51 protein-coding genes and 6 tRNA genes (2 of these 57 only partly in view) are annotated in these 55,573 nt (G+C 62.6%); 40 read left to right on the forward strand and 17 right to left on the reverse strand.

The window, feature by feature from the left end:
- From sdhA to BM382_RS23925, 10 genes are all read left to right on the forward strand, one after another.
- Positions 1–1,419: the 3' portion of a succinate dehydrogenase flavoprotein subunit gene (gene sdhA, locus BM382_RS23880; protein WP_011060050.1), read on the forward strand. 354 nt of this gene lie to the left of the window's left edge; 1,419 of the gene's 1,773 nt are visible here — the last part of the coding sequence; its start codon lies beyond the left edge, outside the window; the stop codon is at positions 1,417–1,419.
- A gap of 12 nt (positions 1,420–1,431) precedes the next feature.
- Positions 1,432–2,136, forward strand: a complete 705-nt coding sequence (locus BM382_RS23885; RefSeq protein ID WP_011060051.1) for a succinate dehydrogenase iron-sulfur subunit — start codon at positions 1,432–1,434, stop codon at positions 2,134–2,136.
- Between the two features lie 263 nt (positions 2,137–2,399).
- Positions 2,400–5,231, forward strand: coding sequence for a 2-oxoglutarate dehydrogenase E1 component (locus BM382_RS23890; protein WP_011060052.1), 2,832 nt, complete (start codon positions 2,400–2,402; stop codon positions 5,229–5,231).
- A gap of 42 nt (positions 5,232–5,273) precedes the next feature.
- On the forward strand, positions 5,274–6,497 hold the full coding sequence (gene odhB / locus BM382_RS23895; protein ID WP_025128636.1) for a 2-oxoglutarate dehydrogenase complex dihydrolipoyllysine-residue succinyltransferase: 1,224 nt from the start codon (positions 5,274–5,276) through the stop codon (positions 6,495–6,497).
- Positions 6,498–6,597: 100 nt separating this feature from the next.
- A complete protein-coding gene (lpdA, locus tag BM382_RS23900) occupies positions 6,598–8,034 on the forward strand; it encodes a dihydrolipoyl dehydrogenase (protein WP_011060054.1) in 1,437 nt (478 codons plus the stop codon).
- 230 nt (positions 8,035–8,264) lie between these two features.
- Positions 8,265–9,431 carry an ADP-forming succinate--CoA ligase subunit beta gene (sucC, locus tag BM382_RS23905; protein WP_009047768.1) on the forward strand — a complete coding sequence of 389 codons (1,167 nt, stop codon included), beginning with the start codon at positions 8,265–8,267 and terminating at the stop codon, positions 9,429–9,431.
- Positions 9,431–10,312, forward strand: a complete 882-nt coding sequence (gene sucD / locus BM382_RS23910; RefSeq protein WP_003223019.1) for a succinate--CoA ligase subunit alpha — start codon at positions 9,431–9,433, stop codon at positions 10,310–10,312. The genes sucC and sucD overlap by 1 nt, the downstream gene beginning before the upstream one ends.
- Positions 10,313–10,640: 328 nt before the next feature.
- Positions 10,641–11,954: a branched-chain amino acid transport system II carrier protein gene (gene brnQ, locus BM382_RS23915; RefSeq protein WP_011060055.1), complete on the forward strand. Its 1,314-nt coding sequence runs from the start codon at positions 10,641–10,643 to the stop codon at positions 11,952–11,954.
- Positions 11,955–12,130: 176 nt separating this feature from the next.
- Positions 12,131–12,868: a DUF599 domain-containing protein gene (locus tag BM382_RS23920; protein WP_011060056.1), complete on the forward strand. Its 738-nt coding sequence runs from the start codon at positions 12,131–12,133 to the stop codon at positions 12,866–12,868.
- A 43-nt stretch (positions 12,869–12,911) separates the two neighbouring features.
- Positions 12,912–13,385, forward strand: a complete 474-nt coding sequence (locus BM382_RS23925; protein WP_011060057.1) for a lipoprotein — start codon at positions 12,912–12,914, stop codon at positions 13,383–13,385.
- Between the two features lie 117 nt (positions 13,386–13,502).
- On the opposite strand, the gene BM382_RS23930 is transcribed toward BM382_RS23925, so the two are convergent.
- Positions 13,503–13,754, reverse strand: coding sequence for a hypothetical protein (locus tag BM382_RS23930; protein WP_011060058.1), 252 nt, complete (start codon positions 13,752–13,754; stop codon positions 13,503–13,505).
- Between the two features lie 158 nt (positions 13,755–13,912).
- Here BM382_RS23930 and BM382_RS23935 point away from each other — a divergent pair, with 158 nt between their 5' ends.
- From BM382_RS23935 to BM382_RS23950, 4 genes are all read left to right on the forward strand, one after another.
- Positions 13,913–14,389 carry a PaaI family thioesterase gene (locus BM382_RS23935; protein WP_015634669.1) on the forward strand — a complete coding sequence of 159 codons (477 nt, stop codon included), beginning with the start codon at positions 13,913–13,915 and terminating at the stop codon, positions 14,387–14,389.
- Complete coding sequence (locus BM382_RS23940; protein WP_015634670.1) at positions 14,386–14,838, forward strand: PaaI family thioesterase; 453 nt, start codon at positions 14,386–14,388, stop codon at positions 14,836–14,838. Before BM382_RS23935 ends, BM382_RS23940 begins: the two co-directional genes overlap by 4 nt.
- Before the next feature lie 90 nt (positions 14,839–14,928).
- Positions 14,929–16,833 (forward strand): molecular chaperone HtpG, encoded by a 1,905-nt coding sequence (htpG, locus tag BM382_RS23945; RefSeq protein ID WP_011060059.1) that lies wholly within the window; start codon positions 14,929–14,931, stop codon positions 16,831–16,833.
- A 71-nt stretch (positions 16,834–16,904) separates the two neighbouring features.
- Complete coding sequence (locus BM382_RS23950) at positions 16,905–17,633, forward strand: dienelactone hydrolase family protein (RefSeq protein ID WP_015634672.1); 729 nt, start codon at positions 16,905–16,907, stop codon at positions 17,631–17,633.
- Positions 17,634–17,736: 103 nt separating this feature from the next.
- Here BM382_RS23950 and BM382_RS23955 read toward each other — a convergent pair whose 3' ends face one another.
- Both BM382_RS23955 and BM382_RS23960 read right to left on the reverse strand, forming a co-directional pair.
- Positions 17,737–18,609: a pirin family protein gene (locus BM382_RS23955; RefSeq protein ID WP_072444201.1), complete on the reverse strand. Its 873-nt coding sequence runs from the start codon at positions 18,607–18,609 to the stop codon at positions 17,737–17,739.
- Positions 18,610–18,671: 62 nt separating this feature from the next.
- The gene (locus tag BM382_RS23960) at positions 18,672–19,088 is read right to left on the reverse strand and encodes an OsmC family protein (RefSeq protein WP_011060062.1); all 417 of its coding nucleotides are present in this window, start codon (positions 19,086–19,088) and stop codon (positions 18,672–18,674) included.
- A 131-nt stretch (positions 19,089–19,219) separates the two neighbouring features.
- Here BM382_RS23960 and BM382_RS23965 point away from each other — a divergent pair, with 131 nt between their 5' ends.
- The 3 genes from BM382_RS23965 to BM382_RS23975 all read left to right on the forward strand — a co-directional run bounded on the left by BM382_RS23965 (position 19,220) and on the right by BM382_RS23975 (position 22,556).
- The gene (locus tag BM382_RS23965; protein ID WP_020424215.1) at positions 19,220–20,254 is read left to right on the forward strand and encodes an amidohydrolase family protein; all 1,035 of its coding nucleotides are present in this window, start codon (positions 19,220–19,222) and stop codon (positions 20,252–20,254) included.
- 72 nt (positions 20,255–20,326) lie between these two features.
- Positions 20,327–20,791, forward strand: coding sequence for a DUF3859 domain-containing protein (locus BM382_RS23970; RefSeq protein WP_053149800.1), 465 nt, complete (start codon positions 20,327–20,329; stop codon positions 20,789–20,791).
- 139 nt (positions 20,792–20,930) lie between these two features.
- Positions 20,931–22,556: a methyl-accepting chemotaxis protein gene (locus tag BM382_RS23975; RefSeq protein WP_015634676.1), complete on the forward strand. Its 1,626-nt coding sequence runs from the start codon at positions 20,931–20,933 to the stop codon at positions 22,554–22,556.
- A 67-nt stretch (positions 22,557–22,623) separates the two neighbouring features.
- Here the strand turns inward: BM382_RS23975 and fabB are convergent, their stop codons facing one another.
- From fabB to BM382_RS24000, 5 genes are all read right to left on the reverse strand, one after another.
- Positions 22,624–23,844, reverse strand: a complete 1,221-nt coding sequence (gene fabB / locus BM382_RS23980; RefSeq protein WP_011060066.1) for a beta-ketoacyl-ACP synthase I — start codon at positions 23,842–23,844, stop codon at positions 22,624–22,626.
- An 11-nt stretch (positions 23,845–23,855) separates the two neighbouring features.
- Positions 23,856–24,371: a 3-hydroxyacyl-[acyl-carrier-protein] dehydratase FabA gene (fabA, locus tag BM382_RS23985; protein ID WP_011060067.1), complete on the reverse strand. Its 516-nt coding sequence runs from the start codon at positions 24,369–24,371 to the stop codon at positions 23,856–23,858.
- Positions 24,372–24,619: 248 nt separating this feature from the next.
- Complete coding sequence (locus tag BM382_RS23990) at positions 24,620–26,521, reverse strand: ATP-binding protein (protein ID WP_072444199.1); 1,902 nt, start codon at positions 26,519–26,521, stop codon at positions 24,620–24,622.
- Positions 26,518–27,441, reverse strand: coding sequence for an ABC transporter substrate-binding protein (locus BM382_RS23995; protein WP_011060069.1), 924 nt, complete (start codon positions 27,439–27,441; stop codon positions 26,518–26,520). The genes BM382_RS23990 and BM382_RS23995 overlap by 4 nt, the downstream gene beginning before the upstream one ends.
- 1 nt (position 27,442) lies before the next feature.
- Positions 27,443–29,569 (reverse strand): TonB-dependent receptor plug domain-containing protein, encoded by a 2,127-nt coding sequence (locus tag BM382_RS24000; protein WP_072444197.1) that lies wholly within the window; start codon positions 29,567–29,569, stop codon positions 27,443–27,445.
- A 195-nt stretch (positions 29,570–29,764) separates the two neighbouring features.
- Between BM382_RS24000 and BM382_RS24005 the strand changes: the two genes are divergently transcribed.
- From BM382_RS24005 to BM382_RS24050, 10 genes are all read left to right on the forward strand, one after another.
- The gene (locus tag BM382_RS24005; RefSeq protein WP_011060071.1) at positions 29,765–30,790 is read left to right on the forward strand and encodes an NAD(P)H-dependent glycerol-3-phosphate dehydrogenase; all 1,026 of its coding nucleotides are present in this window, start codon (positions 29,765–29,767) and stop codon (positions 30,788–30,790) included.
- Positions 30,791–30,808: 18 nt separating this feature from the next.
- The gene (locus BM382_RS24010) at positions 30,809–31,156 is read left to right on the forward strand and encodes a DUF4389 domain-containing protein (protein WP_011060072.1); all 348 of its coding nucleotides are present in this window, start codon (positions 30,809–30,811) and stop codon (positions 31,154–31,156) included.
- The gene (sixA, locus tag BM382_RS24015; protein ID WP_011060073.1) at positions 31,153–31,602 is read left to right on the forward strand and encodes a phosphohistidine phosphatase SixA; all 450 of its coding nucleotides are present in this window, start codon (positions 31,153–31,155) and stop codon (positions 31,600–31,602) included. Before BM382_RS24010 ends, sixA begins: the two co-directional genes overlap by 4 nt.
- Positions 31,603–31,773: 171 nt before the next feature.
- Positions 31,774–33,441 carry an AMP-binding protein gene (locus tag BM382_RS24020; RefSeq protein ID WP_072444194.1) on the forward strand — a complete coding sequence of 556 codons (1,668 nt, stop codon included), beginning with the start codon at positions 31,774–31,776 and terminating at the stop codon, positions 33,439–33,441.
- A 31-nt stretch (positions 33,442–33,472) separates the two neighbouring features.
- Positions 33,473–33,916, forward strand: a complete 444-nt coding sequence (locus tag BM382_RS24025) for a hotdog fold thioesterase (protein WP_011060075.1) — start codon at positions 33,473–33,475, stop codon at positions 33,914–33,916.
- Positions 33,917–34,030: 114 nt separating this feature from the next.
- A complete protein-coding gene (locus BM382_RS24030; protein ID WP_011060076.1) occupies positions 34,031–34,825 on the forward strand; it encodes an alpha/beta fold hydrolase in 795 nt (264 codons plus the stop codon).
- A complete protein-coding gene (locus BM382_RS24035; RefSeq protein WP_011060077.1) occupies positions 34,822–35,676 on the forward strand; it encodes an alpha/beta hydrolase in 855 nt (284 codons plus the stop codon). Before BM382_RS24030 ends, BM382_RS24035 begins: the two co-directional genes overlap by 4 nt.
- A 50-nt stretch (positions 35,677–35,726) precedes the next feature.
- A complete protein-coding gene (locus BM382_RS24040; RefSeq protein ID WP_011060078.1) occupies positions 35,727–36,386 on the forward strand; it encodes a glutathione S-transferase family protein in 660 nt (219 codons plus the stop codon).
- Positions 36,387–36,394: 8 nt separating this feature from the next.
- Positions 36,395–37,198 carry a DUF4892 domain-containing protein gene (locus tag BM382_RS24045; protein ID WP_026020223.1) on the forward strand — a complete coding sequence of 268 codons (804 nt, stop codon included), beginning with the start codon at positions 36,395–36,397 and terminating at the stop codon, positions 37,196–37,198.
- 69 nt (positions 37,199–37,267) lie between these two features.
- Positions 37,268–38,320, forward strand: coding sequence for an AI-2E family transporter (locus tag BM382_RS24050; protein WP_011060080.1), 1,053 nt, complete (start codon positions 37,268–37,270; stop codon positions 38,318–38,320).
- A 39-nt stretch (positions 38,321–38,359) separates the two neighbouring features.
- On the opposite strand, the gene BM382_RS24055 is transcribed toward BM382_RS24050, so the two are convergent.
- The 3 genes from BM382_RS24055 to BM382_RS24065 form a co-directional block, all read right to left on the reverse strand.
- A complete protein-coding gene (locus BM382_RS24055; protein WP_011060081.1) occupies positions 38,360–38,986 on the reverse strand; it encodes an EF-hand domain-containing protein in 627 nt (208 codons plus the stop codon).
- Between the two features lie 113 nt (positions 38,987–39,099).
- Positions 39,100–40,140 (reverse strand): sensor histidine kinase, encoded by a 1,041-nt coding sequence (locus BM382_RS24060; RefSeq protein WP_019095148.1) that lies wholly within the window; start codon positions 40,138–40,140, stop codon positions 39,100–39,102.
- Positions 40,140–40,904, reverse strand: a complete 765-nt coding sequence (locus BM382_RS24065; RefSeq protein ID WP_011060083.1) for a response regulator — start codon at positions 40,902–40,904, stop codon at positions 40,140–40,142. The genes BM382_RS24060 and BM382_RS24065 overlap by 1 nt, the downstream gene beginning before the upstream one ends.
- 317 nt (positions 40,905–41,221) lie before the next feature.
- Here BM382_RS24065 and pyrF point away from each other — a divergent pair, with 317 nt between their 5' ends.
- Positions 41,222–41,923 (forward strand): orotidine-5'-phosphate decarboxylase, encoded by a 702-nt coding sequence (gene pyrF / locus BM382_RS24070; RefSeq protein WP_011060084.1) that lies wholly within the window; start codon positions 41,222–41,224, stop codon positions 41,921–41,923.
- 105 nt (positions 41,924–42,028) lie between these two features.
- On the opposite strand, the gene BM382_RS24075 is transcribed toward pyrF, so the two are convergent.
- Positions 42,029–43,033 (reverse strand): NADP-dependent oxidoreductase, encoded by a 1,005-nt coding sequence (locus BM382_RS24075; RefSeq protein ID WP_019095878.1) that lies wholly within the window; start codon positions 43,031–43,033, stop codon positions 42,029–42,031.
- Positions 43,034–43,270: 237 nt separating this feature from the next.
- Here BM382_RS24075 and BM382_RS24080 point away from each other — a divergent pair, with 237 nt between their 5' ends.
- Positions 43,271–44,032, forward strand: coding sequence for an SDR family oxidoreductase (locus BM382_RS24080; RefSeq protein ID WP_011060086.1), 762 nt, complete (start codon positions 43,271–43,273; stop codon positions 44,030–44,032).
- Positions 44,033–44,207: 175 nt separating this feature from the next.
- Positions 44,208–46,178 carry a methyl-accepting chemotaxis protein gene (locus BM382_RS24085; protein ID WP_011060087.1) on the forward strand — a complete coding sequence of 657 codons (1,971 nt, stop codon included), beginning with the start codon at positions 44,208–44,210 and terminating at the stop codon, positions 46,176–46,178.
- Positions 46,179–46,241: 63 nt separating this feature from the next.
- Here BM382_RS24085 and BM382_RS24090 read toward each other — a convergent pair whose 3' ends face one another.
- A complete protein-coding gene (locus BM382_RS24090; protein ID WP_015634689.1) occupies positions 46,242–47,000 on the reverse strand; it encodes a hypothetical protein in 759 nt (252 codons plus the stop codon).
- Positions 47,001–47,379: 379 nt separating this feature from the next.
- Here BM382_RS24090 and BM382_RS24095 point away from each other — a divergent pair.
- The 6 genes from BM382_RS24095 to BM382_RS24120 all read left to right on the forward strand — a co-directional run bounded on the left by BM382_RS24095 (position 47,380) and on the right by BM382_RS24120 (position 48,052).
- A tRNA-Glu gene (locus BM382_RS24095) sits at positions 47,380–47,455 on the forward strand.
- Between the two features lie 2 nt (positions 47,456–47,457).
- Positions 47,458–47,533: transfer RNA gene (locus BM382_RS24100), tRNA-Gly, on the forward strand.
- Between the two features lie 105 nt (positions 47,534–47,638).
- A tRNA-Glu gene (locus tag BM382_RS24105) sits at positions 47,639–47,714 on the forward strand.
- Between the two features lie 3 nt (positions 47,715–47,717).
- A tRNA-Gly gene (locus BM382_RS24110) sits at positions 47,718–47,793 on the forward strand.
- A gap of 104 nt (positions 47,794–47,897) precedes the next feature.
- Positions 47,898–47,973: transfer RNA gene (locus tag BM382_RS24115), tRNA-Glu, on the forward strand.
- Positions 47,974–47,976: 3 nt separating this feature from the next.
- Positions 47,977–48,052 (forward strand) — tRNA-Gly (locus BM382_RS24120).
- Between the two features lie 121 nt (positions 48,053–48,173).
- Here the strand turns inward: BM382_RS24120 and BM382_RS24125 are convergent.
- Together BM382_RS24125 and BM382_RS24130 are read right to left on the reverse strand one after the other, a co-directional pair.
- Entirely contained in the window at positions 48,174–48,806 is a 633-nt protein-coding gene (locus tag BM382_RS24125) for a LysE family translocator (protein WP_015634690.1), read from the reverse strand.
- Positions 48,807–48,847: 41 nt separating this feature from the next.
- The gene (locus tag BM382_RS24130) at positions 48,848–49,474 is read right to left on the reverse strand and encodes an alanyl-tRNA editing protein (RefSeq protein WP_072444192.1); all 627 of its coding nucleotides are present in this window, start codon (positions 49,472–49,474) and stop codon (positions 48,848–48,850) included.
- 89 nt (positions 49,475–49,563) lie between these two features.
- Here BM382_RS24130 and BM382_RS24135 point away from each other — a divergent pair, with 89 nt between their 5' ends.
- Complete coding sequence (locus BM382_RS24135) at positions 49,564–50,517, forward strand: LysR family transcriptional regulator (RefSeq protein ID WP_011060091.1); 954 nt, start codon at positions 49,564–49,566, stop codon at positions 50,515–50,517.
- A gap of 106 nt (positions 50,518–50,623) precedes the next feature.
- Here the strand turns inward: BM382_RS24135 and BM382_RS24140 are convergent, their stop codons facing one another.
- Both BM382_RS24140 and BM382_RS24145 read right to left on the reverse strand, forming a co-directional pair.
- Entirely contained in the window at positions 50,624–51,031 is a 408-nt protein-coding gene (locus tag BM382_RS24140) for a PA2817 family protein (protein WP_011060092.1), read from the reverse strand.
- A gap of 86 nt (positions 51,032–51,117) precedes the next feature.
- Positions 51,118–53,565, reverse strand: a complete 2,448-nt coding sequence (locus tag BM382_RS24145; RefSeq protein ID WP_011060093.1) for an acyl-CoA dehydrogenase — start codon at positions 53,563–53,565, stop codon at positions 51,118–51,120.
- 214 nt (positions 53,566–53,779) lie between these two features.
- On the opposite strand from BM382_RS24145, the gene BM382_RS24150 reads away from it, so the two are divergent.
- The 3 genes from BM382_RS24150 to BM382_RS24160 all read left to right on the forward strand — a co-directional run.
- Positions 53,780–54,439, forward strand: a complete 660-nt coding sequence (locus BM382_RS24150; protein WP_011060094.1) for a transglutaminase-like domain-containing protein — start codon at positions 53,780–53,782, stop codon at positions 54,437–54,439.
- Between the two features lie 42 nt (positions 54,440–54,481).
- Positions 54,482–55,105, forward strand: a complete 624-nt coding sequence (locus BM382_RS24155) for a glutathione S-transferase family protein (protein ID WP_011060095.1) — start codon at positions 54,482–54,484, stop codon at positions 55,103–55,105.
- A 132-nt stretch (positions 55,106–55,237) separates the two neighbouring features.
- On the forward strand, positions 55,238–55,573 hold the start of the coding sequence (locus tag BM382_RS24160) for an ABC transporter ATP-binding protein (RefSeq protein ID WP_011060096.1). The gene runs 597 nt beyond the window's last position; the window shows 336 of its 933 coding nt (coding positions 1–336); it begins with the start codon at positions 55,238–55,240; the stop codon falls past the right edge of the window.

The following is a 55,573-nucleotide window of genomic DNA, read 5'->3' on the forward strand; positions in this document are numbered from 1 at the left end:
CGTCCCTTCGGCGGTCAGTCCAAGGACTACGGCAAGGGCGGCCAGGCTGCTCGTACCTGCGCAGCGTCCGACCGTACCGGTCACGCACTGCTGCACACACTTTATCAGGGCAACCTGAAAGCCGGCACCACCTTCCTCAACGAGTGGTACGCGGTCGATCTGGTGAAGAACCAGGACGGCGCCTTTGTCGGCGTGATCGCTATCTGCATCGAAACCGGCGAAACCACCTACATCCGCTCCAAGGCCACCGTTCTGGCCACCGGCGGTGCAGGTCGTATCTACGCCTCCACCACCAATGCCCTGATCAACACCGGTGACGGCGTTGGTATGGCGCTGCGTGCTGGCGTTCCGGTGCAAGACATCGAAATGTGGCAGTTCCACCCGACCGGCATTGCCGGCGCCGGTGTACTGGTAACCGAAGGTTGCCGTGGTGAGGGTGGTTACCTGATCAACAAGCATGGCGAGCGTTTCATGGAGCGTTATGCTCCGAACGCCAAAGACCTGGCTGGCCGCGACGTTGTTGCGCGCTCCATGGTCAAGGAAATCATCGCCGGCAACGGCTGTGGCCCGAACGGCGACCACGTGATGCTCAAGCTCGACCACCTGGGCGAGGAAGTGCTGCACAGCCGCCTGCCAGGTATCTGCGAGCTGTCCAAGACGTTTGCGCACGTTGACCCGGTGGTTGCTCCGGTTCCGGTCGTTCCAACCTGCCACTACATGATGGGCGGCGTTGCCACCAACATTCATGGCCAGGCCATCACGCAGAACGCCGCTGGCGAAGACACCATCATCCCTGGCCTGTTCGCAGTGGGTGAAGTGGCTTGCGTATCGGTACACGGCGCCAACCGTCTGGGCGGCAACTCGCTGCTGGACCTGGTGGTGTTCGGCCGTGCAGCCGGTCTGCACCTGGAAAAAGCGCTGACCGACGGTATCGAATACCGCGACGCCAGCGACACCGACGTCGACGTTGCCCTGAACCGCCTGGCCAAGCTCAACGAGCGCACCACCGGTGAAGACGTTGCAACCCTGCGTCGCGAGCTGCAGAACTGCATGCAGAACTACTTCGGTGTATTCCGTACTGGCGAATACATGCAGAAGGGTATCGCCCAGCTGGCTGACCTGCGCGAGCGTATCGCCAACGTCAAGATCAACGACAAGTCTCAAGCTTTCAACACTGCGCGTATCGAAGCACTTGAGCTGCAGAACCTGCTGGAAGTGGCCGAAGCCACTGCCATCGCTGCCGAAGTGCGCAAAGAGTCCCGCGGCGCTCACGCCCGTGAAGACTTCGAAGACCGTGACGACGAAAACTGGCTGTGCCACACCCTGTACTTCCCGGGTGAGAAGCGCGTTGCCAAGCGTGCGGTCAACTTCTCGCCGAAGACTGTTCCGACTTTCGAACCAAAAGTCCGGACTTACTAAAGGGTGATCGATATGTTGCAAGTTGAAGTTTATCGTTACAACCCTGACACCGACTCGGCTCCGAAAACCCAGGTTTTCCAGGTAGACACCGGTGGCAAGGACTTGATGGTGCTGGACGTGCTGGCCCTGATCAAAGAGCAGGACGAAGGTTTTTCCTACCGTCGTTCCTGCCGTGAAGGCGTTTGCGGTTCCGATGGCATGAACATCAACGGCAAGAACGGTCTGGCGTGCATCACGCCGCTGTCTGCCGTGGTCAAGAAGAACAAGCTGGTTGTTCGCCCGCTGCCAGGTCTGCCGGTTATCCGTGACCTGGTCGTCGATATGAGCATCTTCTACAAGCAATACGAGAAGGTGAAGCCATTCCTGCAGAACGATACGCCGGCTCCGGCCATCGAACGTCTGCAGTCCCCGGAAGAGCGCGAGAAGCTCGACGGTCTGTACGAGTGCATCCTGTGCGCTTGCTGCTCGACCTCTTGCCCGTCCTTCTGGTGGAACCCGGACAAGTTCCTGGGTCCAGCTGCCCTGCTGCAAGCCTACCGCTTCCTGGCAGACAGCCGTGACACCAAGACGTCCGAGCGTCTGGCTTCCCTGGACGACCCGTTCAGCGTATTCCGCTGCCGGGGCATCATGAACTGCGTCAACGTTTGTCCGAAGGGCCTGAACCCGACTAAGGCCATCGGTCACATTCGTAACATGCTGCTGCAGAGTGGCGTGTGATTCAGCTGTTGTACCCGTAGGACCGCTGTACCCGTAAAAGCCACGGCGCGGGCTTCAACCCGCGTCATGGCTCTAACCTGAGCAGCAGCTCACAAAGTGGCTGCTCTATATTTTGAAGAAATGAGACAAGCAGGGGCATCCGGGCTGGTACCCGGACTATCAGCGTGATCCTAAGTGGCTTGTTTTGGTCGCTGCATTCGGACTTCTGCAAGCTTGCTCGGTGTCGTCGCCGGTGGTGTTCCCCTAACCGAGGGTGACCAAGCATGCAAGAAAGCGTGATGCAGCGCATGTGGAACAGCGCCTACCTATCCGGTAGTAACGCTGCCTATGTGGAAGAGCTCTACGAGCTCTACCTGCACGACCCTAACGCTGTGCCAGAAGAGTGGCGCACTTACTTTCAGAAGTTGCCTACCGACGGCAGCACTGCCATCGATGTTTCGCACTCGACAATCCGCGATCATTTCGTCTTGCTGGCAAAGAACCAGCGCCGCGCCCAACCGGTATCCGCCGGTAGCGTGAGCAGTGAGCACGAGAAGAAGCAAGTTGAAGTGCTGCGATTGATCCAGGCCTATCGGATGCGTGGCCACCAGGCAGCCCAGCTGGACCCGCTGGGGCTGTGGCAGCGTCCTGCACCTGCAGACCTGTCGATCAATCATTACGGCTTGACCAATGCCGATCTTGATACGACCTTCCGTGCCGGCGACCTGTTCATCGGCAAAGAGGAAGCGAGCCTACGCGAAATTCACGAAGCGTTGCAGCAGACATATTGCCGCACCATTGGCGCTGAATTCACGCACATCACCGATTCCGAGCAGCGTCAGTGGTTCCAGCAGCGTCTGGAAAGCGTACGCGGCCGTCCGACCTATTCCGCCGACATCAAGAGCCACCTGCTCGAGCGCGTCACTGCGGCTGAAGGCCTGGAAAAATACCTGGGTACCAAATACCCGGGCACCAAGCGTTTCGGTTTGGAAGGCGGCGAGAGCCTGATTCCGATGCTCGACGAGCTGATCCAGCGTTCCGGTTCCTACGGCACCAAGGAAGTGGTAATCGGCATGGCCCACCGTGGCCGTCTGAACGTGCTGGTCAACACTTTCGGCAAGAACCCGCGCGAGCTGTTCGACGAGTTCGAAGGCAAGAAGAAGGTCGAGCTGGGTTCCGGTGACGTTAAATACCACCAGGGCTTCTCGTCCAACGTCATGACCACCGGTGGCGAAGTTCACCTGGCGATGGCGTTCAACCCGTCCCACCTGGAAATCGTTTCTCCAGTGGTCGAAGGTTCGGTGCGCGCCCGTCAGGACCGTCGCAACGACCAGACCGGCGACAAGGTTCTGCCGATCTCGATCCACGGTGACGCGGCGTTCGCCGGCCAGGGCGTGGTGATGGAAACCTTCCAGATGTCCCAGACCCGCGGTTTCCGTACCGGCGGCACTGTGCACATCGTGATCAACAACCAGGTCGGTTTCACCATCAGCAACCCGCTGGACTCGCGCTCCACCGAGTACGCCACCGACGTTGCGAAGATGATCCAGGCACCGATCCTCCATGTGAATGGTGATGATCCGGAAGCCGTGTTGTTCGTGACCCAGCTGGCCATCGACTACCGCATGCAGTACAAGCGCGACGTGGTGATCGACCTGGTCTGCTACCGTCGTCGCGGCCACAACGAGGCCGACGAGCCAAGCGGCACCCAGCCACTGATGTATCAGCAGATCGCCAAGCAGCGCACCACCCGTGAACTGTATGCCGATCGCCTGACCCAGGGCGGTGTGCTCGACGCAGAGCGTGTTCAGGCGAAAGTCGACGAATACCGCAACGCGCTGGACAACGGTCTGCACGTGGTCAAGAGCCTGGTCAAGGAGCCGAACAAAGAGCTGTTCGTGGACTGGCGTCCGTACCTGGGCCATACCTGGACCGCGCGTCACGACACCACCTTCGACCTCAAGACTCTTCAGGAACTGTCCGCCAAGCTGCTGGAGCTGCCGGAAGGCTTCGTGGTTCAGCGTCAGGTCGCGAAGATCTACGAAGACCGTCAGAAGATGCAAGCCGGCGGCCTGCCGATCAACTGGGGTTACGCTGAAACCATGGCGTACGCGACCCTGGCGTTCGAAGGTCATCCGATTCGCATGACCGGCCAGGACATCGGCCGCGGCACCTTCTCGCACCGCCATGCGGTGTTGCACAACCAGAAGGACGCCGGCACCTACATCCCGTTGCAGCACCTGTACGAAGGCCAGCCACGTTTCGACCTGTACGATTCGTTCCTGTCCGAAGAAGCCGTACTGGCGTTCGAATACGGCTACTCCACCACCACGCCTAACGCGCTGGTGATCTGGGAAGCCCAGTTCGGCGACTTCGCCAACGGTGCACAAGTAGTGATCGACCAGTTCATCACCAGCGGCGAGCACAAGTGGGGCCGTCTCTGCGGTCTGACCATGCTGCTGCCACACGGTTATGAAGGTCAGGGTCCCGAGCACTCCTCGGCTCGTCTGGAGCGTTACCTGCAGCTGTGCGCCGAGCACAACATCCAGGTATGCGTACCGACCACGCCGGCTCAGATCTACCACTTGCTGCGTCGCCAGGTGATTCGTCCGCTGCGCAAGCCGCTGGTCGTGCTGACACCGAAATCCCTGCTGCGTCATAAACTGGCCATCTCGACCCTGGAAGATCTGGCGGAAGGTTCGTTCCAGACCGTTATCCCGGAAATCGATGCCCAGGATCCAAAAGACGTGGGTCGCATCATTCTGTGTAGCGGCAAGGTCTACTACGACCTGTTGGAAAAACGCCGTGCCGAAGGTCGTGACGACATCGCCATCGTGCGTATCGAGCAGCTGTACCCATTCCCTGAGGACGACCTGATCGAAGTCCTGGCTCCGTACAAAAACGTCAAACACATCGTTTGGTGTCAGGAAGAGCCGATGAACCAGGGTGCCTGGTACTGCAGCCAGCATCACATGCGTCGCATCATCAGCGGTCACAACAAGTCGCTCGTACTCGAGTACGCGGGCCGTGACGCTTCTGCTGCTCCAGCTTGTGGTTATGCATCGATGCACGCTGAGCAGCAGGAAAAACTGCTGCAAGATGCCTTTACTGTTTAACGCCTTCGCGCACCTGAAACCGAATTTAAGGAACCACAGATAATGGCTATCGAGATCAAAGCCCCCACTTTCCCGGAATCGGTTGCCGATGGCACCGTTGCCACCTGGCACAAGCAACCGGGCGACGCCGTCAAGCGTGACGAGCTGATCGTTGACATCGAGACCGACAAGGTCGTGCTGGAAGTTCTGGCCACCGCTGACGGCGTGCTGGGCGCTATCGTCAAGAACGAAGGCGACACCGTTCTGTCCGACGAAGTCCTGGGCTCCATCGTTGAAGGCGGCGCTGCTGCCGCTGCTCCTGCTGCCGCCGCCGCTCCGGCCGCCGCCGCTGCTGCCCCGGCTGCTGCCGATGGCGAAGACGATCCAATCGCTGCTCCTGCCGCGCGCAAGCTGGCTGAAGAAAACGGTATCAACATCGCTTCCGTTGCCGGTACCGGCAAAGGCGGCCGTGTGACCAAGGAAGACGTGGTCGCTGCTGTTGCCGCGAAGAAAGCCGCTCCGGCTGCCGCGCCTGCCAAGGCTCCGGCTCCTGCCGCTGCTGCTCCGGTCTTCGCTGCCGGTGATCGCGTCGAGAAGCGCGTGCCTATGACCCGCCTGCGTGCCAAGGTTGCCGAGCGTCTGGTTGAAGCCCAGTCGAATATGGCGATGCTGACCACCTTCAACGAAGTCGACATGACTGAAGTCATGGCCCTGCGTTCGAAGTACAAGGATCTGTTCGAGAAGTCCCACAATGGCGTACGCCTGGGCTTCATGTCGTTCTTCGTCAAGGCCGCCACCGAAGCCCTGAAGCGCTTCCCGGCTGTCAACGCCTCGATCGACGGTTCCGACATCGTCTACCACGGCTATGCCGACATCGGTGTTGCGGTCTCCAGCGACCGTGGCCTGGTGGTTCCGGTTCTGCGTAACGCCGAACTGATGAGCCTGGCCGAAATCGAAGGCGGCATCGCCACCTTCGGCAAGAAGGCCCGTGACGGCAAGCTGTCGATGGAAGAGATGACCGGTGGTACTTTCACCATCACCAACGGTGGTACTTTCGGTTCGATGATGTCGACCCCGATCGTCAACCCGCCACAAGCCGCGATCCTGGGCATGCACAACATTCTGCAGCGTCCTATGGCGATCAACGGTCAAGTGGTCATCCGTCCGATGATGTACCTGGCGCTGTCCTACGATCACCGCCTGATCGACGGTAAAGAAGCCGTGACGTTCCTGGTGACCATCAAGAACCTGCTGGAAGACCCGGCTCGTCTGCTCCTGGACATCTAAAAAGCAGCTGCATGCTGCAAGCGGGAAGCTTCGCGCCCCAGGGCAAGAGGCTTCAAGCTTGCGGCTGCAGCTTCTAGCTTGCCGTTAAAAGGAACCTTTTATGACTCAGAAATTCGACGTGGTAGTGATTGGCGCGGGCCCAGGCGGTTATGTCGCCGCAATCAAGGCCGCACAACTCGGTTTCACCACCGCTTGCATCGAGAAGTACACCGATAAAGAGGGCAAGCTGGCCCTCGGTGGTACTTGCCTGAACGTCGGTTGCATTCCTTCCAAGGCGCTGCTGGACAGCTCCTGGAAATTCCACGAAGCCCAGGACGGTTTTGCCATCCACGGTATCAACCACGCTGGCGTGACCATGGACGTACCAGCCATGGTGGGTCGCAAGGCCAACATCGTCAAAGGCCTGACCAGTGGTGTTGCCACCCTGTTCAAAGCCAATGGCGTCACTTCGATCCAGGGCCACGGCAAACTGCTGGCCGGCAAGAAAGTCGAAGTCACCAAGCCTGACGGTTCGGTTGAAGTGATCGAAGCCGAAAACGTGATCCTGGCTCCAGGCTCGCGTCCGATCGACATTCCACCGGCTCCGGTCGACCAGAATGTGATCGTCGATTCCACCGGCGCTCTGGAATTCCAATCCGTACCAAAACGCCTGGGCGTGATCGGCGCTGGCGTCATCGGCCTGGAACTGGGTTCGGTATGGTCGCGCCTGGGTGCGCAAGTGACTGTCCTGGAAGCCCTGGACACCTTCCTGATGGCAGCCGACACCGCTGTTTCCAAGGAAGCGCTGAAAACCCTGACCAAGCAAGGCCTGGACATCAAGTTGGGCGCTCGCGTGACCGGCTCCAAGGTCAACGGCGAAGAAGTCGTGGTCACCTACACCGATGCCAATGGCGAGCAGACCATCACTTTCGACAAGCTGATCGTTGCCGTTGGTCGCCGCCCGGTGACCACCGACCTGCTGGCCGCCGATTGCGGCGTGACCCTCGACGAGCGCGGTTTCGTGCACGTTGACGATCATTGCGCTACCACCGTGCCGGGCGTCTACGCCATCGGTGACGTGGTGCGCGGCATGATGCTGGCTCACAAGGCCTCGGAAGAGGGCATCATGGTTGCCGAGCGCATCAAGGGCCACAAAGCCCAGATGAACTATGACCTGATCCCTTCGGTTATCTATACTCACCCGGAAATTGCATGGGTCGGTAAAACCGAGCAGGCCTTGAAAGCTGAAGGCGTTGAAGTTAACGTCGGCACCTTCCCGTTTGCCGCCAGCGGCCGTGCCATGGCAGCCAACGACACCGGTGGTTTCGTCAAAGTCATCGCCGATGCCAAGACTGACCGCGTATTGGGCGTCCACGTGATTGGCCCAAGCGCTGCGGAACTGGTTCAGCAAGGTGCGATCGGCATGGAATTCGGCACCAGCGCCGAAGACCTGGGCATGATGGTTTTCTCCCATCCGACCCTGTCCGAAGCCCTGCACGAAGCAGCTCTGGCTGTGAATGGCACTGCCATCCACATTGCCAACCGCAAGAAACGCTAAGCAATAATAAGAAACCACGGCGGTTGGCCCGTCGTGAGCCTTGTGCGCAAGACTCACCGCGGAATATCCGCTGGACTCGACCTCTCAGGGTAGCGCCACACACTGGACCGGGGCCCAGGCTCCGGGTTCAGGTGTGGCGCTGGTTTTGAGAGGAGCGGTCACAGGTGGTGCGGCACTCAATCTTGAGCGCAGCGCCGAATGCGCAGTACCTAACGAAGACGGTAAAAAGCATGAATCTTCACGAGTATCAGGGTAAGCAGCTGTTCGCTGAATACGGCCTGCCAGTATCCAAAGGCTACGCGGTAGACACCCCGGAAGAAGCAGCAGAAGCTTGCGACAAAATCGGCGGCTCCGAGTGGGTTGTCAAAGCCCAGGTTCACGCCGGTGGTCGCGGTAAAGCGGGCGGCGTTAAGCTGGTTCGCAGCAAAGAAGACGCTAAGGCATTCGCTCAGCAGTGGTTGGGCAAGCGTCTGGTGACCTATCAGACTGACGCCAATGGCCAGCCTGTCACCAAGATCCTGGTTGAATCGTGCACTGATATCGCTAAAGAGCTGTACCTGGGCGCTGTCGTTGACCGTTCGAGCCGTCGCATCGTGTTCATGGCTTCCACCGAAGGTGGCGTGGACATCGAGAAAATCGCTCACGACACTCCAGAAAAAATTCTCAAGGCCACTATCGATCCACTGGTTGGCGCTCAGCCATTCCAGGGGCGCGAGCTGGCTTTCCAACTGGGTCTGGAAGGCAAGCAAGTTGCCCAGTTCGCCAAGATCTTCGTAGGTCTGGCCAAACTGTTCCAGGATCACGATCTGGCCCTGCTGGAAGTGAACCCGCTGGTGATCAAGGCCGACGGCGATCTGCACTGCCTGGACGCGAAGATCAACATCGACGCCAACGCCATGTACCGTCAGCCTAAGCTGAAAACCTTCCACGATCCGTCCCAGGACGATCCGCGCGAAGCCCACGCTGCCAAGTTCGAACTGAACTACGTAGCGCTGGAAGGCAACATCGGCTGCATGGTCAACGGTGCCGGCCTGGCCATGGGTACCATGGACATCGTCAACCTGCACGGCGGCAAGCCAGCCAACTTCCTCGACGTAGGTGGTGGTGCTACCAAAGAGCGCGTGACCGAAGCCTTCAAGATCATCCTGTCCGACACCAACGTCGCTGCAGTACTGGTCAACATCTTCGGCGGCATCGTTCGCTGCGACATGATTGCCGAAGGCATCATCGGCGCCGTGAAAGAAGTCGGCGTGAAAATCCCGGTTGTTGTTCGCCTTGAAGGCAACAACGCTGAACTGGGCGCTAAAGTACTGGCAGAAAGCGGCTTGAACATCATCGCTGCTACCAGCCTGACCGACGCTGCTCAACAAGTTGTCAAAGCTGCGGAGGGCAAATAATGAGCGTCCTGATCAATAAAGACACCAAAGTTATCTGCCAGGGTATTACCGGTTCGCAAGGTAGTTTCCACACCCAGCAAGCCATCGAATACGGCACCAAGATGGTTGGCGGCGTAACTCCTGGCAAAGGCGGCACCGAGCACCTGGGCCTGCCAGTGTTCAACACCGTGAAAGACGCTGTAGCTGCCACTGGCGCCACCGCCAGCGTGATCTACGTTCCAGCTCCTTTCTGCAAGGACTCGATCCTGGAAGCTGCTTTCGGCGGCATTAAGCTGATCGTCTGCATCACCGAAGGCATTCCTACCCTGGACATGCTGGACGCCAAGGTTAAGTGCGACGAGCTGGGTGTGACCCTGATCGGCCCTAACTGCCCAGGCGTGATCACCCCAGGCGAATGCAAGATCGGCATTATGCCAGGTCACATTCACTTGCCAGGCAAGGTCGGTATCGTTTCCCGTTCCGGCACCCTGACCTACGAAGCTGTTAAGCAGACTACTGACGCCGGTTTCGGTCAGTCCACCTGTGTCGGCATCGGTGGTGACCCGATCCCGGGTTCGAACTTCATCGACATCCTGAAGCTGTTCCAGGAAGACCCGAAGACCGAAGCGATCGTGATGATCGGTGAGATCGGCGGTTCGGCTGAAGAAGAAGCGGCTGCCTACATCAAGGCTCACGTGACCAAGCCGGTTGTTTCCTACATCGCTGGTGTGACTGCTCCTCCGGGCAAGCGCATGGGCCATGCTGGCGCAATCATCTCTGGCGGCAAAGGCACTGCAGACGAGAAATTCGCTGCTCTGCAAGACGCCGGCGTGAAAACCGTGCGTTCGCTGGCAGACATCGGCAAGGCCCTGGCCGAGCTGACCGGTTGGGCTGTCAAGTAAGCCTCGCGCTTAGCTGACGCTTCAACCACAAAGGCCACCTTCGGGTGGCCTTTGTGCTTTCTGCCGTAGGAGACCTGCATCCTGCACAGAGCCTGGGGGAAATATAATTTCAAAAATGCGACATCATTCTGTCGCATATCGGATAGTTCGCCCTGGAACAGTGCGCTTGTCTTACCGATTCTGTAATCTAGCCGCCTCTTTTTGCGTCTGCTGCCCACAAGGTCGCTGCGCGCTAAACGGGTCAGTCTTATACGGACTGGCAGCATTTCCCTCACCCATAAGGGAAATCCCTCTCTAAATTCCGATTCAGTAGTGTGGTATTTCCTTAATGAAAGTGTTGAAAGGCCAGGACATCCTGGCACTCGGCTTTATGACTTTTGCCCTGTTCGTCGGGGCCGGCAACATCATTTTCCCGCCTATCGTCGGCCTGCAGTCCGGACCCCATGTCTGGATGGCGGCGCTGGGCTTCCTGATCACCGCGGTCGGTCTGCCGGTGATCACCGTGGTTGCCCTGGCCAAGGTCGGCGGTGCCATGGACGCGCTGAGCACGCCTATCGGCAAGCTGGCCGGTGGCCTGCTGGCTGCGGTCTGCTACCTGGCGGTAGGCCCGCTGTTCGCCACGCCACGTACCGCTACCGTGTCCTTTGAAGTGGGCCTGGCGCCGTTGACCGGCGAAAGCCCGCTGGCCCTGTTCCTCTACAGTTCGGTGTACTTCCTGCTGGTGTTCTTCATCTCCCTGTACCCGGGCCGGCTGCTGGACACCGTCGGACGCTTCCTGGCGCCGCTGAAGATCATCGCCCTGGCTGTGCTGGGCATTGCGGCCTTTGCCTTGCCCGCCGGCGACATCGGCACTGCCACTCCCGAGTACGTTGCAGCACCGTTCTCCCAGGGCTTCATCAATGGTTACCTGACCATGGATACCCTGGGCGCGCTGGTGTTCGGCATCGTCATCGTCAATGCCATCCGTTCCCGCGGGGTCGAGTCGCCTCGGCTCATTACCCGTTATGCCGTGATCGCCGGCCTGATCGCCGGGGTCGGCCTGGCGCTGGTCTACGTCAGCCTGTTCCGCCTGGGCTCGGGCAGCCATGAAGTGGCCGCCGGTGCCAGCAACGGCGCCGCGGTATTGCACGCCTATGTGCAGCACACCTTCGGTTCCCTGGGCAGCGGTTTCCTCGCGGTGCTGATCTCCCTGGCCTGCCTGGTGACCGCCGTGGGCCTGACCTGCGCCTGCGCCGAGTACTTCAGCCGTGTCCTGCCGCTGTCCTACAAGACGCTGGTGGTGATCCTCGCGGCGTTCTCGCTGCTGGTATCGAACCTGGGCCTGACCAAGCTGATCGCGTTCTCGATCCCGGTGCTGACCGCGATTTACCCGCCGTGCATCGCCCTGGTGGCCCTGAGCTTCTGCAAGGACTTCTGGCAGGACCAGCGCCGTATCGTCGGCCCGGTGATGCTGGTGTCCTTCGTGTTCGGCCTGATCGATGCCCTCAAGGGCGCGGGCCTGGCCGGCTGGATGCCAACCCAGCTGTCGCACTTGCCGCTGAGCGAGCAGGGCCTGGCGTGGCTGGTGCCGTCGGTGATCGTGCTGGTGGTGGCAGTGATCTGCGATCGCCTGCTGGGCAAGCGCAGCGAAGCCCTGGCCTGACCTGAAGTTGATGGCCCGGGGTCGCCACAAGCGGCCCCCGAGCCCCCTAAAAAATGCCCCGCATCGATGGATGCGGGGCATTTTTTATGGGCGTACAGCGGTGTCTTTTTCCCCTGCGGGGCGTCGAAGCAGTGCCCTTTGCTTTTGTCTTCTGCCAACGCCTTACAGGAATTTGCATGTCGTTCGTTCAAGCCAACCTGATCCACCTACTGGCCGCCCTGTGGTTCGTCGTCTGCTGGGGTGGCTATACCCGCTACGCCAGTTGGAAGGGAAGGGACACCGCGTGCCTGGCCAGCGTCCTGCACCTGTATCGCGAGGACTGGATGCGCCGCATGCTGCTGCGGGACAACCGCATCGCCGATGCCAGCGTGATCGGCAACCTGGAGCGCAATGCCTCGTTCTTCGCCTCCAGCACCCTGATCATCCTGGCGGGCATTCTCACCGTGCTGGGCGCCTCGGAGCGTGCAGTGTCGCTATTGGCGGACATTCCCATGGTCCAGCAGGCGTCCCAGGGCATGTCGGAAATCAAGCTGCTGTGCCTGGCGCTGGTGTTCGTCTATGCCTTCTTTACCTTCAGCTGGTGCATGCGCCAGTACAACTTCGCCGCAGTGCTGGTGGGGTCGGCGCCAATGATCGGCGAGCGTCATGTTTCCGAGCAGGAGCGCAAGGCTTTTGCATCGCGAGCGGCTCGGGTAATTTCCATGGCGGCCAACCAGTTCAACTTCGGATTGCGTTCCTATTACTTCGGCATGACCATGCTGGCCTGGTTCGTCAGCCCCTGGTTATTCATGCTGATGAGCGCGGGTGTGGTGTTTGTCCTGTATCGGCGGGAGTTCCACTCCGATGTACTTGAGGTCATGGTCTATACACCGACAGAACAACCTGTGGTCGATAGCCCCAAAGATGCAGCCTGAGCGTTGATGGCTGATCGATTGAACGGTTGAAAGGAGTTGGCCAATGAGCAGTTCGCGTGCCCTGAAGTACCTGTGCCTGGGGTTCTTCCTGTTGTCGGGCTGCAGGGCGCAAACCCTGTATCTGAATGGCGAAGCCCGGGGCAGGGTGGTAGATGCATTGAGCGGCATGCCGATCGCCGGGGCCAAGGGCGCCTTGTGTGGCGCACAGTTCCTGACGGCCGATGACGGGAGCTTCAAAGTCGAAGCGGCAACTGACTGGGAATGGGTCATGTTGCTGGCCGGGCGTTCGCCGCAGGACATCCCGCACCCTTGTTTCATGAGTATCGCGGCAGCGGATTACCAGACCCGCCAATGGCTGGCGCCTTTTACCGCCCACTACGACTTTCCCATCAGGTTGCTGCCCATTTCCAGCCCCTTGCACTATGCACTGGAGTCCCCGGGCAATGAGTCGGTGCCAATGCAGCCGTTGCAGGCAGAGCCCCGCCAGGACGAATTGTTCCTGGGGGCTGGCGGCTGATCTTCAACGCTTAGTTGCTTGCCCGGCAACTAAGCACTGTTGTATTGAGCGACTGTTTTACGAGCAAGAAAAAGCCCGCATTTGGCGGGCTTTGTTCTTTGTTGCGCTAAAACCGACTTAGTTGGTTTTAGGAGCTGCTTCCTTGGCGCTTTCTTCAGCAGCAGCCTTGTTGGATTCAGCCTGATCTTTGGCTGCTTCGGCGTTTTCTTTTGCCGCGTCGTTCACTTTATCCTGAGCTTCGTTCATTTTCTGTTGGGCTTGCTCAGCATGTTGATTGGCATCTTGAGCTTTGTCCTCGGATTTTTTGTCGCAGGCAGCCAGACCGAGGGAAGCGGTCAGCATCAGGGCAATAGCTAAAGTCTTACGCATGGGGTGTTTCTCCTTAGTGAAGATATCTACTGGCCTTTCGATCATGGCCTTGTGATTTAAGTTCCTTGAGACTCACAGATATATTAAGTAGTCATTTCATGGAACTTTTGCCTGCTTCATTCAACGCACATTCCCGACAATAAAAAGAGATAAATCCCATGGCGCAAAACCCTATTTCTGAGCGTGCGGCGCGCTTTCTTTCCGCCTTGCGCCACTGCCAGGTGCTGGGCATCCGGGTACATAGCGCCTCTGAAGAGGGCCTGACCCTGACCTTGCCCTACAGTCCGCAGATTGTCGGCGACCCGCAAACCGGGATCATTCACGGCGGTGCCCTGACCACGCTGATGGACAGCGCCTGTGGCATGGCCACGCTTTGCGTGCTGCCGGAGTTCGAAGTGTGTCCGACCCTGGACCTGCGCATAGACTATATGCATCCGGCGGTCCCTCATCATGACGTGCACGGCTTTGCCCAGTGTTACCGGGTCACCACCGATGTGATCTTTACCCGCGGCTTTGCCTATCAGGATGATCCCGAGCGTCCCGTGGCTCATGTCGTCGGCACTTTCATGCGCATGGGCCGGGGGCTCAAGGGCAGCCGCGGGCTGGCCAGCTCGATCAAGGGGGAGCGGGCATGAGCACGGACCTTCGAGCACTCCTGGAGCAGGCTCGCCAGCAGGGCGATTACACCGCGTTGCTGGAGCAGATCCCCTACGCGAAGCTGATTGGCATCGAGTGCACGCAACTGGGAGATGAACTGCTGTTTCGCCTGCCGGCCAACAAGGACAATATCGGCAACCCTCTGCTTCCAGCCCTGCACGGTGGAGTGATCGCCGGTTTCATGGAACTGGCGGCCGCCTTGCATTTGCTGATTCTCACCGGCTCGCCCGGGGTGCCGAAAATCATCGACTTTTCCCTCGACTACCTCCGCGCCGGGCAGTTTCGCGACACCTTTGCCCGCTGCCAGGTATGCCGGCAGGGCAGAAGGGTGGCCAATGTCGCCATCACCGCCTGGCAGAGCACTGCCGAGGAGTCGATTGCCACCGCTCGCGCACATTTCAAGATCGAAGAGAGCACCGGCCCTTGAAATCCAGCGAGCGACCCCCACTTTCATGTCATCCCGCCGCCCTCCGCTCCCGGAACGCGGCCAATGCCATCTGATTGGAGTTTGATGACCATGAGTGTGGAAACTCAAAAGGAAACCCTGGGCTTCCAGACCGAGGTGAAGCAACTGCTGCACCTCATGATCCATTCGCTTTATTCCAACAAGGAAATCTTCCTTCGCGAATTGATCTCGAACGCCTCTGACGCCGTCGACAAATTGCGCTTCGAAGCCCTGTCCAAGCCCGAGTTGCTGGAAGGTGGCGCCGAACTGAAAATCCGTGTGAGCTTCGACAAGGACGCGAAAACCGTCACCCTCGAAGACAACGGTATCGGCATGAGCCGAGAAGATGTGATCACCCACCTGGGGACCATCGCCAAATCCGGCACCGCCGATTTCATGAAGAACCTCACTGGTGACCAGAAGAAGGATTCGCACCTGATCGGTCAGTTCGGTGTCGGCTTCTACTCCGCCTTTATCGTGGCCGACCAGGTTGAAGTGTTCAGCCGCCGTGCCGGCCTGCCTGCCAGCGAAGGCGTGCACTGGTCGTCCAAGGGCGAAGGCGAGTTCGAAGTTGCGACCATCGACAAGGCCGAGCGCGGTACCCGCATCGTCCTGCACCTGAAATCCGGTGAAGACGAGTTCGCCGATGGCTGGCGCCTGCGCAACATCATCAAGAAGTACTCCGACCACATCGCGCTGCCGATCGAGCTGCCCAAAGAAGCCGCTGCCGCTGAAGGCGAAGAGAAACCTGCGCTGGAGTGGGAAACCGTCAACCGCGCCAGTGCCCTGTGGACCCGTCCGCGTACCGAGATCAAGGACGAGGAATACCAGGAGTTCTACAAGCACATCGCCCATGACTTCGAGAACCCGCTGAGCTGGAGCCACAACAAGGTTGAAGGCAAGCTGGAGTACAGCTCGCTGCTCTACGTACCGGCCCGCGCACCGTTCGACCTGTACCAGCGTGAAGCGCCCAAGGGCCTCAAGCTCTACGTGCAGCGCGTGTTCGTCATGGATCAGGCCGAGTCGTTCCTGCCGCTGTACCTGCGTTTCATCAAGGGCGTGGTGGACTCCAACGACCTGTCGCTGAACGTCTCGCGGGAAATCCTGCAGAAAGACCCGATCATCGACTCGATGAAGTCGGCGCTGACCAAGCGTGTCCTCGACATGCTGGAGAAACTGGCGAAGAACGAACCCGAGCAATACAAGGGCTTCTGGAAGAACTTCGGCCAGGTGATGAAGGAAGGCCCGGCCGAGGACTTCGCCAACAAGGAGAAGATCGCCGGCCTGCTGCGCTTCGCCTCCACCCAGGGCGACGACGGCGAGCAGAATGTCTCCTTGGCCGACTACCTGGCTCGCGCCAAGGAAGGCCAGGACAAGATCTACTTCCTCACCGGCGAATCCTACGCCCAGGTGAAGAACAGCCCGCACCTGGAAGTCTTCCGCAAGAAAGGCATCGAAGTGCTGCTGCTCACCGACCGTATCGACGAGTGGCTGATGAGCTACCTCAACGAGTTCGACGGCAAGAGCTTTGTCGACGTGGCGCGCGGCGACCTGGACCTGGGCAACCTCGACTCCGAAGAGGACAAGAAGGCTGCCGAGGAAGTCGCCAAGACCAAGGAAGGCCTGGTTGAGCGGATCAAGACCGCCCTGGGCGAGAGTGTCAGCGAAGTGCGGGTTTCCCACCGCCTGACCGACTCGCCGGCGATCCTGGCCATTGGCGAGCAGGACCTGGGGCTGCAGATGCGTCAGATCCTTGAAGCCAGCGGGCAGAAGGTTCCGGATTCCAAGCCGATCTTCGAGTTCAACCCGACTCACCCGCTGATCGAGAAACTCGATGGCGAGCAGAGCGAAGAGCGCTTTGGCGACCTGTCGCACATTCTCTTCGATCAGGCGGCCCTGGCGGCCGGTGACAGCTTGAAGGATCCGGCGGCCTATGTGCGCCGGCTGAACAAGCTGCTGGTGGAGCTGTCGGTTTAACCACGTTGCAAGAAAAACCCGCTTCGGCGGGTTTTTTCATTCTGGTGTCCCCCTACTGGAGAAGATGAGTCATGAGTCAAATCACAGTGCGTTCCGTGGTCTATCAGATCGATGGCCAGCCCTATGAAGGCCGCCTGGCCTTCGATGCCGCCCATAAAGCTGCGCGTCCGGGGTTGCTGATGGCGCCGAACTGGATGGGTGTCAGCGCCGGCGCGGAGAAGATCGCCGAGGCGGTGGCGGCCAAGGGTTATGTGGTGCTGATCGCCGATCTGTATGGCCAGTCGCTGCGCCCCGGCGATGCGAGCCAGGCCGGTGCCGCGATGATGCCGCTCAAGGATGATCGGGCGTTGTTGCGCAAGCGCATGCAGGCGGCCTTTGCGGCCTTGCAGAGCCAGGGCGAAGCCGCGGTGGACACCTCCAGGCTGGCCACCTTCGGCTTCTGCTTTGGCGGCTGCTGCGCCCTGGAACTGGCCCGCAGTGGCGCGCCGGTGAAGGCGGCGGTGTCGTTCCACGGCACCCTGGACACCCCCAACCCTGCCGATGCCAACAACATCAAGGGTTCGGTACTGGTACTGCACGGCGCGGCGGACCCGTTCGTGGCCAAGGAGCAACTGCCGGCCTTCGAAGCGGAAATGGACGCCGCGGGAGTGGACTGGCAACTGGTCAGCTACGGTGGCGCGGTGCATTCCTTCACCGACACCCACGCCAACCTGCCGGGCAAGATGATGTACGACGCCAAGACCTCGGCCCGGGCCTTCGCCACCATGCATTACCTGCTGGACGAAGTCTTTAGCGGCTGACCCACCGACCCTGATCCCGTAGGAGCTGGCTTGCCAGCGAAGGCGTCAGTGAGAGCAACGCCAGACTCACGGGCCTGTTCGCCGGCAAACCGGCCCCTACCGATCAGTGGCGGGCGGGTGGCAATTCGATGCGCTCGCTTTCTCCCGGCACCTGCGGCCAGTCCCCGGCGGCCCAGCGTCTGCGAGCTTCATCGATCAACAGTGGATCGCTGGCGACGAAGTTCCAGTTGATCCGCCGCGGGCCGTCCAGGGCGGCGCCGCCGATCAGCACCGCATGGCAATCGCTCTCGGCGAACAGCGTGGCGTTCTCCCCCTCTGGCAATACCACCAGCGAGTGCACGGGTAATGGCTCGCCGTCCAGTTGTACCTCGCCCTCCAGTACATACAGCGCACGCTGTTGATGCTCGGTGGGAATCAGCAGGCTGGTGGCGGTCTGCAGCCGCAGCTCGGCATACAGGGTGGGGGAGAGCACCGGCACCGGCGACTGCAGGCAGAAACCGCTGCCGGCAATCATCCGAATGCTCACCCCCAGGTTGTCGCTCACCGGCAGGCTGCTGGCCGGGTGATAGCTGTAGTGCCCCGGGCCCTGCTCCTGTTCTTTGGGCGAGGCCAGCCAGACCTGCAGGCCGTGCATGGCAAACCCCTGGGCCTGCAAGGGCGCTGGCGTGCGCTCGACATGGGCGATGGCGCTGCCGGCGGTCATCCAGCTGACGTCCCCGGCGCCCACGATCTGGTCGGAGCCCAGGCTGTCCTTGTGCTGGATCTGCCCGGCGAACAGGTAGGTCAGGGTGGAGAGGCCGATATGCGGATGCTGGCGGATATTCATGCCTTTGCCCGGCGGGTAGCGGGTTTCCAGCATGTGGTCGAAGAACACGAAAGGCCCGACACTGCGGCACTGGGCCGAAGGCAGGGGGCGCAGGATGGGTTGGCCTTCAACGTCCTCGGCACGGGGACGGATCACGAGGGGGGAGTTCATGGCGGATTCCAGGCTGATCGGGTTATGCCCGGGAGCATAACCCGCTTGTGCCCGCCTTGCCGCTACTGGCTGAAGGCACCTTCGGAGAGGTGGGTCTCGATGCTGACTTCGCTGGTGGTCATCAGCTTGTGGATCGGGCAACGGTCGGCCACCCGGTGCAGCTCATCACGCTGGGCATCGGTGAGCACGCCCTTGAGGGTCAGCTTCACATGCAGGGCGTACTTGCCTTTCTGCTCTTCGCTGTTGTCGTGCTTGATCTCCACGGTGACCCCGGTCAGCGGGATGTTCTTCTTCTGCGCGTAGAGCTTGAGGGTCAGGGCCTTGCAGGCGCCCAGGGCGGCATCGAAGTAGTCATGGGGCTCGGGGGCGGTGCCTTCGCCACCGGCGGACTTGGGCAGGTCGGTGAACAACTGGTGGTCGTCGACCTGGATGCTGTGGCGGAAACCTTCGCTGGACTCGGTATTGACGGTGATGGTCATGGCAAACCTCAGGCAGTGATGAATAAGGATCAGGCTGTAAGGGTGCTGAAGTTATAGAGCATATCGAAGCGTGGGCGTTCCCCTTTTTCTGAACCTGCGGCTCGGCGTCGCGGTCTACCCTGCTTCGATCCATGGGAGGCGGCGCGGTGCACTGGAACCCTGTTCAAGCAAGCTGTTTGTGGGCGCTGCTGATGCTGCCGCTGGCGGTGGCCCAGGCGCGTGACTATGTGTACAGCGACGCGCACCTGCATTACGTGGACTTCTTCCAGGAAACCGCGGGCATGGAAGCCTTGCTCAAGGCCATGGATGACAACCGCATCGAGCAGGTGATGATTGCCGGGATTCCGGTGGCCAAGAAATGGCACGAGGATGAGCCCAAGCGCCCGCGCTACTACGCCGGGGACGATGCCGCGGCCTACTGGTACAGCGCCACCGACGTGCTGGTGGCCGCCGCGGTGAAAAAGCTGCCGGCCGAGCAGCGTCGGCGCTTTCATCCGTTCCTTTCGGGGTTCAACCCCAACGACAAGAATTCCGCGGCGCATATCCAGCGCATGCTCGATCTCGACCCGGGGCTGTGGCAGGGCATCGGCGAGGTCTTCACCCGGCACGACGATCTCACCGCGCTGACCGCCGGCGACACGCCGCGGGCCAATAACGAGGCGATGACCAAGGTCTATCACCTGGCGGCCGAGAACGACCTGCCGGTCATGCTGCACTCCAACATCACCTCCAAGCGCGAGCGCAATCCGCTGTACCTGGCGGAAATCGAAGAGCCGCTGCGCAATCACCCCCATACGCGTTTTATCTGGGCCCATGCCGGCACCAGTGCCGAGATCCATCGTCACCAGACCCGGCTGGAGTTCCTGCTGCCGACCCTGACGCGGCTGCTGGAGAGCTACCCCAACCTCTACATCGACCTGTCCTGGAGCCTGCTCACGCCCTATCTGCTGGATAAGCAGGGCAACCCCGACCCGGCCTGGCTGCAGCTGGTGGAGCGCTTCCCGGAGCGCTTCATGCTGGGTTCGGACGTGGTCGGGCGCTTCAACAAGCTGGGGAGCGAGCTGCGGGGGTTCGATGGCTTTCTTGACGCCTTGCCGCAGGAGGTGGCACGCAAGGTGGCCCATGACAATTTCCTCGCCATCCTTCCCGCCAACCATCGTCCCTAGCAGGCGCCAGACTGTCATCAGCTTGTCATGCCTGCTTCATAAGCTCGCGCCATCTCAATCAAGGAGCGCGATATGCACCTCACTCGTTTAAGCGCATTGGCGGCGCTGATGATCTTCAGTGGCCTGGCCAGCGCCGAAGTCCGTGTCGAAGGGCCGGTGGAATACGGCGTGTTCGAAGGTCCCAAGGCCGAGCTGCAATCGGGGGAGCGGGTGCTGCGCCGCAGCAACGAGAAGATCCAGCAGACCTCCGTGGTGCCCGCCAGGCTGGGGACCAAGTTCGGCATGCGTTACCAGTTGCTGGGCAAGGTGGCCGAAGATCAGCCCCTGACTCTTCTTTACCTGACGCCGGGCATCCGTACGCCGGACGGGGTACGCCATGACAAGTTCGAAATCACTCAGAAACTGGTGCCCAACGCTCCCCAGGACGTGATGGCCTACGAGTTCACCGAAAGCCATGAGGTGGTCCTGGGCGAGTGGCGTTTCATGGTCTTCCAGGGCGACCGATTGTTGGCAGAACAGCGATTTTCTGTGCGCTGAATCGTTTTACGCCCAAGTATTGGAGTGCTAGGGCGTTTTGATATCACGTTTTTGTCTTACGCAATTTTCCAATGGCCCGATACCGTCTAAGAGCACCCTGCTGCAAGTTCTTGCAGCGCTCTAGGAAGGAGCCAGAGGAATGAGTCTTAGAAGTCTGAACATTGCGCTACGGGCGAGCCTGGGTTTCGGCTTGCTGGCGCTGATGGTGTTTGCCCTGGGGGCATTCGCCTTGATGCAGATGGGCAATATGCGCCAGCAGTCCGATGAAGTGGAAAGCAATTGGCTGCCCAGCGTGATGTCCGTAGGGGAAATGAACCAGGACCTGCTGCGCATTCGCGCCCTGACCCTGCGGCTGTTGATCAATCGCGACCCGCAGGCAATCACCCAGAACGAAAACAAGATCAACGAGATCAAGAGTGTCCTGGGGGTTGCCCAGAGCCGCTACGAATCCTTGATCCTCCTGCCTCAGGAGCGGGTCCTGTTCGACCGCTTCAAGACTATCGAGAAGCAGTATCTGCAACGCCAGGAGCGGGTCATGCAGCTCTCCAGCCAGAACCAGCTGGAGGAAGCGGTCAAGGTGGTCAATGGCGAAATGAACCAGCTGGCCGATGAGATGGCCGCGACCCTGCACGAGCTGGTGGAGTTGAACAAGCAAAGCGCGACCCATGCCACCGATCTGGCCCAGGCGGTGTTCAGCAAGTCGCGGGTATGGGTGATCGGCATGATCGCCCTGGCGGCGCTGGTGACCATCGGCCTGGCCCTGTTGTTGACCCGCAGTATCGTCCTGCCTCTGGCGCAGTCGTTGAATGTGGCCGAAGTGGTGGCCGGCGGCGATCTGACCGGCACTATCACGGTGACCGGCAGGGACGAGCCGGCGCGCCTGCTGCACGCGCTCAAGGCCATGCAGCACAGCCTGCGGGAAACCATCCGGCGCATCTCCGATTCATCCAGCCAGCTGGCCTCGGCCTCGGAAGAGCTCAGTTGTGTCACCGAGGATGCGACCCGTGGCCTGCATCAGCAGAGCCTGGAGATCGAACAGGCGGCCACGGCGGTAAACCAGATGACCGCAGCGGTGGAGGAGGTGGCCAGTAACGCAGTGGCCACGTCCGAGGCCTCGCGGGAGTCCGACCGCATCGCCCAGCACGGGCGCGAGCAGGTGCACCAGACGGTGCTCTCGATTGAGTCGCTGGCGCAGGACGTGACGGCCAATGCCAGCCAGGTGGAGGATCTGGCGCAGAAGGTCTATGGCATCAGCAAGGTACTGGAGGTGATCCGTTCCATTGCCGAGCAGACCAACCTGCTGGCGTTGAACGCGGCCATCGAGGCGGCACGGGCCGGGGATGCGGGACGCGGGTTCGCAGTGGTGGCCGATGAAGTCCGGGCCCTGGCTCATCGGACCCAGCAGTCGACCCAGGAAATCGAGCAGATGATCGGTGGTATCCAGCAGGGCACCGACCAGGCCGTCAGTTCCATGCAGCAGAGCAACAACCGCGCCCATTCGACCCTGGAGGTGGCCAAGGCGGCAGGGCAGGCGCTGGAGGAAATCGCATCGGCCTTCACCCAGATCAATGAGCGCAACATCGTCATTGCCAGCGCCTCGGAGCAGCAGGCGGCAGTGGCGCGGGAGGTGGACCGCAACCTGATGAACATCCGCGACCTGGCCTTGCAGACCTCCGCCGGGGCCAATCAGACCAGTGCGGCCAGCCAGGAGTTGTCGCGCCTGGCGGTGGACCTGAACAGCATGGTGGCGCGTTTCTCGGTCTGAGCCTTCTGGCAGGCGAAAAAAAGCCCCGAACCGGTCGGGGCTTTTTCATTCAGCGAAGCGGCGGGGCTTACTTACCCTGCCAGCGCTTCAGGACCAGGGTGGCGTTGGTGCCACCGAAGCCGAAGCTGTTGCTCATCACGGTATTGATGGTGGCGTCTTCGCGGGTCTTGGTCAGGATCGGCATATCGGCCACTTCCGGATCCAGCTCGTCGATGTTGGCCGAACCGGCCATGAAGTTGCCTTCCATCATCAGCATGCAGTAGATCGCTTCGTGAACGCCGGCAGCGCCCAGGGAGTGACCCGACAGGCTCTTGGTGGAGCTGATGGCCGGGGCCTTGTCGCCGAACACTTCACGCACGCCCTTCATTTCCGCGACGTCGCCGACCGGGGTCGAAGTGCCGTGGGTGTTCAGGTAGTCGATAGGGGTGTCGACAGTGGACATGGCCATTTCCATGCAGCGGATTGCACCTTCGCCGCTTGGAGCCACCATGTCGTAGCCATCGGAAGTGGCGCCGTAGCCGACGATTTCCGCGTAGATCTTGGCGCCACGGGCCAGAGCGTGTTCCAGCTCCTCGACCACCACCATGCCGCCACCGCCGGCGATGACGAAACCGTCACGCTTGGCGTCGTAGGCGCGGGAGGCCTTTTCCGGGGTTTCGTTGTACTGGGTGGACAGGGCACCCATGGCGTCGAACAGGAACGACTGGGTCCAATGCTCTTCTTCACCGCCACCGGCGAAGACGATGTCCTGCTTGCCCATCTGGATCTGTTCCATGGCGGTACCGATGCAGTGAGCACTGGTGGCGCAGGCAGAAGCGATGGAGTAGTTCAGGCCCTTGATCTTGAACGGGGTGGCCAGGCAGGCGGAAACGGTGCTGCTCATGGTCCGCGTAACGCGGTATGGGCCAACGCGCTTGACGCCTTTCTCGCGCAGGATGTCCAGCGCTTCCATCTGGTTCAGGGTCGAGGCGCCGCCGGAGCCGGCGATCAGGCCGGTGCGCGGGTTGGACACTTGTTCTTCGCTCAGGCCGGAGTCGGCGATGGCGTCTTTCATGGCCAGGTAGGCGTAAGCCGCCGCGTGGCCGACGAAGCGATAGATCTTGCGGTCGATCAGCTCTTCGAGGTTCAGGTCAATGGAGCCGGAAACCTGGCTACGCAGACCCATTTCGGCATATTCCGGGTTGAAGCGGATGCCAGGGCGACTTGCACGCAGGTTAGCGGAGACGGTCTCTTTGTCATTGCCCAGGCACGAAACAATGCCAAGACCTGTGATAACGACGCGGCGCATGCGGATAACCCTTAGAAGTTGTCAGTTGAAGTAAACACGCCGACCCGGAGGCCTTCGGCGGTATAGATTTCGCGGCCGTCAACGCTGACCGAACCATCGGCGATGGCCATGTTCAGCTTGCCCTTGAGCACGCGCTTGATGTGAATGTTATAGGTGACTTTCTTGGCGGTCGGCAGGACCTGGCCGAAGAATTTCACTTCCCCCGAACCCAGGGCGCGACCGCGGCCCGGCAAGCCCTGCCAGCCGAGGAAGAAGCCCACCAGTTGCCACATGGCATCCAGGCCCAGGCAGCCTGGCATCACCGGGTCGCCTTCGAAGTGGCAAGCGAAGAACCACAGGTCTGGAGTGATATCCAGCTCAGCGACCAACTCACCTTTACCGTACTTGCCACCCTCTTCGCTGATATGGGTGATGCGATCCACCATCAGCATGTTGGGGGCGGGCAGTTGCGCGTTACCTGGGCCGAACAGCTCACCGCGACTGCAGCGCAGCAGGTCTTCCCGAGTAAAGGCGTTTTGTTTGGTCATGCGAGCTCCTCAATAGTCCCGTGCGGCAGGGTTGGGCAAATCTTCCCGGCCGATCGAAGCGTTCATGCCTCGAGCCGGCAGCCTACTCATAGACTATTGCGTTGTAGTGAAAGTCACAGCGCAAAGGGCATGAATGTACACTTGTGCACTGAAATTTTTTTTGAGGGCCTTTTCAGGGCCCCGTCGGGTGCCTAAGACTGCCGCACTTTCGCCCATGACGCCAGTCGTAGCTGTTGGAAAATAGCCGGTTATTGCACCCAACGTTGGAGAATTTGCTGCAGATCCGCGCGCTTGAAAGGCTTGGCCAGGTAGTCGTTCATGCCCGCTGCAAGGCAGGCTTCACGGTCGCCCTGCAAGGCGTTGGCGGTCAGGGCGATGATCGGTAAATCGGCACAGCCGGGCAGTTGGCGGATCTGCCGGGTGGCTTCATAACCGTCGACCAGCGGCAGTCGGCAATCCATCAGAATCGCCTCGAAGATCAGGCTTTCGGCACTGCGGACCGCCTGGGCGCCGTCGGTGACGATGCTCACGGTGAACCCCAGGCTGCGCAGCATGGCCTGGATCACGGTCTGGTTCACCGGGTTGTCTTCCACCAGCAGCACGTTGCGGCCTTCACCGGAGTGCTGATTGCTGCTCACCCGCGGGGCCAGTATCGGCAGGCTCTGCTGGAACAGCGCCAGGGGGATTTCCAGGGTGAACACCGAGCCTCGGCCTTCCTCGCTCTGGGCCCGCAGGGTGCCACCCATGCGCTCGGCCAGGGTGCGGGCGATGGGCAGGCCCAGGCCGGTGCCGCCATAGCGACGGGAAATCGAACTGTCGGCCTGCTGGAAGGCGTCGAACATCAGCTCCAGGCTGGCCGGGCTGATGCCGATACCGCTGTCGCGCACTGCGCAGGTGAACCACAGCAGTTCGTGATCCAGGGCCTGCCACTGGGGCTCGATGGTGATGCTGCCCTGCTCGGTGAATTTCAGGGCGTTGCCGATCAGGTTGACCAGGATCTGCCGGATTCGCGTCGGGTCGCCCTTGACCTGCAGCGACTCCATGCCCGGCGGCAGCCGCAGTTGCAAGTCCAGGCCGCGTTGCAGGGCGCTGTGCTGGAAGGCCTGGGCCGAGCTGGTGATCAGTTCGGCAAGGTTGAACGGGATGTGCTCCAGTTCCAGGGCCGAGCGTTCGATGCGGGAGAAGTCGAGGATGTCGTTGATCACCTTCAGCAGGTGTTCGGTGGATTCCGACGCCAGCGCCGCGTACTCGCTCTGTTCCTGGGTCATCTGGGTGGTTTCCAGCAGTTGCAGCATGCCCAGTACACCGTTCATCGGTGTGCGCAGCTCGTGGCTCATCATCGCCAGGAAATCCGACTTGGCCTTGTTCGCCCGTTCCGCCTCTTCCCGGGTCTGGATCAACTGGGACATGGCCTGGTGCTGCTCGCGGCTGGCCAGTTCCAGGCCGGCGGCGAGGTTGTTGATGTGCCGGGCCAGGTTGCCCAGCTCGCCATCGTCGACGATCGGCAGCGGGGTCTTGAAATCCCCTTCCTGGATTGCCTTCACCGCATCGCCCATGGCGCGGATCGGCTGTGCCAGGCCGGCCGCCAGGCGCCGGGCCAGGAGGAAGGTGAAGAGCAGGGCGAACAGCGCGAGGATGGCGGCCTTGAGGAGGATTTCCTGCTGGCGCTGGCTGAAGGCGTCGTTGGACATGCCGACGATCACCCGGCCCAGGTAACCATCGCCCTGGGCGGCCATGCTGGCCGGGTCGTTCTGCAGAAAGTCGTTGTGCACCTGGATGCGCTGCAGGCGTACCGGGGCCTGGAATACCTTGATCTGCTGCGCGTGGTTGTGGCTGGCCGAGGGCTGTTCCACGTACACCAGGATGTTGTTGGCGCTGTCCTGCACTTCCAGGAAGTGCACATGAGGTGTGGCCAGGGTTGCCTGCAGGAGGCTCTCCAGGCCCTCGTTGTTGCCGGAGATCACCCCGTACTCGGTGGCTGGCGCCAGTTGATTGGCGATCAGTTGCCCGGTGTGGTTGAGCTCCTGGCGCAAGTCCTGGATACGCACGAAGGTAAAGAAGCTGATCAGCAGCAGGGTCAGGAGCAGGGCCGGGCCCAGGCTGATGAGCTGAGTGCGGGTCTGGATATCCCATCGGCGACGCAATGTCATGGGTGCTTCTCTCCTTCACTCAACTGGCGCGCAACGGCCTGCGGGTCGATTTCCTCGATGCCCAGCGAGCGTGCCACCTGTGGGTTGCTCAGTACTTTGAAAGCCGTCGGGTATAGCGCGCGGGGCCAGCGAGCCGGCGGTTGGTCGAGCAGGCTGTCCAGGGTCTGCAGCCAGTCCTGCTGGTCGCTGTAGGTGCTGGCCAGGCTGCCGGCCCGGACGAAGCCGGCATTGGGGCCGATCAGCGCCTGTTGCCGGGCGTAGCTGCTCAGTAGCAGGTTCTTCACGGTTTTCGGGTTGTACAGCTTCGGATCATCCAGGCCCAGCAGCACTTCGCTGTTGCGCAGCAGGTTCTGCAGCGGGCGGCTGTCGCTGGTGCTGTCCCAGGGTTCGGCGATGATTTCCATGTTCAGGGTTTGCGCGGCCAGGTGCAGTTCCTTGAGCAGGAACCGGCTGTCGGCGCTGTACAGCACCCCCACCCGGCGCACCTGGGGCAGAACACTGCGGATCAGGCGTAACTGGCGCTCCAGGGGCGGATCGCTCCACAGCAGGCTCAACCGTGGATGAGGGCTTTGCGCCAGGCGCTGTTGGGCCTGCAGGCGGCTGATGCGCAGGACCAGGGTCGGCGGGCCCAAGGGATCTTGCAGGCGCCAGTCGAGGCTTTGCGGGTCCAGCAGGATCAGGCGCGTGCTGCCGGGCAACTGGCCCGGCGGCGGCAGTTGGGCCAGGGGGACGAAGCGCACCTGGTCCCGGGGGCGCTGGGCGGCCAGTTCTTCGGTGAAGGTGCGCACGCTGCTGTTGTCGTCGCTGGCGGTGAGCAGCACATCGGCCGCCCACAACGGGTTGCCCAGCAGCATGCCCAGTACCAGCAGGCACAGGCGACGATGTATGCGCAGGGCCTTCCAGGGCCGACAGTGGCCCATGTCAGAACTCGAGCTCCGCGCTGAAGTAGACCACGTGGCGCGAGTCGTAGAGATTGTCGGCGAAGGTGGTGGGCTGGTGGTCGAGCCGTTGCTGCAGGGTGCCGGCCAGTTCCAGGCTGGTCTTGCTGCCCAGGGCCAGGCGCTTGGCGATGCGGGTGTCGACCCGTTCGAATCGGTAGCCGTTGAGGGCGCTGTCGCCATAGTAGAAGAGCGCGCTGGACCAGCCCTGGCCCCAATTGCGCAGCCAGCCGGCGGAGCCGCTGTTGCTGGCGGTCAGGCGCTGGTCCAGGCGGTTGCTGGCCTGGGCATGGACGTAGGCGTAGGTCAGGCGCAGGCGGTCGGCGCGGCTCAGTTGCCAGTCCAGCTGGCTCTCGGTACCGGCAAAGCGCGAGGCGTTGCTGTTGCTGGCGATGTACTGGTTGTTGCGCAGCGGCTCGCTGATCATCCCGGTGATTTCGTCATAGAACAGCTTGATGTCGAGGTTCAGCGCCTGGTCGACGAAGTAACCGTTGTAGCCCAGTTCCCGGGAACGCATGTGCTCCTGGTCGAGGTTGCCGGGGCCACGGGTCTTGACGAAGTACTGGGCGCTGTTCTGGCCGTAGACCGGGGTGCTCAGGCCGGTGACCCGGTAGCTCCAGTTGACGTTGTTCTCGAACATGTCCGGGGAGCGGATGGCTTCCGAATACACCGCCCGCAAGCCGTGGCGCGGGTTGATCAGGTAGTTGACCGCGATCCTCGGAGTCAGGGAGTTGCCGGTCAGCTGGGTGTCTTCGTACATAGCCCCGCCCTGGATCAGCCAATGTTCGCTGGCCCGCCACTCCAGCTGGCCGAACAGGCGCCAGGTGGTGTCGTCGAGGGTGCCGTTGAAGTAGGTTTCGGAGTCGGCCCGGTCGTAACGATAGTTCATGCCGCTGACCAGCCGCAGGTTGTCGCTGAGGCTCAGGGTGTCCTGCAGCTCCAGGTCGTAGCGGGTTTCCCGAGAGCTCTGGTCGATGTTGCCGCAGACCGTATTCTTGCCGCCGCCGGTTTTCCATTGGTCGATGACCTGGTTGGCCAATGCCTGTTCCGTCGGGGTTCCACCGGGCGTCGCGCTTAAATAATCGGGCATGTGGCGCGCCAGGCGCTCGGCGTAGTTCGGGTTGAGTTGCCACAGGCGTGTCAGCTCGGGGCTGAAGGAAATTGCCGCGTCGCAGGCACGCCAGGTCTGCTGGCGGTCCCAGTGTTGGGCCGAGCCCTGGATATAAAGGCTGTGCTGTGGATTGAGCTCCAGGTTCCAGCGCAGTGACCCGGCGTAGTCCTTGGCCACCACATCGGAGTTGTTGCCTTGCTGGGTTACCCCGTGGAACACCGGCTGATAGGTATAGGGCCGCTGGTTGGTGCCTTCCTTGGCATTCAACTGCCAGTCGATGCTCTGCTGTTCATTGAGCATCTGGCTCACGGACAGACTGAAGCGGTTCAAGCGCTTGCTGTCGCGGTAGTCGGCCCCCAGGCGATTCTTGTCGAAGCCATCATCTTCCTGCCCCGACAGCGACAGGCGCAGGTCGCCGGTTTCCCAGCCGGTACCCTGGCTGGCGTACCAGTCGCTGATGCCGCGCTGGCCCCGGGTCAGCTTGACCCGCGTGCCATGGCTGTTGGCCGGGGCGCGGGTGATGATGTTGACCACCGCCATCAGCGCGTTGGCGCCGTAGCTGACGGTATTGGGGCCGCGAAACACCTCGATGCGCTCGATGTCTTCCATGGCCACCGGGATATCGCTCCAGTCCACTGTCGCCAGGCCGGCGCGATACACCGAACGCCCGTCGATCAGCACTTGCATGCGCCGGGCTTCGCTGGCGTTGGTGCCGTGGTAGTTGACCGTGGCCTGGTTGCCGCTGATGGCGCCGACCATCATCCCCGGCACCAGGCGCAGCAGTTCGCTGATGTCCCGGGCGCCGCTGGCCTTGATCAACTCGTTGTCGAGCACCGTCATGCTGCCGGGAACCGCGGCAGGTGACTGTTTCAGGCGGGTGGCGGTGAGGACCTCGGGCAGGGCGGTGCCGTCCAGGAACAGATCGTCGGCCAGCACCGAGTGGCCGAACAGCATGCCCAGCAGCAGCGACAGACGAAGAGGTGAGGGGCCAGCGGACACGACACAGCCTTGAATCTTGATGGAAGGCGCGCATGTTAACCGAGATAGTCGAGTTTTCCAGTCGATAAGCCCGACATTCCCCGAATGACTCCACGTGTTCCCGACAGGTTGCCTGAATGGCCCCTGGGGCTGGTGGTGAGAAAACCGCCCCGTATAATGCCGCCATCGCCACTGCTATGGATTAACGGATTGCATATGACACAACAGCGCCCTATTGCGGTCCTGGGAGGCGGAAGTTTTGGTACCGCCGTGGCCAATCTGCTGGCCGAGAACGGTCATCGGGTGCGGCAGTGGATGCGCGACCCCGAGCAGGCCGAGGCCATTCGGGTCAACCGCGAGAATCCGCGCTATCTCAAGGGCATCAAGATTCATCCGGCGGTGGAGCCGGTCACCGACCTGCTGGCCACCCTCAATGACAGTGACCTGTGCTTTGTCGCCTTGCCCTCCAGCGCCCTGCGCTCGGTGCTGGCGCCCCACGCCGAGCTGCTCCGCGGCAAGCTGCTGGTCAGCCTGACCAAGGGCATCGAGGCCCAGACCTTCAAGCTGATGAGCGAGATCCTCCAGGACATCGCCCCGCAAGCGCGCATCGGCGTACTTTCCGGCCCCAACCTGGCTCGGGAAGTGGCCGAGCACGCCCTGACCGCCACCGTGGTCGCCAGTGAAGACGAAGAGCTCTGTCAGCGGGTCCAGGCCGCGCTGCACGGCCGCACCTTCCGTGTGTATGCCAGTGCCGACCGCTTCGGTGTGGAACTGGGCGGGGCGCTGAAGAACGTCTACGCGATCATCGCCGGCATGGCGGTGGCCCTGGGCATGGGGGAAAACACCAAGAGCATGCTGATTACCCGGGCGCTGGCGGAAATGACCCGCTTTGCCGTGAGCCAGGGCGCCAACCCCATGACCTTCCTCGGCCTGGCCGGGGTCGGCGACCTGATCGTCACCTGTTCCTCGCCCAAGAGCCGCAACTACCAGGTGGGCTTTGCCCTGGGCCAGGGCCTGAGCCTGGAAGAGGCGGTGACCCGCCTGGGTGAGGTGGCGGAGGGCGTCAACACCCTCAAGGTGCTCAAGGTCAAGGCTCAGGAGCTGGGGGTCTACATGCCGCTGGTGGCCGGCCTGCACGCGATCCTGTTCGAAGGGCGTACGCTGAACCAGGTAATCGAGCTCTTGATGCGCGGCGAGCCGAAAACCGACGTCGACTTTATCTCCACCAGCGGATTCAACTGAGCAGCACAGGAGCCAGACATGAACGATACGAATTCCGAAGCCAAATACGAGTCCATCCTCCTGCGGGTGCTGTGGATGCTGATATTCGTGCTGGTGTGGCAGGTGGCGCAGTTTCTCCTGGGCGCGCTGGTGCTGGTGCAGTTGATCTATCGCCTGATCTACGGCGCGCCGAATGCCGGCCTGATGAACTTCGGCGATAGCCTGAGCCAGTTCCTGGCGCAGATCGGCCGTTTCGGCAGCTTCCATACCGAACAGAAACCCTGGCCGTTCGCCGATTGGCCCGCTCCCCGGGCGCCTGAAGGCGAAGCTCCCCATAGCGTGCCGCCAGCGCCTCACCCGGTGCGTGACGAGGAGCCCAAGCTGTGAAGCTGTGGGTGCTGCGTCACGGCCAGGCCGAGTCCCATGCGCCGACCGATGCCCAGCGCAACCTCACGGCCCACGGTCGCGAGGAAGTGCTGGGCAGCGCCGCGCACCTGATCGGCCAGCCCATCGCCGCGATCCTCGCCAGCCCTTATGTACGTGCCCAGCAGACTGCACAGCTGGTGCGCGAGGCCCTGGGGTTCGAAGGCGAGATCCGCACCGTGCCCTGGCTCACCCCCGAGGCCAACCCGCTGCAGGTGCTGGAGCAACTGGACAGTGCCGACAACCTGCTGCTGGTCAGCCATCAACCCCTGGTGGGCAACCTGATCGGCCTGTTGCAGCACGGCCACCTGCGTGATCCGCAGCCGATGAACACCGCCAGCCTGGCGGAGCTCGAAGGCGACTGGCCCCTGGCGGGGCTGATGACCTTGAATGCCGTGACACACCCTTGATGGACGCGGCGGCAGGGCATGCCCGGGCCGCCGTTGTTGTCTCGAACCCACCGATCCCCGGTTGCGATCCGCTACATTTCTTAACTTGCAGCGCTCCTTTGTGCGTGGAATAGTCCACCAAGCAAGTGCTTGGTTGGTGTCGCGAACAGAATAAGAACAAAGGAGCGAGTCATGTCTGCTGCTTTTCGTTTGCCCCTGCAAGTGTTCTACGAGCGCGAGGCTCGTCATCCCCAGCAGCGCTTTCTGGTCCAGCCCAGTGCCGGCGGGCAGGTGCAGGAGCTGAACTGGTTCGAGGTGGGCCAGCAGGCCCGGCGTGCCGCCCAATGGCTGCGCGAGCGCCAGCTGCCTTCCGGCAGCCACATCGCAATCATTGGCAAGAACTCCGCGCACTGGGTCATTGCCGACCTGGCGATCTGGATCGCCGGGCATGTCTCGGTGCCGTTGTATCCCAATCTCACGGCCGAGTCGGTAGCCCAGGTGCTGGAGCATTCCGAGTCGGCCCTGGCCTTTATCGGCAAGCTTGACGACTGGCCGCAAATGGCGCTCGGGATCAAGGCCGGGTTGCCCACCATCCGCTTGCCCCTGGCCCCCGAAGGCCCTTTCGATTTCAGTTGGGAAGACCTGCAACGCTGTCCGCCGCTCGAGGATAGCCCGAGCCCTGCGGCCGATCAGCTGGCCACCATCATCTATACCTCCGGCACCACCGGGCTGCCCAAGGGTGTGATGCACAGTTTCGGCAACCTGGGCTTTGCCGCCAGCCATGGTGTGCAGATGTTCGGCCTGGGCCCCGAGGACCGGCTGCTGTCCTACCTGCCCCTGTGCCACGTGGCCGAGCGCATGTTTGTCGAGATGGCGGCGATCTATACCGGGCAGACGGTGTTCTTTGCCGAAAGCCTGGATACCTTCCTCGCCGACCTGCAGCGAGCCCGGCCCACCGCGCTGTTTGGCGTGCCGCGGATCTGGACCAAGTTCCAGATGGGGGTCTACAGCAAGGTGCCGGCCAAGCGCCTGGATTTTCTCCTGGGCCTGCCCTTTATCGGCAAGCGTGTCGGCCACAAGGTGCTGAGCGGGCTCGGGCTGGACGCGTTGCGGGTGGCGCTGTCGGGAGCGGCACCGGTGCCCCAGACCCTGTTGCACTGGTATCGACGCCTCGGGCTGGACGTGCTGGAGGTGTACGGCATGACCGAGAGCTGCGGCTACTCCCATATCGGCCGCTCCGGTGAGCATGTGCCCGGCTGGATTGGCCGGCCCTGCCCGGAAGTCGAGGTGCGCATCGACGAGGCGGGGGAGGTCCAGGTACGCAGCGGAGCCACTATGCAGGGCTATTTCAAGGACCCGCAGAAGACCGCCGAAACCGTTACCGAGGATGGTTTCCTGCGCACCGGCGACAAGGGGGAGCAGGATGCCGCCGGCAATCTGCGCCTGACCGGCCGGCTCAAGGAGATCTTCAAGACCAGCAAGGGCAAGTACGTGGCCCCGGCGCCCATCGAGAACCGCCTGGCGGTGCATGCCCATATCGAGCAGGTGTGCGTGGTGGGCGACGGGCTGATTGCCCCCCTGGGCCTGTGCGTGCTTTCGGCAGCGGGCGTGCAGGCCGCCGCCGGCAGTGCACGGGAAGGCTTGCACAGCAGCCTGGAAAGCCTGCTGGCCCAGGTCAATGGCAGCCTGGACAAGCACGAGCGGCTGCATCGGCTGGTGGTGGTCAAGGACAGTTGGGCGGTGGAAAACGGCTTTCTCACTCCAACCCTGAAGATCAAGCGCAATGTGATCGAAGCCACCTATGGCGGCAGTTTTCAAGCCTGGAGCGAGCGCAGCGAAGCCGTGCTGTGGCAGGATTGACCGACAATAACCACCCATAAGGGAAGCGGCGATGAGTCTATGGCGTACCACTCCGAACATCGAGCAACTGAACGCGATCCAGAAGAACACCATCGGCGAAGTGCTGGATATTCGCTTCGAGTCCTATGACGAGCAGTCACTGACCGCGAGCATGGTCATCGACCATCGCACCCACCAGCCCTACGGGCTGCTGCACGGCGGGGCCTCGGTGGTGCTGGCGGAAACCGTCGGCTCCATGGCCAGCTACCTGTGCATCGACGCCAGCAAGTTCTACTGCGTGGGGCTGGAGATCAATGCCAATCACCTGCGGGGCTTGCGCACCGGGCGGGTCACGGCGGTGGCCAAGGCCATTCATATCGGGCGCACCACCCATGTCTGGGACATCCGCCTGAGCAGTGATGAAGGCAAGGCCAGTTGCGTCTCGCGCCTGACCATGGCGGTGGTGCCCCTCGGGCAGAACCCGCCGGCGCAATGAGGCAACGCGCCATAGGCTGAGCCTGGGTGTCAGCATTCCTGTCCGTTACGGTCATTGCCCTGGTGCAAGGGCCTGCGGACAATCGGTGTTCGTTTGGTGGATGGATAGGTCGGTATGTCGCAACAGGTGTTTTTCGCTCACGCCAATGGGTTTCCCTCCGGCACGTACGGCAAGTTGTTTGCTGCCCTGGCGCCGGAATTCGAGGTGGCTCATCTGCAGCAGCATGCCCACGACCCGCGCTTTCCGGTGGACGACAACTGGCGCAGCCTGGTGGATGAACTGATCCATCACCTGCAACAGCAGGCCCAGCCGGTCTGGGGCGTGGGGCATTCGCTGGGTGGTGTGCTGCATCTGCACGCGGCCCTGCGCTGCCCGGAGCTGTATCGGGGGGTGGTGATGCTCGATTCGCCGGTGCTGACCCGGGCCGACCAATGGGTGATCCGCGCCGCCAAGCGCCTGGGCTTCATCGACCGGCTGACTCCGGCCGGGCGCACCCTGGGGCGCCGCGAAGAGTTTGCCGACATCGAGGCCGCCCGCAGTTACTTCTCCCGCAAGACGCTGTTCCGGGCCTTCGATCCCGATTGCCTGGATGCTTACCTGCAGCACGGCCTGCAGCAGGTGGGGGATCGCTTGCGCCTGCGTTTTGACCCGGCCACGGAAATCAGCATCTACCGCGGCGTGCCTCATACCAGCCCGGGCAGTGCGCGCCAGCTCAAGGTACCGCTGGCGGTGGTGCGCGGACAGCAGAGCCGGGTGGTGATGCGCCATCACACCAGTGCGGTCGGGCGCATGCCCCTGGGCGAGTCGCTGACCATGCCCGGTGGCCACATGTTTCCCCTTGAGCGCCCCCAGGACACCGCGGCGCTGCTCAAGGAGCTGTTCACACGCTGGCAACGGAGCCCTGCATGAGCCACGCCGTCGAAGAAGTCCGCCTGAACCTGCCGCACATCGAACTGGCGGCCCATCTGTTCGGGCCCGAGGACGGTCTGCCGGTCATCGCCCTGCATGGCTGGCTGGATAACGCCAACAGCTTCGCCCGGCTGGCGCCCAAGCTCGCCGGCCTGCGCATCGTTGCCCTGGACCTGGCCGGCCACGGTCATTCCGGGCATCGCCCGGCGGGGGCCGGCTATGCCCTGTGGGACTACGTCTATGACGTGCTGCAAGCCGCCGAGCAACTGGGCTGGAAGCGCTTTGCCCTGATCGGTCATTCCCTGGGGGCGATCGTCTCGCTGGTGCTGTCGGCGGCGATGCCGGAGCGGGTCAGCCACCTGGCCCTGATCGATGGGGTGATCCCGCCGACGGCCAATGGCGAGGACGCCGCCGAGCGCCTGGGCATGGCGTTGCAGGCACAGCTGAATCTGCAGAACAAGAGCAAGCCGGTGTACGCCACCCTGGAGCGGGCCATCGAGGCGCGCATGAAGGGCCTGGTGGCGGTCAGCCGCGAGGCGGCCGAACTGCTGGCCCAGCGCGGCCTGATGCCGGTGCCCGGGGGCTATACCTGGCGCAGCGACAGCCGCTTGACCCTGGCTTCGCCGCTGCGCCTGACAGAGGAGCAGGCCATGTCCTTTGTTCAGCGGGTCGCCTGCCCGACGCAACTGGTGGTGGCGGCCGATGGCATGCTGGCCAAGCACCAGGCCTTGTTGCAGCGTCTACCCTTCAGCGTTGAGCAGTTGCCCGGCGGGCATCACCTGCACCTCAACGACGAGGCGGGTGCCAGCTTTGTCGCAGACTGTTTCAATCGGTTTTTCGCCGTTCCTTGACTTGACGGGATCAACTGTCGAGGCTGGGCGGGTTGAAATGGGAGACAACCATGATAGATCTGTACACCGCTGCGACCCCCAATGGTCACAAGGTTTCCATCCTGCTTGAGGAACTCGGCCTGCCCTATGAGGTGCACGCCTTGAGTTTCGACAAGAAGGAGCAAAAGGCCCCAGCGTTCCTGAAGATCAATCCCAATGGGCGTATTCCGGCCATCGTCGATCGCGACAATGGCGATTTTCCGGTGTTCGAGTCCGGCGCGATCCTGGTGTACCTGGCCGAACGCACTGGCCAGTTGTTGCCGGCCGATCCCAAGGGCCGTTCGCTGGTCATGCAATGGCTGATGTTCCAGATGGGCGGGGTCGGGCCCATGCAGGGCCAGGCCAATGTGTTCTTCCGCTATTTCCCGGAGAAGCTGCAGGGCGCCATCGACCGTTATCAGCACGAGACCCGGCGCCTGTACGAAGTGCTCGACAGCCGCCTGCAACAGGCCGAGTACCTGGCCGGCGACTACAGCATTGCCGACATCGCCACCTTCCCCTGGGTGCGCGGCCATGAATGGTCCGGGGTTTCGGTGCAGGGCCTGCCGGCGTTGCAACGCTGGATGGCGGCCCTGGAGGCCCGTCCTGCGGTGCAGCGAGGCTTGCAGGTTCCACAACGCAGCGACGATGCCAGCGTCGTCAAGGGCGCCCAGGCCATGCTTATCCGATGAGAGTTTCCATGCGTTCAATCAGTGTTCTGGGCCTGTCCCTGGCAAGCACCCTGGTGCTTGCTGCCGATCTGCCGGGCAGCCACGACCTGCCCCTGGTCCCCCGTCTGGCCGATGCACAGATCGTCGACTACCGTCCCGAAGTGGAGCAGGAGCGCGTCTACCCCCTGGGTTCGATCCGCCGTATCAGCGGCCAGTTGCGTTTCGATGGCCAGGTCAATGCCCGCGGCAAGCTCACCGCCATCACTTACCAGTTGCCCGCCGAGCGCACATCCAACGAAGCCTTCACCCTGGCCAGGGAGGCGCTGCAAAAGCAGGGCGCCGAGCTGCTGTTCTGGTGCCAGGCCCGCGATTGCGGTGAAAGCAGCCTGTGGGCCAACGAAGTATTCGGCAACGCCAAGCTGTTTGGCGCCGATGAACAGCAGGCCTACCTGCTGCTGCGGCTGGCAGCGCCCCAGGACAACTCCCTGGTAGCCCTGTACAGCATCACCCGGGGTAACCGACGGGCCTACCTGCATGTGGAGCAGTTCGACGCCAGCGCGCCGCTGGGGGACCTGCTACCCACTTCGGCCACCCTGCTGCGCCAGCTCAAGGACACCGGCAAGCTGGACCTGCCGAAACTCGCCGAGCCCCAGCCCACCTGGCTCAACCTGCTGTCCCGCGGGCTGAACCTGGACACCACCATGCGCATCAGCCTGTCCGGCAAGCAGGCCGAAGCCTGGCGCCAGGCGCTGATTGGCCAGGGCGTGCTGGCCTCGCGGATGGAAACCGGTAACACCGACGCAGCAGGCCTGCATTTCGAACTACTGCGTTAGGCTGTTTCAGGCAGCCCGCGCTCGCGGGTTCGCCTACTCTTCACTGGTTCTTCTTGCGCGAGACATTTCATGCCCAATAACGATCGCCTGCTGGTGCAGATCCTGCTCCTGGTGTTGTTCGGTGCCAGCTTCTGGGTCATGGCGCCTTTCTGGTCAGCGCTGTTCTGGGGCGCCGTGCTGGCGTTTGCCAGCTGGCCGCTGATGCGCCTGCTGACCCGCTGGCTCAATGGCCGCGAATCCCTGGCGGCGGCCCTGCTGACCCTGGGCTGGATGGTGCTGGTGGCCGCGCCGCTGGTCTGGCTCGGCCTCAACCTGGCGGACCATGTGCGCGATGCCACGGCCTTCATCAAGGACGTGCAGGTCGACGGCCTGCCCGCCGCTCCAGAGTGGCTCGGCAACCTGCCATTGGTGGGCGAGCGCCTGGTGGGCTTGTGGAACAGCATCGACCAGCAGGGCGCGGCCCTGATGCTGGCGGTCAAACCCTATCTGGGGCAGGTGGGCAACTGGCTGTTGGCTCGCAGCGCGCAGATCGGCGGCGGCATTCTGGAACTGACCCTGAGCATCGTCTTCGTGTTTTTCTTCTACCGCGATGGCCCGCGCCTGGCGCTGTTCGTGCACAAGTTGCTGGAGCGCTTGATCGGCGAGCGCGCCGGCTACTACATCGACCTGGTGGCTGGCACCGTGCAACGGGTAGTCAACGGGGTGATCGGCACCGCGGCGGCCCAGGGCCTGCTGGCGCTGATCGGCTTCCTGATTGCCGGAGTGCCCGGGGCGCTGGTGCTGGGGATCGTCACCTTCCTGCTCAGCCTGATTCCCATGGGCCCGCCCCTGGTATGGATCCCGGCTACCGCCTGGCTGGCCTGGAAAGGCGAATATGGCATGGCGGTGTTCCTGGGGATCTGGGGCACTTTCATCATCAGCGGCGTGGACAACGTGCTCAAACCGTACCTGATCAGCCGCGGCGGCAACCTGCCGCTGGTGATCGTGCTGCTGGGAGTGTTCGGTGGCCTGATCGCCTTCGGCTTTATCGGCCTGTTCATCGGCCCGACGCTGCTGGCGGTGGCCTACAGCCTGTTGCTGGACTGGAGCGCCAGCCAGGCCCGGGCCCAGGAGCCGCGTTGAACCACCGATTGCCGCTCCCCCCGGGAGCGGCAATGGACGTCAGGCAGCGACGTTGACGCTGCCGCCGAGGCTGCTGCTGGTGTCCAACTGATACTGCTTGCTCAAGCTGGCGATCATCTTGCCCAGAGCTTCGGCGAGGTTGGCCTGCGGGTCCTGGGGGGCGCTGTCCTGGTTGCTTCCGGCCTGCAACGCGGCCTTGAGCTCATCGCTACTGATGCCGCCACTGCTGTCGCTGTCGAGAATCTTCAGCAGAGCCGAGCTGGTGTCGCTGCTGGTGGAGCTGTTGCCCGAGGCTTGCAGGGCAGTGCTCAGTTCGTCACTGCTGATGACTCCGTCGCCATCGCTGTCCAGGGCGCCGAGCAGGGCATCCGCCAGGTGGGTATCGGGGGCGCGGTCCTTGGGCGGAGGAGGGGCCATGGCGGCCATTTCATCGCTGCTCAAGCTACCGCTGCCGTCACTGTCCAGGTCGCTGAAATTCTTGCTCAGGCTGACCAGGATGCCGTTGTCGCTTTTCTGCGACAGGGCGTTTTTCAGCTCGTCCTGATCCACCGCGCCATCACCGTTGCTGTCGAGCTTGGCGAACAGCTCCTTGTGCAATTGCTGGCCACGGCTGGTGCTGCTGGAGCTGTAATAGCTCGAATAGTTGCTGCTGAGGCTATCGATCATGGGGCTCACTCCCTGCGGATGAATTGAACCGGTGGGGGGCACCGGCCCAAGCAGCCTCAGGGGGGGAGTTGTCCTGGGTATTGGCGGTTTGTACCTGCCGCCACACAAGGCGCTCAAGGCCTGGGTAGACGCAATACCGCGGTCAGGCCGCCGCCGGGGGTTTCTTCGAGGATCAGTTGGCCGCCCAGGCGCTCCGCCGCTTCACGGGCAATGGTCATGCCCAGGCCGACGCCGCCGGAGTTGCGGTTGCGCGAGCCTTCCAGGCGAAAGAATGGCTCGAACACCGCTTCACGCTTGTCGGCGGCAATCCCCGGGCCGTGGTCGATGACCCGGATCAGCAGTTGCCCTCGGTCGTCCTCCAGGGCCAGGGTTGCCTGGCCGGCGTAGCGCAGGGCGTTGTCCAGCAGGTTGTTGAGGCATGACTGCAACGCCATGGGTTGCACCAGCAGCGGCGCGCAATGGCCCTGGGCCTGAGCGTCGGCGCCCTGGTCCTGGGCGTTCTCGCACAGCGACTCCACCAGGGCCTGCACGTCCATCCATTGCTCGGCCTCGCTGGTGCGTTGTTCGTGCAGGTAGCTGAGGGTGGCGTCGAGCATCTTGATCATGTCGTCCAGGTCCTGGCGCATCTGCCCTTGCAGCTTGCTGTCCTCGATCTGCTCCAGGCGCAGTTTCAGCCTTGATAACGGGGTGCGCAGGTCGTGGGAGACGGCACCGAGCATGCGCCCGCGTTGCTGCACCTGCTCGCGGATGCGCTTCTGCATCTGGTTGAAGGTGCTGGCCGCTTGCCGGGCTTCCCTTGGCCCCACCTCTTCCAGGGGCGGGCTGTCGAGGTCTTCGCTCAAACGCTCGGCGGCGGCGCTCAGGCGCTGGATCGGCCGCGACAACAGCTTGGCGCCGTACCAGGCAGCGATGATCAGGGAGATGAACTGGAACGTCAGGGGCACCAGCGGGCCGCCGAACCAGGGCCGTGGCGGGCGCCTTGGATAAGGGGGCGGCGGCTGGCCATTGATCAACTGCGCCGAATCGGGAGGGGGCGGCGGCGGGGGCGGGCCGTAGTGGTGAAACCAGAAGAACGCCAGCAGGTGGGCGAGGACGATCGCGATCAGCAGGACGCCGAACAGGCGGCCGAACAGCGTATCGAACCGCCCGCGCATCAGCCGATGTCCCGGGCGTCGAACAGGTAGCCTTCACCGCGCACGGTCTTGATCAGTTGCGGCGACTTCGGATCGTCGCCGAGCTTTTGCCGCAGGCGCGAGACCAGCAGGTCGATGCTGCGATCAAAGGCCTCGATGGATCGGCCGCGGGCGGCGTCCAGCAATTGTTCGCGGCTCAGTACCCGGCGCGGGCGCTCGATGAACACCCAGAGCAGGCGGAACTCGGCGTTGGACAGCGGCACCACCAGGCCATCGGCGGAAATCAGTTGGCGCAGCACGCTGTTCAGGCGCCAGTTGTCGAAGCGGATATTGGCCCGCTGCTCGCTGCGATCGTCGCGCACCCGGCGCAGGATGGTCTGGATCCGGGCCACCAGTTCCCGTGGCTCGAAAGGCTTGGCCATGTAGTCGTCGGCCCCCAGCTCCAGGCCGATGATGCGATCGGTGGGCTCGCAGCGGGCGGTGAGCATGAGGATCGGGATGTCCGATTCGGTACGCAGCCAGCGGCACAGGGACAGGCCGTCTTCGCCGGGCAGCATCAGGTCCAGCACCACCACGTCGAAGTGCTCGGCCTGCAGGGCCTGGCGCATCGCCGCGCCGTCGGTGACGCCGCTGGCGTGAATGTTGAAACGCGCCAGGTAGTCGATCAGCAACTCGCGGATCGGCACGTCGTCGTCGACGATCAGGGCCCGGGTGTTCCAGCGTTTGTCGTCGCCACTGACCAATGCTTTGGCGTCTTCGTTGAGAGGGGCTGAAGTGTTCTGCATGGGTGCGGTCGTCTGCCAGGTAGGCTGCCGGCGCCTGAGGGCGACGGCGGGGTTGTGGCTTCAGCATAGGCGTCCGGCCCGGGGGCTGGAAGTGCTGTTCGAAGGTGTTGCGGCTGGCGAGGGTAGCGCCGGGGATTGTTGCCGACGTGTCGTCAGTGTATCGAGGTTGATACAAATGCCGTGGCGTGGGGGAGCGATTGCCGGGGCAATCGGCCTTCTTGCGCACCGTTGAGGAGGATTTACCTCTGATCGGGTCCCGGAGTGGCGCGGCTTGCGCTACAATCCGCGCCGATTTCGACTTGCCTGAGAGCCCCTTCATGTCCGCCTGCCAGACTCCTATCATCGTCGCCCTGGATTTCCCCACCCGTGACGCCGCACTGAAACTGGCCGATCAACTGGACCCCAAACTGTGCCGGGTCAAGGTCGGCAAGGAGCTGTTCACCAGCTGCGCCGCCGAGATTGTCGGGACCCTGCGGGACAAGGGTTTCGAAGTGTTCCTGGACCTGAAGTTCCACGATATTCCCAACACCACCGCCATGGCGGTCAAGGCCGCCGCGGAAATGGGTGTGTGGATGGTCAATGTGCACTGCTCCGGCGGCCTGCGCATGATGGCTGCCTGCCGCGAAGTGCTGGACCAGCGCAGCGGCCCCAAGCCGTTGCTGATCGGCGTCACCGTGCTTACCAGCATGGAGCGTGAAGACCTTGCCGGTATCGGCCTGGACATCGAGCCCCAGGAGCAGGTGCTGCGCCTGGCTGCCCTGGCGCAGAAAGCCGGCATGGACGGCCTGGTGTGCTCGGCCCTGGAAGCCCAGGCCCTGAAGAGCGCCCATCCGTCCCTGCAACTGGTGACCCCGGGGATTCGCCCGGCGGGCAGCGCCCAGGACGACCAGCGGCGGATCCTCACCCCGCGCCAGGCCCTGGATGCCGGCTCCGATTACCTGGTGATCGGTCGCCCCATCAGCCAGGCGGCAGATCCGGCCAAGGCCCTGGCCGACGTCGTGGCCGAACTGGCCCTGTAACACGCTTCCTCTTGTAGGAGCCGGCTTGCCGGCGATAGCGGTTTTGCGGTTGGCGGCCCTTTCCGGCCGCTGTTGCGGGTCGCCGACAAGCCGGCTCCTACGGATTCAGACTTTCAGTATCAGCTTGCCGAAGTTCTCGCCGCTGAACAGCTTGCCCAGGGTTTCCGGGAAGGTTTCCAGGCCCTCGACAATATCCTCCTTGCTCTTGAGCTGTCCCTTGGCCATCCAGCCGGCCATTTCCTGCCCGGCTTCGGCGAACTGCGCGGCATAGTCCATCACCACGAACCCCTCCATGCGCGCCCGGTTGACCAGCAGCGACAGGTAGTTGGCCGGCCCCTTGACCGCCTCCTTGTTGTTGTACTGGCTGATGGCGCCGCAGATCACCACCCGCGCCTTGACGTTCAGGCGGCTGAGCACGGCATCGAGGATGTCGCCGCCGACGTTGTCGAAATACACATCGACGCCTTTGGGGCACTCGCGCTTGAGGCCGGCGTGGACGTCTTCGTTCTTGTAGTCGATGGCGCCGTCAAAACCCAGCTCGTCGATGAGGAACCGGCACTTGTCCTGGCCGCCGGCAATCCCCACCACGCGGCAGCCCTTGATCCTGGCGATCTGCCCGGCAATGCTGCCCACCGCGCCGGCGGCCCCGGACAGCACCACGGTGTCGCCGGCCTTGGGCGCGCCCACGTCCAGCAGGGCGAAGTAGGCGGTCATGCCCGTCATGCCCAGGGCTGACAGGTAGAGCGGCAGCGGGGCCAGCTTGGGGTCGACCTTGTAGAAGCCCCGGGGCTCGCCGAGGAAGTAGTCCTGCACGCCGAGTGCACCATTGACGTAGTCGCCCACCGCGAAACCGGGGTGGCTGGAGGCGATTACCTGGCCCACGCCCAGGGCGCGCATGACCTCGCCGATGGCCACCGGGGCAATGTAGGACTTGCCCTCGTTCATCCAGCCGCGCATGGCCGGGTCCAGGGACAGGTATTGGTTCTGCACCAGGATCTGCCCGGCGGCGGGCTCGCCCACTGCCACTTGCTGGTAGGTGAAGGTATCGCGGGTGGCCGGTCCGATGGGGCGTTTGGCGAGCAGGAACTGGCGATTGGTCAGGGCGGTCATGGCAGGCACTCGTGGGATGAATGAACCCCTAGTTGATAGCCCCTTGGCCTCGGTGCCGCAAGGTTTGCCGCTGCAGCGAATGGAGGCCAATCGATCGCCCTGATAAAGCCCCCGGCAGATTCATCACCAGAATGCATGAGCATCCAACCGGGCTTTTGATAGTGCTGACGCCACCAGCCCCGGCTGTGGCTAGATTGGGCCGGGTAGCTGACCCGCATTCGATCGAGGATTCCTGCAATGAGCATGACGTTTTCCGGCCAGGTGGCCCTGGTGACCGGCGCAGCCAATGGTATCGGCCGCGCCACCGCCCAGGCATTTGCCGCACAAGGCTTGAAGGTGGTGGTGGCGGACCTGGACACGGCGGGGGGCGAGGGCACCGTGGCGCTGATCCGCGAGGCCGGTGGCGAGGCATTGTTCGTGCCGTGCAACGTTACCCTGGAGGCGGATGTGCAAAGCCTCATGGCCCGCACCATCGAAGCCTATGGGCGCCTGGATTACGCCTTCAACAATGCCGGTATCGAGATCGAAAAGGGCCGCCTTGCGGAGGGCTCCATGGATGAGTTCGACGCCATCATGGGGGTCAACGTCAAAGGGGTCTGGCTGTGCATGAAGTACCAGTTGCCGCTGCTGCTGGCCCAGGGCGGTGGGGCGATCGTCAACACCGCCTCGGTGGCGGGCCTGGGCGCGGCGCCGAAGATGAGCATCTATGCGGCCTCCAAGCATGCGGTGATCGGCCTGACCAAGTCGGCGGCCATCGAATATGCGAAGAAGAAAATCCGCGTGAACGCGGTATGCCCGGCGGTGATCGACACCGACATGTTCCGCCGTGCCTACGAGGCGGACCCGAAGAAGGCCGAGTTCGCCGCGGCCATGCACCCGGTGGGGCGCATCGGCAAGGTCGAGGAGATCGCCAGTGCGGTGCTCTACCTGTGCAGCGATGGCGCGGCCTTTACCACCGGCCATGCACTGGCGGTCGACGGCGGGGCCACCGCGATCTGATGCCGATGGCCGGGGCCCGATGGAATCGACCTCCAGTGTCCTGAAAACGACCTCGGCGTAGCTTTTTGCCATTATTCCGATGTCAGAGACTTGTGCGCCGGTGCATGCCGTTGCGACCCTTCGCCAAGACAAGATGGCCCTATTGCCATTGGGGATTGGAAGGGGACTGCGCACCATGACTTCGGCCGCAAGTGGACGTTTTGCCAACCTGGGCATGGCAAAGAAACTGGGCATCGGGTTTGCCCTGGTGTTGCTCCTAACCGCTCTGGTGGCGGGGATCGGTGTCTGGTCCCTGCAGACCATCAGCCAGCGCTTCGATGGCCTCAAGCAGATGTCCCAGCTCAATAGCGGCGTGCTCAAGGTGCGGCTGCAGGAGCAGGACTACGCCCTGCACGGCGACAGCAAGACCGTGGACAGCCTGCATGAAAGCCTGGAAGGCCTGCAGGCCCTGGCCCAGCAGCTCAAGGTGCGGTCGGCGGCCAACCAGACCGCGATGGGCGATGTGGAACTGGCGCTGGCGGACTATCGCAAGGCCTTCGACGAGTTCGTCGAGCTGACCCAGGCCAAGGACCTGGCCCTGGAAATGGCCAGTTGGTCGGTGTCCAGCGTGGCCAATAACCTGGACGTGCTGCAGGCCGGGCTGGCGGATGACGGTGCCTATACGCTCAAGGAATCCCAGGGCAAGGATGGTGCCGAATTCATCGAGCAGGCCAATCAGATCAGCCAGGTTTCACGCCTGATGCTGCAGGCCATGAATGAGGCCCGGTTGCGCCTGGATCAGAACCGCAAGGGCGGCGACCAGGAGCCCGCCGAGCAGGGCAAGATCGAGCAGGCCGATCAGGCCCTGGCCCAGGCCGAGCAGTTGAAGGCCACGGTCAAGGATGCGGGCTATCAGACGGTGCTCAACGAAGTCTCGGGGCACATCGGCAACTTCAGCGAGAAGCTCAACGAGTACACCGGGTTGCTGGCCCAGGAGAAGCAGGTCTATCAGCAGTTGCATGAGCGCGCCGCCCAGGTGATGGCGCGGGTTGATCAGGCGTACGGGGCGCAAGAGCATTCGATGCTGGGGGAACTGGACAAGAACTCCCTGCTGATCATCGGCTCCTCGGCCTTGGCGCTGTTGGTGGGGCTGTTGGCGGCCTTGAGCGTCACCCGCCTGATCGTGCGCCCGTTGCGCAGTGTGATGCACGTGGCTCAGCAGATTGCCGCCGGTGATCTGACCGCGACCGTGGAGGTGACCCGACGTGACGAGATCGGTCAGTTGATGCAGGCCATGCAGCAGATGGGCAGCGGCCTGAGCGGCATTGTCAGTGGCCTGCAGGCGGGGATCGAGCAACTGGCCAGTTCGGCTCAGTCGCTGTCCACGGTGACCGAGCAGACCAACCTGGAAGTCAGCACCCAGAAGGAAGAAACCGAGCAAGTGGCCACGGCCATGAATCAGATGACCGCCACGGTGCACGATGTGGCGCGCAATGCCGAGGAGGCCGCCCAAGCCGCCCAGGCGGCGGACGACAAGGTCGAAAGTGGCCAGCAAGTGGTGCGCCAGAGCATGCAGCGCATCGAGCAACTGGCGGATTCCGCCAGCCGTGCCAGCAGTGGTATCGAGAGCCTGAGCGCGGAAATCGACAACATCGGTAGCGTGCTGGATGTGATCAAGAGCGTGGCCGAGCAGACCAACCTGCTGGCCCTCAACGCCGCTATCGAAGCCGCCAGGGCCGGGGAGCAGGGCCGGGGGTTTGCGGTGGTGGCCGATGAAGTGCGGGCCCTGGCGAAACGCACGCAGCAGTCCACCGAAGAGATCGCCCGGTTGGTGACGGCTCTGCACGCGGCGGCCGACTCCTCGGTGCAGCAGATCCAGAGCAGTGGCGAGCTGGTGAAGCTGGCGGTCAGCGATGCCCTGCAGACCGAAAGCGCCCTGGGCAGCATTGCCGCGGCGGTGTCATTGATCCAGCAGATGAACCAGCAGATCGCCGCTGCGGCCGAGCAGCAGAGTTCGGTGGCCGAAGAGATCAACCGCAGCGTCACCAGCATTCGCGCCAGTGCCGATCAGTCGTCCCTGGCGATGCAGGGCAACGCCGCGTCGAGCATCGAGCTGGCGCAGTTGGGCGTGGAACTGAAGGGGATGGTGGGGCATTTCCGCTTGTAGCGGCGGGGAGGGCGCAGCGTTCTAAAACCCTTGCCCGGGTGTTCCAGGCAAGGGTTTTTTCTGTCAGTCGTAGATGGCTTTCTTTTTCCAGTCGGCGTCGGCTTCCACGGTCTTGAGGCCCTGGGTCAGCTGGTTGTCTTCGTCCGGGGCAGGTTCCAGGGTCGACAGCACCATGGCATTGGCCCGGGCCAGGAGTTTGTCCAGGTATTCCAGTTGCTCCTTGTAGACCGCCGGGTCCGGCTGCTTGCGCAGGTACTGCACGCCACGCTCGAAGGCCAGCCGGGCCTGGCCCGGCTGATTCTGCTGCAGGGCGTACTGGCCCAGGTTGTTGAAGAACTCGATATGCAGCAGCACCAGGATGTGGCGGATCTCCTTGATCCAGCGCTTGGCTTCGTTGGGCTGCAGGAAACCGTCGTGGGCGGCGCGAGTGACCTGGCCGTGCATGGCCTCCAGCAGGAAGCGCACGTCCTTGGCCTTGGCTTCGGTCTGGATCGGTGCCGGTGGGTTGTTCACCGGGATCGACTCGCCCTGGCCCACCAGGGTATTGAGCTCAGCCAGGCGAGCCTTGAGGGCGCTGTCGGTTTTATCGAGGTTGAGCATGCGCTGAACGACGTTCAGCTCCAGGCGCGTCAGCAGCAGCTTGAGGGCCGGTGACATGAACTGGCCGGGGAAGGTTTCGGTGATCTCGCCGCAACGACGCAGGCGATCATTGAGTTCGACCTTGGTGCGGGCTTTTTCCAGTTTGTTGTTTTCCACCACATGGTTCATGTAGCCAATGGCGATCAATAGTGCGATCCCGGCTATTACCAGCAGGGTGATCATGAGTGGTGTCACCGTTAAAACCTCGTTATGGGATTCGCGTGCGAGTGTAGTGGCTTGGCATTTAGACGCATAGCGCCGCTCGACGAGCCGGGCATGGATTGTGCTGCTTATATAGGTGGCATTTGCCTCGGGGGATCCAAGGGTTCAAATTGCCATCACCGGCTGTGGAGGACTATAACGCCTTGTCGAGTGCCAGAATATAGGCGTCAAAGCGCGGACGGCAGAAAACCCTGAAGCGGGCCTAAAACAGCTCCGAAGTCATTGATTTAAATAAAATTATATCTGGGGGTTGACGGCCTCCCAAAGCATCCATAGAATGCGCGCCACTTTCAACGGAAAGCAAATAGCAAAACGTTGAAGGAAGTGAATGCTGTAGCGTGTCCCCTTCGTCTAGTGGCCTAGGACACCGCCCTTTCACGGCGGTAACAGGGGTTCGAGTCCCCTAGGGGACGCCATTGCGGGAATAGCTCAGTTGGTAGAGCACGACCTTGCCAAGGTCGGGGTCGCGAGTTCGAGTCTCGTTTCCCGCTCCAATTTTAAACAGTCTGGCTTTCGGGCGAGGCTGAGTGAAACCAGAACCCAAGTCTTCGGATGCGGCTCTGGACACCGAAACACACACCATGTGTTCCGGGTAGCGTGTCCCCTTCGTCTAGTGGCCTAGGACACCGCCCTTTCACGGCGGTAACAGGGGTTCGAGTCCCCTAGGGGACGCCATTTGCGGGAATAGCTCAGTTGGTAGAGCACGACCTTGCCAAGGTCGGGGTCGCGAGTTCGAGTCTCGTTTCCCGCTCCAATTTAAGCAGCACTGCCTTCGGGCGGGGCTGAGTGAAACCAGAACCCGAGTCTTCGGACGCGGCTCTGGGCGCCGAAACACACACCATGTGTTGCGGTTAGCGTGTCCCCTTCGTCTAGTGGCCTAGGACACCGCCCTTTCACGGCGGTAACAGGGGTTCGAGTCCCCTAGGGGACGCCATTTGCGGGAATAGCTCAGTTGGTAGAGCACGACCTTGCCAAGGTCGGGGTCGCGAGTTCGAGTCTCGTTTCCCGCTCCAAATTCACAAGAACGCCGCTCATTGAGCGGCGTTTTTGTTTGCCTGCGATTCAACGCTGCAGCCAGTGCCCAGCAAAAAGGCCCGCCAGTACACCTGCGCGGGCCTTTGTCGTTTGCCTTGCCTACAGCGACAGCAGCAACCGCCCGGCGAACAGCAGCAGGATCAGCCCCATGCAGCGCTCGAACCAGTGCCCCAGGCGCATGAACAGCAAGCGCACCCGAGAGCTGGAGAAGAACAGCGCGACGATCACGAACCACAGCGCATTCACCAGGCACATCCAGGCGCCATATAGGGCCTGGATGCTCAGTGGGGTGGTGGCGCTGACCAGGGTGGTGAAGATCGCCAGGAAAAACAGGGTCGCCTTGGGGTTGGTGGCATTGGTCAGAAACCCCGTGGTAAAGGCTCGCAGCAAGGTCTGTTGGGGCTCATCGGTGGGCGCCTCGCCGGGAAGGCTGGTCTTGGCCTTGCTGCGCAGCAGGCTGATACCCAAGTACAGAATGTAGGCGCCGCCCAGCAGCTTGGCCGCGCTCAGCAACCAGGGCGTAGCGTGCATCAGGGCGCCCACCCCCAGCAGGGTGTAGAGCACGTGCACCGAGATGCCGGCGCCGATGCCCAGGGCGGTACAGACCCCGGTCATGCGGCCAAAGCGCACGCTCTGGCGGATGGTCACGGCAAAATCCGGCCCGGGAGCGACCACCGCGAGAAAGTGAACCAGGGCCAGGGCGAGGAACTCGCCAAGATAGTTGGACAGCATGCGGACTCCGCAAAGCAGGATGATTGAGTGGCAGGCCGTTTTCAGTCGAGGCTATAACTGACCGAAAGGGTGCCTTTCTTGAGTGAGACCGCGGTGATGAGCACCGCGCCCAACTGCTGCAGGTGGCTGACGTGGGTGCCGCCGCAACCATAGGCCGGCAGTTGGCCAAAGCTGATCTGGCGCGAACCGTCCGCCATTGTGCTATGCCGTTCCAGGTCGGCCTCTATCCACAGCGCAATCGCGTCCTGCACGCTGGCGCCGTCGATCTCCCGGGGCTGCTCTGCCGGTTTGAACGACACCCGGCCTTCACCTGGCCAGTGATGGGCCTTGATCGGTATCCAGCCCTGGCTTTGCACGAAGTGGCCGATCAGGTGCCCGGCGGAGTGCATGCGGCTGTTGAACAGGCGCGCGGCCTCATCGACCCGGGCCTCGAAAATGCCCGGCTCCAGCGGCTGGTCCAGGTAATGCACGATCTGCTCGCCTTCCTGGGCCACCCGCAGAACGGCGGCCTGGCCGATCCAGCCGGTATCGCTGGGCTGGCCGCCACCCTGGGGGTGGAAGGGCGTGGCGTTGAGGGTGATCGCGAATTGCTGTTCGTGGGGGATGCAGCTCAGGACCTCGACGGAGGTCAGTAACTGGTCATTGTCGTAATACAGGCGCCGCGTCATTTCTCTAACCCTGGAATTCAGTGTTTTTTTATTATGCGGCCTGGGCAATTGCGTGATAATCCGTTCGAAACTCAATGGACTATTGCGTCATGAGCATAAATCTACCCCTGCCTTTGCTGGCAGAAATGGCCATTTTCGTCAGGGTCGTGGAGACCGGCAGCTTCTCCGAGGCGGCACGCCAGCTGGGCTCCTCGCCTTCGGCGGTCAGCCGCAGCATCTCGCGCCTGGAAAAGGCCCTGGCCACCCGGTTGTTGCAGCGCACCACACGCAAGTTGCGCTTGAGCGACGGTGGCGAAGAGGTGTTCAAGCGTTGCAGTGAAATGGTCAGTGCGGCCCGTTCGGTGATGGAGGTCAGCGGCCAGTTCACCCACGAAGCCGAAGGCGTGGTGCGGGTCAGCGTGCCCAAGGCGGTGGGGCGTTTCGTGGTGCACCCGCACATGCCGGAGTTTCTGCGGCGCTATCCCCAGGTCGATGTGGAACTGCTGCATGAGGACCGCGATGTCGACCTGATTGACGACAACGTCGACCTGGCGATCCGCATCACCGACCGCCCGCCGCCCGGGTTGATCGGCCGCCAGCTGTTGCGCATCGATCACCTGCTCTGTGCCACCCCGCAGTACCTGGCCGAGCACGGTACGCCGGCCCATCCCCAGGACCTGCGCCAGCACAGTTGCATCTACCTGGGCGAGACCCCCAGCGATGCGCGCTGGAAATTCACCCAGGGCAGCAAGGCGGTCACGGTGGGGGTGCGCGGGCGCTATGCGGCCAACCACACCGGGGTGCGCCTGGATGCGGTGTTGCAACACCTGGGGATCGGCAGCCTGCCGTACTTCACCGCGCGCCATGCCCTGGAGCAGGGGCTGATCGTCCAGGTGCTGCCGGAGTGGACCTTCCTGGCCTCCTACCACGGCGGTGCCTGGCTGCTGCATTCACCGACCCGTTACCTGCCGCCCAAGTTGCGGGTTTTCATCGACTACCTGGTGGAGTGCCTGGCCAAGGAGCCGACCCTCAACCGCCCGGGCAAAGCGGAACGCCCGCTGTAGGAGCTGGCTTGCCAGCGAATTCTCTGACAAGCCGGCGCTAAAAGGCGCCCATGAAAAAGGCCCGCCGGGCGAACCGTGCGGGCCTTGGTTGCGCCGGGCGCAGTGATCAGTGCTTGCTGTCCTGGGCAGAAAGCGCCAGCAGCTGCTTTTCCTGGTTCCAGTCGAAGGGCTCGTCGTTCTGCTCGGCTTCGAAACGGCGCTCTTCCAGGGCCTGGTACAGGTCGATTTCTTCATCGGGCATGTAGTGCAGGCAGTCACCGGCGAAGAACCACAGCAGGTCACGAGGCACCAGGTGGGCGATCTGCGGGTAGCGCTGCATGATCTGGCACAGCAGGTCCTGGCCCAGGTACTGGCTTTCGATCGGGTCGATCGGCAGCGAGGCGCGCAGTTCGTCGAAGCGCTCCAGGAACAGCGCGTGGCTTTCCTCGGGCACCTGTTCGGCTTCACCTACGGCGACCAGGATGCTGCGCAGGTGGTCCAGCAGGACGAGATGATCGGCGACGATGTTGGACATGACAGGGTCCTCAAGAGCAAAACGGGCGCGGGAGTATATAGCTCCCGCGCCCGGTTTCATAATCGACCTGCCCCGAAGGCGGCCGTCTAGCGGGTCTTGCCTTCGCTTAGGGTCAGCTCCTCCTTAGCAAAATCATCCACATCGATGACCTTGCGCCGCGCCGCCTCGGCCTCGTGCAGGCTCTGGGCCTCGGCGGCCTGCAGCACGCCGGCTTCCAGCGCCGCGTCGATGGCCGATTCGCCGGCAGCCGGTTTGACCTGGCCGCTTTTCAGCGCTTCGTGGAGCTTCTTGTGCAACGGGTGCACGGCGCTCAGCAGGTTGCTGGCATGTTGCAGGGCGCCCACCGGGTCGTCCTTGGATTGCGGGCGGTAGCAGCCGGCAAGCACCGCTTCCAGGGCCGGATCGCCCTGGGCTCGACCGATGATCGCCGCCACTTCGGCATCCAGCTGGTCCGATGGCCCGGTATGGCGACGGCCGAAGGGGAACACCAGCACCCGCAGCACGCAACCGAACACCCGGTTGGGGAAGTTGCTGAGCAACTCGTCCAGGGCCCGTTCGGAATGCCCGAGGCTCTCTTCCATGGCCCAGGCCAGCAGGGGGCGCAGGTATTCCGGGGAGTCCAGGTCGTGGTAGCGCTTGAGCGCTGCCGACGCCAGGTACAGGTGGCTGAGCACATCCCCCAGGCGGGCGGAAAGGCGTTCGCGGCGTTTGAGTTCGCCCCCCAGCAGCATCATCGAGAAGTCCGCCAGCAGGGCGAAGGCCGCGGCCTGGCGGTTCAGGGCACGGAAGTAGCCCTGGCTGACCTTGTCTCCCGGAACGTGTTCGAAGTGGCCCAGGCCGAGGTTCAGCACCAGGGTGCTGGCGGCGTTGCTCACGGCGAAACCTATGTGCTTGAGCAGCAGGGCGTCGAACTCCTGCAGCGCCTGGTCGTGGTCTTCGCGACCGGCCAGGGCCATTTCCTTGAGCACGAACGGATGGCAGCGGATTGCCCCCTGGCCGAAGATCATCAGGTTGCGCGAAAGGATGTTGGCGCCTTCCACGGTGATGAAGATCGGCGCTCCTTGCCAGCTGCGGCCCAGGTAGTTGTTGGGGCCCATGATGATGCCCTTGCCGCCGTGCACGTCCATGGCGTGGCTGATGCACTCGCGGCCGCGCTCGGTGAGGTGGTACTTGAGGATCGCCGACAGCACCGAGGGTTTTTCCCCCAGGTCCACGGCGTTGGCAGTGAGCATGCGTGCACTGTCCATCAGCCAGGCATTGCCGCCGAGGCGGGCCAGAGCCTCCTGGATGCCCTCGAAGGCGGCGAGGGGCACGTTGAACTGCTCCCGCACCTGGGCGTACTGGCCGGTCACCAGGCTGGTGAATTTGGCGGCGCCGGTGCCCACCGCGGGCAGGGAGATCGAACGGCCCACGGACAGGCAATTCATCAGCATCATCCAGCCCTTGCCGAGCATTTCCTGGCCGCCGATGAGGAAGTCCAGGGGAATGAACACGTCCTTGCCGGAGTTCGGGCCGTTCATGAAGGCCGCGCCCAGGGGCAGGTGGCGGCGACCGATATCCACCCCGGGGGTGTCGGTGGGGATCAGTGCCAGGCTGATGCCCAGGTCTTCCTGGTCGCCCAGCAGGTGGTCCGGGTCATGGGCCTTGAAGGCCAGGCCGAGCAGGGTGGCCACCGGGCCCAGGGTGATGTAGCGCTTTTCCCAGTTCAGGCGCAGGCCCAGGGTTTCTTCACCCTGCCATTGGCCTTTGCAGATGATCCCGGTGTCGGGCATGGCCCCTGCATCGGAGCCGGCCAGGGGACCGGTGAGGGCGAAGCAGGGAATGTCGTCGCCCCGGGCCAGCCGCGGCAGGTAGTGATTGCGCTGTTCGTCGGTGCCGTAGTGCAGCAGCAGTTCGGCCGGGCCCAGGGAGTTGGGCACCATCACGGTGGAGGCCAGGTCGCCGCTGCGGGTGGCCAGCTTCATGGCCACCTGGGAGTGGGCGTAGGCCGAGAAGCCCTTGCCGCCGAACTCCTTGGGAATGATCAGGGCAAAGAAACCGTGCTCCTTGATGTGGGCCCAGGCTTCGGCCGGCAGGTCCATGTGCTGGCCGATCTGCCAGTCGCTGACCATGGCGCACAGCTCCTCGGTCGGGCCGTCGATGAACGCCTGCTCTTCTTCGGTCAACTGGGCCTTGGGGTAGGCCAGCAAGGTATTCCAGTCGGGGCGGCCACTGAACAGCTCGCCGTCCCACCAGACGGTGCCGGCATCGATGGCATCGCGCTCGGTCTGGGACATCGGCGGCAGAACCTTCTGGAACCAGCTGAACAGCGGCGCACTGAAATACTTGCGCCGCAGATCGGGCAGCAGCAGAGGGACGGCGACCGCTGCCAGCAGCACCCAGAAAATCAGCAGCAGCCAGCCGGGGGCACGGCTAAAGGCGCCCATGGCCAAGAGGTAGATGGCGACCACGCCGAGGGCGGGCAGGGGGGCGGTACGGCGATGGGCCAGGTAGGCCACTGCGAGCACCAGAACCAGTATCCACAACAACAGCATATTCAATCCTCCGTGAAACCAGGGGTGAAATCACCCTCAGAGCGTAGTCGGCCTTCGACAGCGCGGGTGAGCAGGGCAGTGCGGGTGCAATGCAAGTCTGTATCTTGCGGGCCGGGCCCGGTTGATCGTGGGGGCCATGATCTTTGGCCGATACGTCGTTATCACTGGAGCGGACGCCTCGATAGACTCAGGCTTCCTCTCGGAGGTCATGCCCATGCACGAGTACCTGCGTCCCAGCCGCTTCATCGATAGTGACCACCCGGCGGTGGTGGAGTTCGCCGAAACTCATCGCGGTGCCAGCCGCGATCCCCGACAGCAAGCCGTCAGCCTCTATTACGCGGTGCGCGAGGCCGTACGCTACAACTTCTACAGTTTCAGCCGTGATCCCCAGACCTTGCGCGGCAGCCATGCCCTGGCCACCGGCGAGAGCTATTGCGTGCCCAAGGCCACCTTGCTCGCCGGTTGTGCCCGGCATTGCGGGATACCGGCGCGCATCGGCCTGGCCGATGTGCGCAATCACCTGTCCACACCCAGGCTGCTGGAGCTGCTGCGCAGCGATGTGTTCGCCATGCACGGCTACACCGAGTTCTATCTGCAGGGTCGTTGGGTCAAGGCCACGCCGGCGTTCAACCGGCAATTGTGTGAAATGTTCGATGTGGCGCCGCTGGATTTCGACGGCCTGGAGGACAGCGTTTTCCAGCCTTTCAATCGCCAGGGCGAACAGTCGATGGAGTACCTGGTGGACCACGGGCAGTTTGCCGACGTGCCGCAGGAGCTGTTTTTCGGCCACCTGGAAAAATGCTACCCGCACCTGTTCGACGCGCAGCAGCCGCAAGTGCTGGCAGACCTGCGCGGCGATTTGAGTCGCGGCTGATCAGGCGTAGACTGCCCCGGCATTCATTACTGAGGGATGGTCATGCTGAAGATCTGGGGTCGCAAGAACTCGTCGAATGTCAGGAAGGCACTCTGGTGCGCGCAGGAACTGGGGCTCGCCTATGAGTCCCTGGACGCCGGCGGCGCCTTTGGGGTGGTGGACACCCCGGCGTACCGGGCGCTGAACCCCAACGGCCGGATTCCACTGATTGAAGACGGCGACTTCGTGCTTTGGGAGTCCAATACCATCGTGCGCTACCTGGCTGCGCGCTACGCCGCCGATAGCCACTGGTACCCGGCCGACGTGCAACTGCGGGCCAGCGCCGAGAAGTGGATGGACTGGACCACCTCGACCTTCGCTGAACCCTTCCGGCATCTGTTCTGGGGCGTATTGCGCACCCCGGCCGAGCAGCAGGACTGGGCGCAGATCAACGCCGCCAAGGCCACGTGTGCCGAGCTGCTGGCGCGGGTCGATCAGGCCCTGGGCGAGCAGCCTTACCTGTCCGGGCAGGAGATCGGCGTGGGCGACATTCCCCTCGGCAGTTTCATCTACGCTTGGTTCGAGATGCCCATCGAGCGTCCTTCCATGCCCCATCTGCAAGCCTGGTATGAGCGCTTGAAACAGCGCCCGGCCTATCGCCAGGCCGTGATGACCGCGTTGACTTAATACCCACTATCGATACAGGTGACTGTACTTGCACGACGCAGGCACGCAACATGGCGGGCGTCCGGCGTCGTTGCAATCGGCTCGGGCCGCCCTTACTTATAAAATTCCCCCTTCTTGGTGCATGAATCCGATATGAGTTCCGCTCTGTCCATCCGGCAGCTAACCAAAACCTACGGCAACGGTTTCCAGGCCCTGAGTGGTATCGATCTGGATGTCGCCGAAGGTGACTTTTTCGCCCTGCTCGGCCCTAACGGGGCCGGCAAATCCACCACCATCGGCATTCTCTCGACCCTGGTGAACAAGACCAGCGGTACGGTGAGCGTCTTCGGCCACGACCTGGATCGTGAGCCGGCGGCGCTCAAGCGTTGCATCGGCGTGGTGCCGCAGGAATTCAACTTCAACCAGTTCGAGAAAACCTTCGACATCGTCGTGACCCAGGCCGGCTACTACGGCATTCCGGCGAAGATC

This window comes from Pseudomonas sp. NFPP25 (genome assembly GCF_900116505.1).
GTDB lineage: Bacteria > Pseudomonadota > Gammaproteobacteria > Pseudomonadales > Pseudomonadaceae > Aquipseudomonas > Aquipseudomonas protegens.

Excerpts from the sequence above, each read along its gene's own strand:
- BM382_RS24150 (WP_011060094.1), top strand. The coding sequence starts at position 53,780 with ATGCACGAGTACCTGCGTCCCAGCCGCTTCATCGATAGTGACCACCCG.
- BM382_RS23935 (WP_015634669.1), top strand. The coding sequence starts at position 13,913 with ATGGCGCAAAACCCTATTTCTGAGCGTGCGGCGCGCTTTCTTTCCGCC.
- BM382_RS23970 (WP_053149800.1), top strand. The coding sequence starts at position 20,327 with ATGCACCTCACTCGTTTAAGCGCATTGGCGGCGCTGATGATCTTCAGT.
- BM382_RS24050 (WP_011060080.1), top strand. The coding sequence starts at position 37,268 with ATGCCCAATAACGATCGCCTGCTGGTGCAGATCCTGCTCCTGGTGTTG.
- BM382_RS24085 (WP_011060087.1), top strand. The coding sequence starts at position 44,208 with ATGACTTCGGCCGCAAGTGGACGTTTTGCCAACCTGGGCATGGCAAAG.
- BM382_RS24155 (WP_011060095.1), top strand. The coding sequence starts at position 54,482 with ATGCTGAAGATCTGGGGTCGCAAGAACTCGTCGAATGTCAGGAAGGCA.
- BM382_RS24035 (WP_011060077.1), top strand. The coding sequence starts at position 34,822 with ATGAGCCACGCCGTCGAAGAAGTCCGCCTGAACCTGCCGCACATCGAA.
- BM382_RS24060 (WP_019095148.1), bottom strand. The coding sequence starts at position 40,140 with ATGCGCGGGCGGTTCGATACGCTGTTCGGCCGCCTGTTCGGCGTCCTG.
- BM382_RS23975 (WP_015634676.1), top strand. The coding sequence starts at position 20,931 with ATGAGTCTTAGAAGTCTGAACATTGCGCTACGGGCGAGCCTGGGTTTC.
- sucD (WP_003223019.1), top strand. The coding sequence starts at position 9,431 with ATGAGCGTCCTGATCAATAAAGACACCAAAGTTATCTGCCAGGGTATT.
- BM382_RS24005 (WP_011060071.1), top strand. The coding sequence starts at position 29,765 with ATGACACAACAGCGCCCTATTGCGGTCCTGGGAGGCGGAAGTTTTGGT.
- BM382_RS23950 (WP_015634672.1), top strand. The coding sequence starts at position 16,905 with ATGAGTCAAATCACAGTGCGTTCCGTGGTCTATCAGATCGATGGCCAG.
- BM382_RS23885 (WP_011060051.1), top strand. The coding sequence starts at position 1,432 with ATGTTGCAAGTTGAAGTTTATCGTTACAACCCTGACACCGACTCGGCT.
- sucC (WP_009047768.1), top strand. The coding sequence starts at position 8,265 with ATGAATCTTCACGAGTATCAGGGTAAGCAGCTGTTCGCTGAATACGGC.
- BM382_RS24045 (WP_026020223.1), top strand. The coding sequence starts at position 36,395 with ATGCGTTCAATCAGTGTTCTGGGCCTGTCCCTGGCAAGCACCCTGGTG.
- BM382_RS24055 (WP_011060081.1), bottom strand. The coding sequence starts at position 38,986 with ATGATCGATAGCCTCAGCAGCAACTATTCGAGCTATTACAGCTCCAGC.
- fabB (WP_011060066.1), bottom strand. The coding sequence starts at position 23,844 with ATGCGCCGCGTCGTTATCACAGGTCTTGGCATTGTTTCGTGCCTGGGC.
- BM382_RS24030 (WP_011060076.1), top strand. The coding sequence starts at position 34,031 with ATGTCGCAACAGGTGTTTTTCGCTCACGCCAATGGGTTTCCCTCCGGC.
- BM382_RS24130 (WP_072444192.1), bottom strand. The coding sequence starts at position 49,474 with ATGACGCGGCGCCTGTATTACGACAATGACCAGTTACTGACCTCCGTC.
- htpG (WP_011060059.1), top strand. The coding sequence starts at position 14,929 with ATGAGTGTGGAAACTCAAAAGGAAACCCTGGGCTTCCAGACCGAGGTG.
- BM382_RS24025 (WP_011060075.1), top strand. The coding sequence starts at position 33,473 with ATGAGTCTATGGCGTACCACTCCGAACATCGAGCAACTGAACGCGATC.
- BM382_RS24140 (WP_011060092.1), bottom strand. The coding sequence starts at position 51,031 with ATGTCCAACATCGTCGCCGATCATCTCGTCCTGCTGGACCACCTGCGC.
- BM382_RS24135 (WP_011060091.1), top strand. The coding sequence starts at position 49,564 with ATGAGCATAAATCTACCCCTGCCTTTGCTGGCAGAAATGGCCATTTTC.
- BM382_RS23955 (WP_072444201.1), bottom strand. The coding sequence starts at position 18,609 with ATGAACTCCCCCCTCGTGATCCGTCCCCGTGCCGAGGACGTTGAAGGC.
- BM382_RS24065 (WP_011060083.1), bottom strand. The coding sequence starts at position 40,904 with ATGCAGAACACTTCAGCCCCTCTCAACGAAGACGCCAAAGCATTGGTC.
- BM382_RS23995 (WP_011060069.1), bottom strand. The coding sequence starts at position 27,441 with ATGGGCCACTGTCGGCCCTGGAAGGCCCTGCGCATACATCGTCGCCTG.
- BM382_RS23890 (WP_011060052.1), top strand. The coding sequence starts at position 2,400 with ATGCAAGAAAGCGTGATGCAGCGCATGTGGAACAGCGCCTACCTATCC.
- lpdA (WP_011060054.1), top strand. The coding sequence starts at position 6,598 with ATGACTCAGAAATTCGACGTGGTAGTGATTGGCGCGGGCCCAGGCGGT.
- BM382_RS23930 (WP_011060058.1), bottom strand. The coding sequence starts at position 13,754 with ATGCGTAAGACTTTAGCTATTGCCCTGATGCTGACCGCTTCCCTCGGT.
- BM382_RS24090 (WP_015634689.1), bottom strand. The coding sequence starts at position 47,000 with ATGATCACCCTGCTGGTAATAGCCGGGATCGCACTATTGATCGCCATT.
- BM382_RS24020 (WP_072444194.1), top strand. The coding sequence starts at position 31,774 with ATGTCTGCTGCTTTTCGTTTGCCCCTGCAAGTGTTCTACGAGCGCGAG.
- BM382_RS23920 (WP_011060056.1), top strand. The coding sequence starts at position 12,131 with ATGTCGTTCGTTCAAGCCAACCTGATCCACCTACTGGCCGCCCTGTGG.
- BM382_RS23990 (WP_072444199.1), bottom strand. The coding sequence starts at position 26,521 with ATGACATTGCGTCGCCGATGGGATATCCAGACCCGCACTCAGCTCATC.
- BM382_RS23965 (WP_020424215.1), top strand. The coding sequence starts at position 19,220 with ATGGGAGGCGGCGCGGTGCACTGGAACCCTGTTCAAGCAAGCTGTTTG.
- brnQ (WP_011060055.1), top strand. The coding sequence starts at position 10,641 with ATGAAAGTGTTGAAAGGCCAGGACATCCTGGCACTCGGCTTTATGACT.
- BM382_RS24040 (WP_011060078.1), top strand. The coding sequence starts at position 35,727 with ATGATAGATCTGTACACCGCTGCGACCCCCAATGGTCACAAGGTTTCC.
- BM382_RS24010 (WP_011060072.1), top strand. The coding sequence starts at position 30,809 with ATGAACGATACGAATTCCGAAGCCAAATACGAGTCCATCCTCCTGCGG.
- fabA (WP_011060067.1), bottom strand. The coding sequence starts at position 24,371 with ATGACCAAACAAAACGCCTTTACTCGGGAAGACCTGCTGCGCTGCAGT.
- odhB (WP_025128636.1), top strand. The coding sequence starts at position 5,274 with ATGGCTATCGAGATCAAAGCCCCCACTTTCCCGGAATCGGTTGCCGAT.
- BM382_RS24080 (WP_011060086.1), top strand. The coding sequence starts at position 43,271 with ATGAGCATGACGTTTTCCGGCCAGGTGGCCCTGGTGACCGGCGCAGCC.
- BM382_RS23940 (WP_015634670.1), top strand. The coding sequence starts at position 14,386 with ATGAGCACGGACCTTCGAGCACTCCTGGAGCAGGCTCGCCAGCAGGGC.
- pyrF (WP_011060084.1), top strand. The coding sequence starts at position 41,222 with ATGTCCGCCTGCCAGACTCCTATCATCGTCGCCCTGGATTTCCCCACC.
- BM382_RS24075 (WP_019095878.1), bottom strand. The coding sequence starts at position 43,033 with ATGACCGCCCTGACCAATCGCCAGTTCCTGCTCGCCAAACGCCCCATC.
- BM382_RS23925 (WP_011060057.1), top strand. The coding sequence starts at position 12,912 with ATGAGCAGTTCGCGTGCCCTGAAGTACCTGTGCCTGGGGTTCTTCCTG.
- BM382_RS23960 (WP_011060062.1), bottom strand. The coding sequence starts at position 19,088 with ATGACCATCACCGTCAATACCGAGTCCAGCGAAGGTTTCCGCCACAGC.
- BM382_RS24125 (WP_015634690.1), bottom strand. The coding sequence starts at position 48,806 with ATGCTGTCCAACTATCTTGGCGAGTTCCTCGCCCTGGCCCTGGTTCAC.
- BM382_RS24145 (WP_011060093.1), bottom strand. The coding sequence starts at position 53,565 with ATGCTGTTGTTGTGGATACTGGTTCTGGTGCTCGCAGTGGCCTACCTG.